The sequence below is a fragment of the Oceanihabitans sp. IOP_32 genome (genome assembly GCF_009498295.1).
Lineage (GTDB): Bacteria > Bacteroidota > Bacteroidia > Flavobacteriales > Flavobacteriaceae > Wocania > Wocania indica.
The window spans coordinates 3,259,909-3,317,579 of the sequence record NZ_CP040813.1; the positions used below are offsets into that span (position 1 = coordinate 3,259,909).

General features: G+C 34.2%; 52 protein-coding genes and 1 pseudogene (2 of these 53 only partly in view). 35 read left to right on the forward strand and 18 right to left on the reverse strand.

Annotated features, from left to right (window positions below; translation table 11 throughout):
- A protein-coding gene (locus FEZ18_RS13645; RefSeq protein WP_153268831.1) for a hypothetical protein crosses the window boundary here: on the forward strand, window positions 1–615 show its 3' portion. Its footprint begins 456 nt before the window's first position; 615 of the gene's 1,071 nt are visible here — the last part of the coding sequence; the start codon falls outside the window, past its left edge; its stop codon occupies window positions 613–615.
- Here FEZ18_RS13645 and FEZ18_RS13650 read toward each other — a convergent pair.
- From FEZ18_RS13650 to FEZ18_RS13680, 7 genes are all read right to left on the reverse strand, one after another.
- Window positions 612–1,124: an IS1096 element passenger TnpR family protein gene (locus FEZ18_RS13650; RefSeq protein ID WP_153268832.1), complete on the reverse strand. Its 513-nt coding sequence runs from the start codon at window positions 1,122–1,124 to the stop codon at window positions 612–614. The genes FEZ18_RS13645 and FEZ18_RS13650 overlap by 4 nt on opposite strands.
- Before the next feature lie 150 nt (window positions 1,125–1,274).
- Window positions 1,275–2,297, reverse strand: coding sequence for a COX15/CtaA family protein (locus FEZ18_RS13655; RefSeq protein ID WP_153268833.1), 1,023 nt, complete (start codon window positions 2,295–2,297; stop codon window positions 1,275–1,277).
- Between the two features lie 28 nt (window positions 2,298–2,325).
- Window positions 2,326–3,762 (reverse strand): CCA tRNA nucleotidyltransferase, encoded by a 1,437-nt coding sequence (locus FEZ18_RS13660; RefSeq protein ID WP_153268834.1) that lies wholly within the window; start codon window positions 3,760–3,762, stop codon window positions 2,326–2,328.
- Between the two features lie 74 nt (window positions 3,763–3,836).
- Window positions 3,837–4,397, reverse strand: coding sequence for an L-threonylcarbamoyladenylate synthase (locus tag FEZ18_RS13665; protein ID WP_153268835.1), 561 nt, complete (start codon window positions 4,395–4,397; stop codon window positions 3,837–3,839).
- A 220-nt stretch (window positions 4,398–4,617) separates the two neighbouring features.
- The gene (locus tag FEZ18_RS13670) at window positions 4,618–5,457 is read right to left on the reverse strand and encodes a flagellar motor protein MotB (RefSeq protein WP_153268836.1); all 840 of its coding nucleotides are present in this window, start codon (window positions 5,455–5,457) and stop codon (window positions 4,618–4,620) included.
- 100 nt (window positions 5,458–5,557) lie between these two features.
- Window positions 5,558–6,550 (reverse strand): glycosyltransferase family 2 protein, encoded by a 993-nt coding sequence (locus tag FEZ18_RS13675; RefSeq protein WP_153268837.1) that lies wholly within the window; start codon window positions 6,548–6,550, stop codon window positions 5,558–5,560.
- A 31-nt stretch (window positions 6,551–6,581) separates the two neighbouring features.
- Entirely contained in the window at window positions 6,582–7,034 is a 453-nt protein-coding gene (locus tag FEZ18_RS13680; protein ID WP_410505154.1) for a type I restriction enzyme HsdR N-terminal domain-containing protein, read from the reverse strand.
- A 106-nt stretch (window positions 7,035–7,140) separates the two neighbouring features.
- Here FEZ18_RS13680 and holA point away from each other — a divergent pair, with 106 nt between their 5' ends.
- Together holA and ung are read left to right on the forward strand one after the other, a co-directional pair.
- Window positions 7,141–8,145, forward strand: a complete 1,005-nt coding sequence (gene holA, locus FEZ18_RS13685) for a DNA polymerase III subunit delta (RefSeq protein ID WP_153268839.1) — start codon at window positions 7,141–7,143, stop codon at window positions 8,143–8,145.
- Between the two features lie 14 nt (window positions 8,146–8,159).
- On the forward strand, window positions 8,160–8,825 hold the full coding sequence (gene ung, locus FEZ18_RS13690) for a uracil-DNA glycosylase (protein WP_153268840.1): 666 nt from the start codon (window positions 8,160–8,162) through the stop codon (window positions 8,823–8,825).
- A 270-nt stretch (window positions 8,826–9,095) separates the two neighbouring features.
- Here ung and FEZ18_RS13695 read toward each other — a convergent pair whose 3' ends face one another.
- Window positions 9,096–10,202 carry a C1 family peptidase gene (locus tag FEZ18_RS13695; RefSeq protein ID WP_153268841.1) on the reverse strand — a complete coding sequence of 369 codons (1,107 nt, stop codon included), beginning with the start codon at window positions 10,200–10,202 and terminating at the stop codon, window positions 9,096–9,098.
- Window positions 10,203–10,256: 54 nt separating this feature from the next.
- Between FEZ18_RS13695 and FEZ18_RS13700 the strand changes: the two genes are divergently transcribed.
- The 7 genes from FEZ18_RS13700 (at window position 10,257) to sppA (ending at window position 17,883) form a co-directional block, all read left to right on the forward strand.
- On the forward strand, window positions 10,257–11,096 hold the full coding sequence (locus FEZ18_RS13700; protein ID WP_153268842.1) for a 1,4-dihydroxy-2-naphthoyl-CoA synthase: 840 nt from the start codon (window positions 10,257–10,259) through the stop codon (window positions 11,094–11,096).
- On the forward strand, window positions 11,097–11,999 hold the full coding sequence (gene menA / locus FEZ18_RS13705; protein ID WP_153268843.1) for a 1,4-dihydroxy-2-naphthoate octaprenyltransferase: 903 nt from the start codon (window positions 11,097–11,099) through the stop codon (window positions 11,997–11,999).
- 32 nt (window positions 12,000–12,031) lie between these two features.
- Entirely contained in the window at window positions 12,032–12,709 is a 678-nt protein-coding gene (locus FEZ18_RS13710) for a metal-dependent hydrolase (protein WP_153268844.1), read from the forward strand.
- A gap of 57 nt (window positions 12,710–12,766) precedes the next feature.
- Window positions 12,767–13,813, forward strand: a complete 1,047-nt coding sequence (locus tag FEZ18_RS13715; RefSeq protein WP_153268845.1) for an o-succinylbenzoate synthase — start codon at window positions 12,767–12,769, stop codon at window positions 13,811–13,813.
- Between the two features lie 204 nt (window positions 13,814–14,017).
- A complete protein-coding gene (locus FEZ18_RS13720; protein WP_153268846.1) occupies window positions 14,018–14,971 on the forward strand; it encodes a CPBP family intramembrane glutamic endopeptidase in 954 nt (317 codons plus the stop codon).
- 15 nt (window positions 14,972–14,986) lie between these two features.
- Window positions 14,987–16,066 (forward strand): AMP-binding protein, encoded by a 1,080-nt coding sequence (locus FEZ18_RS13725; protein WP_153268847.1) that lies wholly within the window; start codon window positions 14,987–14,989, stop codon window positions 16,064–16,066.
- A gap of 53 nt (window positions 16,067–16,119) precedes the next feature.
- Window positions 16,120–17,883 (forward strand): signal peptide peptidase SppA, encoded by a 1,764-nt coding sequence (gene sppA / locus FEZ18_RS13730; RefSeq protein ID WP_153268848.1) that lies wholly within the window; start codon window positions 16,120–16,122, stop codon window positions 17,881–17,883.
- A 264-nt stretch (window positions 17,884–18,147) separates the two neighbouring features.
- Here sppA and FEZ18_RS13735 read toward each other — a convergent pair whose 3' ends face one another.
- Entirely contained in the window at window positions 18,148–18,807 is a 660-nt protein-coding gene (locus tag FEZ18_RS13735; protein WP_153268849.1) for a YceI family protein, read from the reverse strand.
- A 158-nt stretch (window positions 18,808–18,965) separates the two neighbouring features.
- On the opposite strand from FEZ18_RS13735, the gene FEZ18_RS13740 reads away from it, so the two are divergent.
- Together FEZ18_RS13740 and dnaJ are read left to right on the forward strand one after the other, a co-directional pair.
- Window positions 18,966–19,505 (forward strand): nucleotide exchange factor GrpE, encoded by a 540-nt coding sequence (locus FEZ18_RS13740; protein WP_153268850.1) that lies wholly within the window; start codon window positions 18,966–18,968, stop codon window positions 19,503–19,505.
- A 57-nt stretch (window positions 19,506–19,562) separates the two neighbouring features.
- Window positions 19,563–20,678: a molecular chaperone DnaJ gene (dnaJ, locus tag FEZ18_RS13745; protein ID WP_153268851.1), complete on the forward strand. Its 1,116-nt coding sequence runs from the start codon at window positions 19,563–19,565 to the stop codon at window positions 20,676–20,678.
- Between the two features lie 325 nt (window positions 20,679–21,003).
- On the opposite strand, the gene FEZ18_RS13750 is transcribed toward dnaJ, so the two are convergent.
- Window positions 21,004–22,359, reverse strand: a complete 1,356-nt coding sequence (locus FEZ18_RS13750) for a transposase (RefSeq protein ID WP_153266853.1) — start codon at window positions 22,357–22,359, stop codon at window positions 21,004–21,006.
- Window positions 22,360–22,826: 467 nt separating this feature from the next.
- On the opposite strand from FEZ18_RS13750, the gene FEZ18_RS13755 reads away from it, so the two are divergent.
- From FEZ18_RS13755 to FEZ18_RS13775, 5 genes are all read left to right on the forward strand, one after another.
- Window positions 22,827–23,986, forward strand: a protein-coding gene (locus tag FEZ18_RS13755; RefSeq protein ID WP_410505112.1) for an IS3 family transposase whose coding sequence is annotated in 2 segments (ribosomal slippage) — window positions 22,827–23,058 and window positions 23,058–23,986 — 1,161 coding nt in all. Because the reading frame shifts where the segments join, the coding sequence is not laid out codon by codon here.
- A gap of 153 nt (window positions 23,987–24,139) precedes the next feature.
- Entirely contained in the window at window positions 24,140–25,066 is a 927-nt protein-coding gene (locus FEZ18_RS13760) for an ABC transporter ATP-binding protein (RefSeq protein ID WP_153268852.1), read from the forward strand.
- A gap of 5 nt (window positions 25,067–25,071) precedes the next feature.
- Window positions 25,072–26,385: an ABC transporter permease gene (locus FEZ18_RS13765; RefSeq protein ID WP_153268853.1), complete on the forward strand. Its 1,314-nt coding sequence runs from the start codon at window positions 25,072–25,074 to the stop codon at window positions 26,383–26,385.
- Between the two features lie 4 nt (window positions 26,386–26,389).
- Entirely contained in the window at window positions 26,390–27,325 is a 936-nt protein-coding gene (locus FEZ18_RS13770; RefSeq protein WP_153268854.1) for a mechanosensitive ion channel family protein, read from the forward strand.
- Window positions 27,326–27,344: 19 nt separating this feature from the next.
- The gene (locus FEZ18_RS13775; protein WP_153268855.1) at window positions 27,345–28,508 is read left to right on the forward strand and encodes a sigma-54-dependent transcriptional regulator; all 1,164 of its coding nucleotides are present in this window, start codon (window positions 27,345–27,347) and stop codon (window positions 28,506–28,508) included.
- A gap of 69 nt (window positions 28,509–28,577) precedes the next feature.
- Here the strand turns inward: FEZ18_RS13775 and FEZ18_RS13780 are convergent, their stop codons facing one another.
- Complete coding sequence (locus FEZ18_RS13780; RefSeq protein ID WP_153268856.1) at window positions 28,578–29,333, reverse strand: hypothetical protein; 756 nt, start codon at window positions 29,331–29,333, stop codon at window positions 28,578–28,580.
- Between the two features lie 187 nt (window positions 29,334–29,520).
- On the opposite strand from FEZ18_RS13780, the gene FEZ18_RS13785 reads away from it, so the two are divergent.
- Both FEZ18_RS13785 and FEZ18_RS13790 read left to right on the forward strand, forming a co-directional pair.
- Window positions 29,521–30,399 carry a PPK2 family polyphosphate kinase gene (locus FEZ18_RS13785; protein ID WP_153268857.1) on the forward strand — a complete coding sequence of 293 codons (879 nt, stop codon included), beginning with the start codon at window positions 29,521–29,523 and terminating at the stop codon, window positions 30,397–30,399.
- A gap of 246 nt (window positions 30,400–30,645) precedes the next feature.
- Window positions 30,646–32,034, forward strand: a complete 1,389-nt coding sequence (locus FEZ18_RS13790) for a M20/M25/M40 family metallo-hydrolase (RefSeq protein ID WP_153268858.1) — start codon at window positions 30,646–30,648, stop codon at window positions 32,032–32,034.
- Between the two features lie 308 nt (window positions 32,035–32,342).
- On the opposite strand, the gene fumC is transcribed toward FEZ18_RS13790, so the two are convergent.
- Window positions 32,343–33,740 (reverse strand): class II fumarate hydratase, encoded by a 1,398-nt coding sequence (fumC, locus tag FEZ18_RS13795; RefSeq protein ID WP_153268859.1) that lies wholly within the window; start codon window positions 33,738–33,740, stop codon window positions 32,343–32,345.
- 171 nt (window positions 33,741–33,911) lie between these two features.
- Entirely contained in the window at window positions 33,912–34,979 is a 1,068-nt protein-coding gene (aroB, locus tag FEZ18_RS13800; protein ID WP_153268860.1) for a 3-dehydroquinate synthase, read from the reverse strand.
- 98 nt (window positions 34,980–35,077) lie between these two features.
- Here aroB and FEZ18_RS13805 point away from each other — a divergent pair, with 98 nt between their 5' ends.
- Entirely contained in the window at window positions 35,078–36,280 is a 1,203-nt protein-coding gene (locus tag FEZ18_RS13805; protein ID WP_153268861.1) for a proline dehydrogenase family protein, read from the forward strand.
- A 6-nt stretch (window positions 36,281–36,286) separates the two neighbouring features.
- Here the strand turns inward: FEZ18_RS13805 and FEZ18_RS13810 are convergent, their stop codons facing one another.
- From FEZ18_RS13810 to FEZ18_RS13825, 4 genes are all read right to left on the reverse strand, one after another.
- Window positions 36,287–36,652: a hypothetical protein gene (locus tag FEZ18_RS13810; protein WP_153268862.1), complete on the reverse strand. Its 366-nt coding sequence runs from the start codon at window positions 36,650–36,652 to the stop codon at window positions 36,287–36,289.
- 35 nt (window positions 36,653–36,687) lie between these two features.
- Window positions 36,688–37,887, reverse strand: a complete 1,200-nt coding sequence (locus FEZ18_RS13815) for an alanine dehydrogenase (protein ID WP_153268863.1) — start codon at window positions 37,885–37,887, stop codon at window positions 36,688–36,690.
- A gap of 205 nt (window positions 37,888–38,092) precedes the next feature.
- On the reverse strand, window positions 38,093–38,497 hold the full coding sequence (tsaE, locus tag FEZ18_RS13820; protein WP_153268864.1) for a tRNA (adenosine(37)-N6)-threonylcarbamoyltransferase complex ATPase subunit type 1 TsaE: 405 nt from the start codon (window positions 38,495–38,497) through the stop codon (window positions 38,093–38,095).
- 87 nt (window positions 38,498–38,584) lie between these two features.
- Window positions 38,585–40,132, reverse strand: a complete 1,548-nt coding sequence (locus FEZ18_RS13825; RefSeq protein ID WP_410505120.1) for a PglZ domain-containing protein — start codon at window positions 40,130–40,132, stop codon at window positions 38,585–38,587.
- A 97-nt stretch (window positions 40,133–40,229) separates the two neighbouring features.
- Between FEZ18_RS13825 and FEZ18_RS13830 the strand changes: the two genes are divergently transcribed.
- The 7 genes from FEZ18_RS13830 to sucD all read left to right on the forward strand — a co-directional run bounded on the left by FEZ18_RS13830 (window position 40,230) and on the right by sucD (window position 47,431).
- Window positions 40,230–41,450, forward strand: coding sequence for an HD domain-containing protein (locus FEZ18_RS13830; protein WP_153268866.1), 1,221 nt, complete (start codon window positions 40,230–40,232; stop codon window positions 41,448–41,450).
- A 135-nt stretch (window positions 41,451–41,585) separates the two neighbouring features.
- On the forward strand, window positions 41,586–42,608 hold the full coding sequence (lpxD, locus tag FEZ18_RS13835) for a UDP-3-O-(3-hydroxymyristoyl)glucosamine N-acyltransferase (protein ID WP_153268867.1): 1,023 nt from the start codon (window positions 41,586–41,588) through the stop codon (window positions 42,606–42,608).
- Window positions 42,599–44,005: a bifunctional UDP-3-O-[3-hydroxymyristoyl] N-acetylglucosamine deacetylase/3-hydroxyacyl-ACP dehydratase gene (locus FEZ18_RS13840; protein WP_153268868.1), complete on the forward strand. Its 1,407-nt coding sequence runs from the start codon at window positions 42,599–42,601 to the stop codon at window positions 44,003–44,005. Before lpxD ends, FEZ18_RS13840 begins: the two co-directional genes overlap by 10 nt.
- Before the next feature lie 2 nt (window positions 44,006–44,007).
- Entirely contained in the window at window positions 44,008–44,793 is a 786-nt protein-coding gene (gene lpxA / locus FEZ18_RS13845; protein ID WP_153268869.1) for an acyl-ACP--UDP-N-acetylglucosamine O-acyltransferase, read from the forward strand.
- Between the two features lie 69 nt (window positions 44,794–44,862).
- Window positions 44,863–45,429, forward strand: coding sequence for an elongation factor P (gene efp, locus FEZ18_RS13850; protein ID WP_153268870.1), 567 nt, complete (start codon window positions 44,863–44,865; stop codon window positions 45,427–45,429).
- 60 nt (window positions 45,430–45,489) lie between these two features.
- Window positions 45,490–46,434 (forward strand): UDP-3-O-(3-hydroxymyristoyl)glucosamine N-acyltransferase, encoded by a 945-nt coding sequence (locus FEZ18_RS13855; protein ID WP_153268871.1) that lies wholly within the window; start codon window positions 45,490–45,492, stop codon window positions 46,432–46,434.
- Between the two features lie 121 nt (window positions 46,435–46,555).
- Complete coding sequence (sucD, locus tag FEZ18_RS13860; RefSeq protein WP_153268872.1) at window positions 46,556–47,431, forward strand: succinate--CoA ligase subunit alpha; 876 nt, start codon at window positions 46,556–46,558, stop codon at window positions 47,429–47,431.
- Window positions 47,432–47,596: 165 nt separating this feature from the next.
- On the opposite strand, the gene FEZ18_RS13865 is transcribed toward sucD, so the two are convergent.
- On the reverse strand, window positions 47,597–48,373 hold the full coding sequence (locus FEZ18_RS13865) for a hypothetical protein (protein ID WP_228122773.1): 777 nt from the start codon (window positions 48,371–48,373) through the stop codon (window positions 47,597–47,599).
- Window positions 48,374–48,771: 398 nt separating this feature from the next.
- Between FEZ18_RS13865 and fabG the strand changes: the two genes are divergently transcribed.
- From fabG to hisH, 8 genes and pseudogenes are all read left to right on the forward strand, one after another.
- Window positions 48,772–49,518 (forward strand): 3-oxoacyl-[acyl-carrier-protein] reductase, encoded by a 747-nt coding sequence (gene fabG / locus FEZ18_RS13870; RefSeq protein ID WP_153268873.1) that lies wholly within the window; start codon window positions 48,772–48,774, stop codon window positions 49,516–49,518.
- A gap of 50 nt (window positions 49,519–49,568) precedes the next feature.
- The gene (locus FEZ18_RS13875; protein WP_153268874.1) at window positions 49,569–51,602 is read left to right on the forward strand and encodes a VWA domain-containing protein; all 2,034 of its coding nucleotides are present in this window, start codon (window positions 49,569–49,571) and stop codon (window positions 51,600–51,602) included.
- A 6-nt stretch (window positions 51,603–51,608) separates the two neighbouring features.
- Window positions 51,609–52,424 (forward strand): prohibitin family protein, encoded by an 816-nt coding sequence (locus tag FEZ18_RS13880; protein WP_153268875.1) that lies wholly within the window; start codon window positions 51,609–51,611, stop codon window positions 52,422–52,424.
- Window positions 52,425–52,763: 339 nt separating this feature from the next.
- On the forward strand, window positions 52,764–53,621 hold the full coding sequence (gene hisG, locus FEZ18_RS13885; RefSeq protein ID WP_153268876.1) for an ATP phosphoribosyltransferase: 858 nt from the start codon (window positions 52,764–52,766) through the stop codon (window positions 53,619–53,621).
- Window positions 53,622–53,668: 47 nt separating this feature from the next.
- Entirely contained in the window at window positions 53,669–54,955 is a 1,287-nt protein-coding gene (hisD, locus tag FEZ18_RS13890; RefSeq protein ID WP_153268877.1) for a histidinol dehydrogenase, read from the forward strand.
- Window positions 54,952–55,995, forward strand: coding sequence for a histidinol-phosphate transaminase (hisC, locus tag FEZ18_RS13895; RefSeq protein ID WP_153268878.1), 1,044 nt, complete (start codon window positions 54,952–54,954; stop codon window positions 55,993–55,995). The genes hisD and hisC overlap by 4 nt, the downstream gene beginning before the upstream one ends.
- Window positions 55,996–56,099: 104 nt before the next feature.
- Window positions 56,100–57,235, forward strand: a pseudogene (hisB, locus tag FEZ18_RS13900) (bifunctional histidinol-phosphatase/imidazoleglycerol-phosphate dehydratase HisB).
- Between the two features lie 91 nt (window positions 57,236–57,326).
- A protein-coding gene (hisH, locus tag FEZ18_RS13905) for an imidazole glycerol phosphate synthase subunit HisH (protein ID WP_153268879.1) crosses the window boundary here: on the forward strand, window positions 57,327–57,671 show its 5' portion. It continues 246 nt past the right edge of the window; 345 of the gene's 591 nt are visible here — the first part of the coding sequence; it begins with the start codon at window positions 57,327–57,329; its stop codon lies off the right edge, out of view.

Sequence of the window (57,671 nt, forward strand, 5' to 3'; positions counted from 1 at the left end):
GTCTATAAAAACACTTTAATTGAAGAGCATATTGCGGGAATACCGGGCGATGAGTTTATTGAAAAAATGTTACCCAATTGCAGTAAATCTGAAAAATCTCAAATCGCCAAAGAGTTCGTTAAATTTAACGAGCGCTGTATGATTAGACTCTTAGGTGATATGCGATCTTATAATTACGTTATTGTGCCCACACACGATTTCGATCATGTGGTTTACAAAATTAGAGCCATAGATTTCGACCAACAATGTTACGAGGGAAAATTTAATATCTACAGACCACAATTTTTTAAAGAAAATTATAAGATGGTCGAATTGGTATCGAAAACTTTCCAAAAACTCTCGATAGACCAATATAAAATTGAAGAGCGTTCTATTTTAGTAAAACGTTTAAAAAGTTATCATGTAAGAGTAGATAAGCTTTTAGATTGCATGGTTAACGATTCTATCTCTACAGAAGAAAACATCGAGCAACTTAAAATGACGATTTTCGAATACACTCAAGATATTAAGTTTAAGCGGGCCAGAAATATGGGCGAAATCCTTAAAGCAGCTTTAGAGTTTATGGTTCGCAACTACGACGATGTAAGCCTTAATAGATTAAAGCTTAAAGGTTAATTCCAATTTTCATCAAAATCTAAATTATCGTAATCGTCCAGATCTAGGCCGTCCTCAAATTCATCAAAATTATTCTCTTGATCTGCTTCAAATAATTTTTCTGGAGCTTGATCTGGCACCTGTCCTTGAACAAACAACAGGTTGGGGTAGTCGTGTCCCTCGGTTTCTTCAACAATTTCTGCAAGTTCAACGTAAAAAGTCCACAAGCTTAAAAAATCGTAAACATAAATTAGTTTAGTTTGCTCGCGGTGCACAACGCTATCAAGACTAGTTTCATGCATTAAACGCGCAGAACCATTTTCACTTAAATCGAATAAAGAAATTTCTTCACCTTGTTCCCAAAGATCGTTACTTAAATAAAACGATGCCATCTCAGAGCCGTCAAAACCAAAAGATTGCGTGATTATGTTGTGCAAATCCTCAAGTGTATCGGTTTGTTTAATTTCTAAATCACGAAAAATATCATCTTTGGTGTCATTATCAAGTATAACTCTAAATCTGTAAATCATAGCATTATTAAAATTTATTCTTAAAGGAATAGTTATTTTCTTTTTCCTATTTGTAAGGTAGCTCGGGCAGTCTGTAATTTCATAACATATCTAAAAAGCATGCTGCTTTGGCAGTATTAAAATAGGTTTGCAAAGGTAGGTTTTTTTGTATTATTTACTAAAACGATGCAAGGTAAATGTCATCGCACTCAATAAGAAAAAAGCACCGATTTGATGCGCTATCCCCAGCCAAAGCGGAACAGCATACAAAATGGTTAAAACGCCCAATAGAAATTGAAAACCTACTAAGATTAATAAGGCGTTAATACTTTTTGTTTGAAGTCTTGTAAGCTCCATTTTTCGTGCTTTTAACCATAATATTACAATAGAAACAACCACAATATAGGCTAAAATTCTGTGAACAAATTGAATACCACTAGGGTTCTCAATAAGGTTTTTATAAAACGGATCGAGAATATGAACGGTGTAATGCATAAATTTGCCTTCGTTCATTAATGGCCAGTGATTATGTATCAAGCCCGCTTTTAGGCCAGCAACAAAAGCTCCATAAACAATTTGCACAATAAGAATAAGGTAGCTCACAATAATAAGGTTTCTAAATCTAATATTTCGAGGTTTATTTTTAGGGTAAATTAAATCGAGAGCAACCCATAATGTCGCGGCAAAAGTTAGAAACGCCGTGGTTAGGTGTGCCGCTAATCTGTAGTGACTAACATGGGGGATGTCTACTAAACCACTTTTAACCATATACCAACCTAAGAAGCCTTGAAAGGCACCAAGTACTAATAAAACCAAACACTTTTTAATTGTCTGTTTTGTAAGTTTTTTAGTGACCAGAAAGTAAATAAAAGGAATAATAAATACCAAACCAATTAGCCTGCCTAAAACTCTATGTAACCACTCCCAGAAATAAATACTCTTAAAGTCTTCGAGCGTAAAATGAGAGTGTAATTTTTGATATTCAGGGTATTGTTTATACAATTCGAAAGCGTCTTGCCACTCGGCGTCATTTAATGGGGGAATAGTTCCGGTTATTAGTTTGTAGTTAGACATAGATAATCCAGAATCGGTAAGTCTAGTAATGCCACCTACTAAAACCATTATAAAGAGGAGCGCGCATCCTGTTAGCAGCCAATAAATGACGCTTTTATTATCTTTTTGTTGATTTTTCACAAGTATAGAATTAAATTTTCACTTTTCACTATTCACTTTTAACCTTATTGGTTACACTTTTCACTAAACCCAAGCGCTCGCCTTCTTTTAGCATTAATTTATGAGCCGCGTTATAGTCGTTTGGAATATCGCCTTCTAAAATGGCCTCTTTTATAGTCTCTTTAATAATACCCACTTCACGAGAAGGCTTTAAGTTGAATGTTTCCATGATTTCTTCTCCAGAAATTGGAGGTTGAAAATTTCGCACCTGATCTCGTGCTTCCACTTCAATAATTTTATCGCGTACCTGTTTAAAATTATTATGGTATTTCTTGTACTTTTTAGGATTTTTGGTGGTGATATCGGCTTCGCAAAGCGTCATCAAGTCATCGATGTAATCTCCAGCATCAAACACTAAACGGCGCACAGCAGCATCGGTCACATCTTGGGCTAGGGCTATAGGTCTAGAACTCATAAACACCATTTTTTGTACAAACTTCATTTTATCATTTAATGGCATTTTAAGTCTTTTAAAAATTTGATAAACCATCTTTGATCCTACAAATTCGTGGGCGTGAAAGGTCCAACCAACTTTTTTATCAAATTTTTTAGTTGGTGCTTTACCAATATCATGCAATAAAGCGGCCCAGCGTAACCATAAGTTATCGGTGTATTTAGCGATATTATCTACAACCTCTAAAGTGTGATAGAAATTATCTTTATGGCGTTGACCATCGACCTCATCGATACCCTTTAAGGCCGTTAGCTCTGGTAAAATATACTCTAATAACCCCGTTTGTTCTAAAAGTAAAAATCCAATTGATGGGGTGTCGCTTTCAAGAATTTTATGAAGTTCTACAACAATGCGCTCATTGGTGATAATTTTAATGCGGTGGCAATTTTTTGTTATAGATTTTAAGGAAGCCTCATCAATTTTAAAATTAAGCTGTGAAGAAAACCTTATTGCTCGAAGCATTCTTAAAGGATCGTCACTATATGTGATATCTGGATTTAAAGGCGTTCTAATTATTTGATTTTTTAAATCGGCTATGCCATTAAAGGGATCCAATAAATCGCCCAGTTTATCTTTGTTTAAATCTAAAGCCAAAGCGTTTATTGTGAAATCACGTCTATTTTGATCGTCTTTTAAAGTGCCATGTTCTACAACAGGATTCCTACTGTTTTCGCTATAAGATTCTTTGCGGGCGCCAACAAATTCTATCTCTATATCGTCATAACGTAACATGGCTGTGCCGTAGGTTTTAAATATTTGTACTTTTGGCTTATTCGGTAAGTTTTTAGCAACTTGTTTAGCCAGTTCAATACCGCTACCAATAGCGACAATATCAATATCTTTTGCATCACCACGATTTAAAATATAATCGCGAACAAAACCACCAATTACGTAGCAATCTACTTGTAATTGTTCGGCAGATTTCGAAATTATGTTAAAAACAGGATGATTTAAGGCATTTTTGTAGTTCATGAGCTTTAATTTCGATAATTAAATGCCAACTTTTGAGGTAAAAAATGTTGAGTTAGCAATTAAATATAGAAGTTTTATGGTCTTATTGTTTCTATGGTTCCATCCTTCAATATCTTAATAATTGTTGAAGGCTGGGGATCGATTTTTTCGTTATGCAAATTTACAATATAGTCTACTTGTTTTAAAATGTCTGGGTGTATTTCTTTAAAGGATTTAGGGGTGGGATAACCGCTTATGTTTGCCGATGTAGAAACAATTGGTTTATTAAACGCTTTAATTAACTCGTGTGCAAACCCCGTATTAACAATTCTAATGGCCAAGGTATTGTCTGATGCAATTAAGTTTTCGGCAATTAAACGCGGATTTTCGTAAATAATAGTAGTTGGTTTGGTAGTCGTCTTTAAAAAATCTACAGCATGTTTAGGAACGTCACTTATGTAGGTTTTAAGCATCTCCAAACTAGAAACTAAACAAATTAAAGCTTTACTTTCAATACGTTTTTTAATCTTATATATTTTAGAAACTGCTTTCGCGTTAGTGGCATCGCAGCCAAGACCCCAAACAGTATCTGTGGGATAAAGTATGGTATTTCCATTCTTTAAAGATGTTAAAGTTTGATCGATTTCTTTTTTCATGCTGTAAAAATAATAATTGTAAAGCATTTGAAATAATTTGCTTTGCCTTATTATCGCAAGATTTTATTTGAATATTTTTTTGTTTTTTATTAATAAACCTAGATACCTTAAATTAAGAAGGGGTATGCTAAATTTTTTAAAAACTTTGCGCTAGTTGGCACTGTAAAAAAGAAAAGCCCGGTCTTTCGACCAGGCTTTTTAAATATGTATTTGAAGCTAATTAGTTTCCGCCAGCTTCTAAATTTTTCATTTCTGTTTCAATCAAGGCGTAGAACTGATCGATTTTAGGTAATAAAACAACACGTGTACGTCTGTTTTTTGCTCTGTTTTCAGCAGTATCGTTATCTGCTACAGGAACATAGGAGCTACGACCAGCAGCAACTAGTTGTGTTGGATTTACACCAAGTTTTTGTAATTCACGAATAACCGATGTAGAACGCTTAACACTTAAATCCCAGTTATCTAAAAGCACACCTCTTTGGAAAGATCTACTGTCTGTGTGACCTTCAATCATCGCTTCAAATTCTGGCTTACTGTTAATTACTTTAGCAACTTTCGCTAGTACCTCTTGAGCCTTAGCAGTTACGTTATAGCTAGCATTTTTAAACAACAATTTATCAGAGATAGAAATATAAACAACACCTTTTTCTACATTAATTTCAATGTCTGGATCGTTTATACCAACTTCACGTTTAAGGCTTGTTACTAACGCCAAGGTTACACTATCTTTTTTGGTGATAGCATCTTGTAAACGCGTAATTTTAAGTTCTTTCTCTCTAATGCTCTCAAGTGTTTTTTCAATACTACTTGCACCTTTAGCAGATAAGAATTGTAAGTTGTCGTTACTTTTACGTAAATCTGCAATTTGCTCTTCTAAAGCTGTTGCTCTCGCCGTTACTGCCGCTCTTTCTTCTAAGCAAGCATTTAGCTTAACTGTTGCAGAGTTTAATAAATCTTGAGCTTCTTTTTCTTTAGCTTGTAAATCTGTGAATTGTTTTTTAGAGACACATGAGCTTAATAAAAAGACGGTAAATAAACTAAGTAAAAATACTTTTTTCATAATTAGTGATGGATTAATTTTTTTTAGAATTTGTTGTAATAGCAAACATAGGTAAAAAACCAATGAATGCATAATTGTTAACATAATTTTTGCTATTTAGCTATAAACGTTTGTAGTGACACTGTTTATATACGAAATATGCCATCACTACAGATGTTTTTTGGTAGTGTTTTATATTTTGATTTAAGTTTTTTCGCTGCTTAAGTAATTGTGGTAAATGTTTATAATAACTAAAATGTGCTTTTAATATGGCAAGACTGTGTTTAGCCTTAAACGCTAACAAGAACTTTACACTGGCCATGCCATCGAGTAGTAGCCGAATTATGATTAATAAGAATAGGTTACCCCGAGCGTTCTTTGTAAGCGTAAATAGGCTGTTTCTAAAGTTTAAGAATGTTTTTTTCGGATTAAGGGTGCTCAAAGTTGCGCCACCAACATGATAGACTTTAGATGCTCCAGTATATTTAACGGTATACCCTAAGTTTTTAGCACGCCAACACAGGTCTATTTCTTCCATGTGCGCAAAAAAGGCTTCATCGAACCCCTTTAAGGTTTTAAAAACATGACTTCTTATAAATAAACACGCCCCGGAAGCCCAAAAAATCTCAAGCTCATCATTGTACTGGCCCGTATCTCTTTCGATGGTATTAAAAATACGACCTCGGCAATAAGGGTATCCAAATTTATCAATAAAGCCACCTGCAGCACCAGCGTATTCGAAATACGCCCTGTTGTGAAAATCTAAAATTTTAGGTTGAATAATAGCAGTGTTTTCTTCATTTTTAAAAACATTTACAATTGGTTTAAGCCAGTTTTCTGTAACTTCAACATCACTATTTAGTAAGCAAAAAACATCGGCTTCAATATGTTTTAAAGCATCATTATACCCCTTTGCATATCCGCCGTTTATTTGATTCTGAATTATTTTAACTGAAGGAAATGTTTCTTTTATATAATTCACAGAATCGTCTGTGGAGGCATTATCTGCAACATAAATTTGAGCTTCACTTGAAGAATAGGTTATAACCGATGGTAAAAACTGTTCTAAGAGTTGTCTTCCGTTCCAATTTAATATAACAATGGCTAATTTCAATCTAAATTTTTTGAGTTAATTTTTACTTTGGTCACAATGACCTCTTGTAATTGGGTATTTCTTTTAAAAAATTGTAGCGTTCATTTTTAAAATCCATTTGACAATAATAATGATTTAATCCGTTGGTAACCATTAAATAACTCGCATTTAGAACCAAATTATACTGTGCAATTTGATCGAAAGTATTTTGATTAATGGTAATGGATGGAGCTTTGCACTCTACAATTAAGTGAATACTGCCATTGGAATTAAAAATCACGATATCGTATCGTTTCTTTAACGTATTAACAATCAATTCTTTTTCAACATTTATTAAAGATTTTGGATAGCCTTTAACTTTAATGAGATACTGGATGCAGTGTTGGCGTACCCATTCCTCTGGTTGTAAAACCACAAACTTTTTGCGAATACAATCGAAAATAGATATAATATTTTCGCTACTTTTGAGACGAAACGAAAACTTGGGAAAATTGAGTGCTTGCAATGCCGAGAATTTATTATTTTTCAAAGTTAAGCTACATTCATCAAAAACCAAAAACCAATCTTATATTCTTGGAATTTGGAATTTATAAATTGAATTTTACAACGATTTGGACGAAGTTAAACAATTAGTAACCGATATTAAGAAAAAGAACCTGAAACCTATTTATTTTTTAATGGGTGAAGAGCCTTATTATATTGATAAAATTTCAGATTTTATTGAAAACAATGTTCTTTTGGAAGAAGAAAAGGGGTTTAATCAAACGGTTTTGTATGGACGAGATATCTCTATCGATGATATTATTGGAAATGCTAAGCGCTACCCCATGATGGCAGAATATCAAGTGCTTATTATTAAAGAAGCCCAAGATTTATCTCGTAGTATTGAAAAATTAGTAGAGTATGTAAATAATTATCAGCCTACTACAGTTTTAGTAGTAAATTATAAATACAAAAAAATTGATAAACGCAAGGCTTTATATAAGGCTGTAAAAAAAGTAGGGGTTGTATACGAGAGTAAAAAACTTTACGAAAATCAAGTAGGAGAGTGGGTTCGTCGTGTTTTAGCATCAAAAAAATACACCATTTCTCCAAAAGCCGCACAGATGTTGGTTGAGTTTTTAGGAACTGATTTAAGTAAAATTAGTAACGAATTGGAGAAACTTCAAATTATTCTTCCGGCTGGAACTCAAATTTCGCCAGAGCATATTGAGGAGAACATTGGTATAAGTAAGGATTTTAATAATTTTGAACTTCGTAAGGCTATTGGAGAAAAAGATACTGTAAAGGCGTTTCAAATAATTAAATATTTTAGTGAAAACCCCAAGGATAACCCCATGGTAGTTACCGTGTCTTTATTGTTTAGTTTTTTTTCTCAATTATTGCATTTTCATGGTTTAAAAGATAAATCGCCGCGAAGTGTCGCCTCGGCATTAAAAGTTAATCCTTATTTTGTTAACGATTATGTTACGGCCGCTCGACATTATCCGATGCGAAAAGTAAGTGAGATTGTTTCGACTTTGAGAACATTTGATGTTAAAAGCAAAGGAGTTGGCAGTAATGCCGTTCCGCAAGGCGATTTACTTAAAGAATTATTGGTTAAAATTTTGTCTTAAATTGTACTATAAAAATGATATTAGAATTGCACGATAGTTGGAAACCTTATTTGCAGTCAGAATTTAATAAACCCTATTTTAAAAACTTATCCAACTTTATTACGACCGAATACAAAAACAAAACCTGTTTTCCTCCTAAGAATCAAATTTTTAACGCCTTTAATTATTGCCATTTTGAAGATGTAAAAGTGGTTATAATTGGTCAAGACCCCTATCATGGTTTGGGGCAAGCCCACGGTTTGAGTTTTTCGGTTAACGACACTGTTAAACACCCTCCGTCTTTAGTTAATATTTTTAAAGAGATTGAAACAGATATTGGTAAAGCCTATCCTAAAACTGGTAATTTAAAACACTGGGCGAATCAAGGTGTGTTATTGTTAAATGCCACCTTAACCGTAAGAGCACATCAAGCTGGAAGTCATCAAAAAAAAGGTTGGGAAAATTTTACCGATAATGTCATTAAACTCATTAACGATTACAAGACAGGTGTTGTTTTTTTGTTATGGGGTGGTTTTGCTAAGCAAAAAGGAAAACTTATAGACCAAGAAAAACATCATATCTTAACGTCTGGACACCCCTCACCATTAAGCGCCAATCGAGGACATTGGTTTGGCAATAAACACTTTAGTACAGCAAATAAGTTGCTGGAGCAAGAAGGGTTAGTAGCCATAGATTGGTAATGCACTACAACTTTTTATTGTTGGCATAAACCTTTGTTAAGTTCAGAAAAAAAGCAATAGCCCTACGGAAGAGCTATTGCTTTTATCAAGTTTTCGTGTTCTTGTTGCTATTGCAGCTAAAAATTAGTAACAAAAAATTAAATGCTACTAAAATAAGTACAGCTATGGTAATAATTTTTAACATGACTATTGGGGTTTTGTGCTTATTGTTTAATCACGCTCCAAACATAATAAATAAAATAGCACAAACGCCAATATCTTAAAACTATTTTAATTAATTAGTTTTTTGGGAATCATGTCTTTATGTACCATTATAGAAATGGTTTTTAGTTTAAAATAGGCTTCACTCATATAAATATAACCGTTGTTTGATATGCGGTCTGAGTTGGTTCCCCAAGAATTTTTAACTTTATAATAGGTCGTGCCATTTTGATCCTTTAACATACCTGTAATATGCATAAGATGGTCGTCTGTGGTGTTGTAATTTTCAAATTCCAGTTGCCTTAAGGCTTGGGTAATCTCTTTTTCTGGTAGTACGTTTGTTAAGGCTTCTTCTATTTTTTTATCATCTTCTGGTATTACTGCGATACCGTGCTTGGCAGAGAATGATTTTTCACTCACATCACAATCTAAAGCAATCGTATAACCCGCTTTAATGGCGTTGTTTGTTATATCGACTAAATCTTCAAGTTTAACATTTAAAAATGAACCATTAGAAAAATTGTCTGGTATGTTTAAAATAAAAGACGCATTAAATGGCTGGTGCGTAAATGAAGTTATGGTAATATAATCTTCTGGATGTATTTGAGTCATTTCCAAAAAGGAATGCGGCGTATATTCAACTCCATTATAATTAAAGGTTGTTAAAGTTTTACCTAGGTAAATGTCCAAGATGTTTTCTGTAACTTCTTTCCATTTTGGAGATAGCTGTTTTGCGGGTTTTTCAATATAAACGTCTAATAAGCCTTTTAAAACGGCAATCATCTCGGCGTGATTGTGCTTTGAGTTTTCAACCTCTAAACCAGAATAAACAGACTCGGGAACTAAGCCATAATGGGCCACACTATTAATTACATCGTGTGCCAATCCGCCTTCGCTAAATTGCGCTTTACCTTGTCGCATGATATAATTCCATGCTTTTTTAGGGTAGGTATTGCGCACATTGTACATCTCAGATAAATCAATGGTTTTACCCGTTTTACGCATAATTTCACTCTCTAGAAACGATGAAGTCGCAAAACTCCAACAGGTTCCTGTTTCGCCTTGACTTATAACATTCGTGGTTTCTAAATCGGTTACCACTTCAAATTCATAAGGTTGCGAAAAGCTCACTAAAGAAACTAAAGCTAAAATAAAAGTTGTAATACTATTTTTCATGCTGAAACAAGTGTTTTAATTAAATATGATTTATTTTTGACTAAAATATAAAAAATGGAGCAACCAAAGTGGGAAACCGCAAAAGAATACGAAGACATTACCTATAAGAAATGTAATGGGGTCGCAAGAATTGCGTTTAACAGACCTAATGTTAGAAATGCATTCCGACCAAAAACAACTAGTGAATTATACGACGCTTTTTACGATGCTAATGAAGATGTTAATATTGGTGTCGTTTTGTTATCTGCCGAAGGCCCATCGACCAAAGATGGAGTTTGGAGTTTTTGTTCTGGTGGCGATCAAAAGGCAAGGGGTAAACAAGGTTATGTAGGCGAAGATGGATACCACCGTTTAAATATTTTAGAAGTACAACGCCTTATTCGTTTTATGCCTAAAGCGGTTATCGCCGTGGTTCCAGGTTGGGCAGTTGGTGGCGGCCATAGTTTGCATGTGGTTTGCGATTTAACTTTAGCCAGTAAAGAACACGCTATTTTTAAACAAACCGACGCCGATGTGACGAGTTTCGATGGTGGCTATGGCTCGGCGTATTTAGCAAAAATGGTGGGTCAGAAAAAAGCACGCGAAATTTTCTTTTTGGGTAGAAATTATGCTGCACAGGAGGCTTACGAAATGGGTATGGTAAACGCTGTTATACCTCATAAAGACTTGGAGGATACCGCTTACCAATGGGCACAAGAAATATTAGCAAAATCGCCTACCTCAATCAAAATGCTAAAGTTTGCTATGAATTTAACAGACGATGGCATGGTGGGACAACAAGTATTCGCTGGTGAGGCTACACGTTTAGCTTATATGACCGAAGAGGCCGTTGAGGGTAGAAATGCATTTCTAGAAAAACGTAAACCTAACTTTGTAAAAAAATGGATTCCTTAAATGAAAAATAGTGTTGTTTGGATTTCAACCATGCGTTTAAGGACGTTACCATTATCTGTTTCAGGCATTATTTTGGCGTCTTGTCTAGCGGCACAAAAAGGACTCTTTAATTGGCAAATTTTTGTGCTGGCCATTCTAACCACCTTAAGTTTGCAAATATTGTCGAATCTAGCAAACGATTACGGTGATGGTATTAAAGGTACCGATAACCAGAATAGAATTGGTCCAGAACGCGCCATACAAAGTGGGAAAATATCACCTCCTGCCATGCTTAAAGCCATAAGGATAAATATTTTTGTTTCTATTGTTCTAGCTCTGTCACTCATATTAGTGGCTTTTGGATTTGAGAATATCTGGCTTTCTGTTTTTTTTATAGCTTTAGGTATGGCAAGTGTAATTGCCGCGATGAAATATACCATAGGCGATAATGCATACGGTTATAAAGGCTTAGGAGATGTTTTTGTATTTATTTTTTTTGGTCTAGTTAGTGTCATAGGAGGTTACGTTTTGTACACAAAAACAATAGATTTTGTGGTTTTTTTACCAGCATTTACTGTGGGCTTATTAAGCATGGGGGTTCTAAATTTGAATAATATGCGTGATATTATTTCAGATGAAAAATCAAACAAAAACACTTTGGCCGTAAAACTTGGTCAGAAAAAAGTTAAAATATATCATACTTTACTTATTGTTTCAGCTATAATTTTGTCAGTTTTGTTTGGTGTTATATATTATAAATCGCCCTTAAATTTAATCTTTATAGTAGCTTATTTCCCATTGCTACAGCATGTTAAGGCGGTGCACACCAATAAAAACCCTAAATTACTCGATCCCGAATTAAAAAAATTAGCTCTAACTACGGTGTTTTTAGCCATTTTAATGGGAGTTGGGCATTTGTTTTAGATTTCGTACTTTTCCGTTAAAATAGAATACTCATGAAAATTACATTTTATGGTCACGCCTGTTTAGGTATTCAAATTGACGATATCCATATTTTGGTAGATCCATTTATTTCTGGAAATCCAAAAGCCGAAAAAATTGACATTGAAACCCTTAAAGCAGATTACATTTTAATTACCCATGCACACCAAGATCATATTTTAGATGTTGAGGCTATTGCAAAACGAACAGATGCCGTTATCATTTCTAATTTCGAGATTGTTACCCATTTTGGGAATTTAGGTATTGAAGGTCACCCGATGAATCACGGAGGAACTTGGGATTTTGAATTTGGCAGTGTAAAATACGTAAACGCCATTCATACTTCATCTTTTCCAGATGGATCTTACGGTGGTCAACCTGGAGGTTTTGTAATTGAAGGTGAACGTAAAAATATTTACATTGCGGGAGATACGGCACTGACTTTCGATATGAAATTAATCCCACTTCACACCAAATTAGATTTAGCCATTTTACCCATTGGCGATAACTTTACAATGGGTATTAACGATGCCATTTTAGCAAGCGATTTTGTAGAATGTGATAAAATTCTAGGGTGTCATTTTGATACGTTTGGTTATATTGAAATCGATCATGAAGAGGCCAAACGTAAATTTTTTGAGAGTGGTAAAGACTTGATGCTTTTGGAAATTGGAGAACATTTAGAGTTGTGATTTCTTTAGTTTAACAACCCCGTAATCCCACATTAATATTTTATTTTTCAGGTCTACATGACGGCAACTTACCACAAATATATTTTAAACTTTAAGCACCCTAGTGGTACATCTCGTGGTGTATTAAAAACCAAAGAAACATGGTTTATTGTTTTGCAAAACCATGGTAAAAAGGGTCTTGGAGAATGTGGTGTTTTTCGAGGTTTAAGTATTGACGACCTACCCGAGTACGAGGAGAAATTAAAATGGACTTGTAAAAATATTCATTTGGGATTAGTTGATTTATTAAATGAATTAGTTCAATTTCCAAGTATTCAAACTGGTTTAGAAATGGCTTTTAAATCTTTAGAAAGCGAAAATATGTTCGAATTATTCCCTTCAGAATTTACCAAAAGTAAGGGCTCAATTCCTATAAACGGCCTAATTTGGATGGGTTCGGAGGCCTTTATGAAACAACAAATTAAAGATAAAATTTCAGAAGGATTTCATTGTATAAAAATGAAAATTGGGGCGATTGATTTTCAAACGGAAATAAATCTAATCAAATCCATTCGAAAGGAGTTTTCATCTCAAGATATAGAATTACGCGTGGATGCCAATGGTGCCTTTTCAAAAGAGGAAGCCTTAGAGAAGTTAAAAATATTGTCTGATTTCGATTTACATTCCATAGAACAGCCCATAAAACAAGGCCAAATTGAAGCTATGTCGCGATTATGCGAAGTTACACCATTGCCTATTGCTTTAGATGAAGAATTAATTGGCGTTTTTTCTAAAACTCAAAAACAAGAACTACTGCAAACCATAAAGCCGCAATACATTATTTTAAAACCTAGTTTAGTGGGAGGTTTTAAAGGAAGTGATGCCTGGATAACCTTAGCAGAAAACAATACCATAGGGTGGTGGATTACTAGTGCACTGGAGAGTAATGTGGGACTTAATGCTCTTGCCCAATACACCTATACCAAACAAAGTAAATTACCACAGGGACTCGGTACAGGTGGACTGTTTACTAATAATTTCGAAAGCCCTTTGCAAGTAAAAAATGGTACCTTAGAATACAACATAAGCATACCGTGGAATTTAAAAAACTTGAAAGCCTTTTAATTTACAAAACCTAGTATTCCAATCAATAAAACCGTGAATTTTTAAAATTTAGAGACTCAGAGGGTTGTTAATCCTTAAAGGGTCTTCGTGCTTCAAGAAATAAATAGCGCAAATCAAAAAGATTATTTATATTATTGCTAATTGTTGTAAATAAAATTAAAACTTTAACAGAGATCGAAACCTAATTTAAAACTTAATTTAAGAATGTATATCACGCAAACATTTAATATATTACACGACTGGTGGCGCTATTTAGCAGGGACTATTTTTATATTTTTTGCCTGGCAGTTTGTTGGGATGATACCTTTGGGTGTTGTCATAATAATTAAATCTTTTGGTACTAACCAAATGCCAACAGATATACCGCAAATGGCTGCTCTTATGGGTAATAATTTATTTTTGTTTTTACTACTATTGTCTTTTGCTGTGGGCTTAATAGGTTTGCTTTTAACCACCAAAAAATTGCATAATCAATCGTTTACACACTTAACCACATCTCGAAAACAAATAGATTGGAAACGCTTTTGGTTTGTTTTCTTTCTTTGGGGTGGTATTACCAGTAGTCTTGTGTTGATCGATTATTTTTTCTTTAATCCAGAAGACTATGTCTTTAATTTTAAATTACAGTCCTTTTTAATCTTATGTGTTATTGCTATTTTATTCGTTCCACTTCAAACCAGTTTTGAAGAATATTTGTTTCGTGGGTATTTGATGCAGGGTTTTGGGGTGATTTTTAAAAACAGATTAGCAGCATTAGTAATTACATCTATAGGTTTTGGCATGATGCATATTGCAAATCCAGAAGTTCAAAAATTGGGTTATGTTATTATGGTGTATTATATTGGCACGGGTTTGTTTTTGGGGATTATAACACTAATGGACGAAGGTTTAGAATTGGCTTTAGGTTTTCATGCCGCCAATAATTTGTTTGCTGCCTTATTGGTTACTGCCGATTGGACAGCATTTCAAACAGATTCCATTTTAAAAGATATTGGTGATCCGCAGGAAATGGCCTTATCGGAGATTTTTGTTCCTGTTTTTGTTATTTTTCCGATACTGCTTTTTGTTTTGTCAAGAAAATACCATTGGACCAATTGGAAGGACAAGTTAATGGGGGCTGTTGTTGCACCAGTAAACAACGATATTAATAAAGATTGAAGAGATAATTTGTAAATGATAAATAGTTATAATAAAACACACTCGGAGTTTAGGCTTAATGGGACGCATTATGCTCAAGAGGACCTGGCAGAACTGGCCTATACCTTTATTAAAGAAGGTCGTAAATTCGAGCAAGATATTGGTGAATTTCTTTTAGATTGGATAGATGATACTGATTTTATTATTGTGCACACTTCGGGATCAACAGGACAACCAAAAGCTATAAAGATTAAAAAACAAGCCATGGTTAATTCTGCCATAGCAACTGGAAATTTTTTCAATTTAAAGCCAGGGAGCACGGCCTTACATGGTCTGCCAACACAATTTATTGCGGGTAAAATGATGATGGTTAGAGCGCTAGTTTTAGGGTTAAAACTAGATTGTATTGCGCCAAAATCTGTTCTCCATTTTAATCATAAAAAAAACTATGCTTTTTGTGCTATGGTACCACTACAGCTTGAAAATAGTTTAAATCACATTAATAATATACAACACTTAATTATTGGTGGTGCGCCAGTCTCAGAGCGCTTAAAATCTGACGTTCAAAACTTAAAGACGAACATTTACGAAACTTATGGAATGACCGAAACAGTAACTCATATCGCGGTTAAAAAATTAAACAGTACTCCCTTTTCAGGCCAGAAAAGAGGAGAGCCTTATTTTAAAACACTGCCTAATATTTCGATTTCACAGGACGAGCGCGATTGTTTGGTTATTGATGCCGTGCAACTATCGGAGACTAAAATAATAACCAACGATGTGGTGAAACTACACGCTAAAGATGCATTTGAGTGGTTGGGACGTTACGATAATATTATAAATTCTGGAGGTGTAAAATTAGCACCAGAACAAATAGAGGCTAAAATCCAAGGCAAAATTCAAGGACGTTTTTTTATCGCTTCAGAAACACACAGCACTTTGGGAGAACAGCTTATTTTAGTGCTTGAAAACAAATCAAATGACATAGATTCGGCGGTGTTTTCAGAATTGGAAAAATTTGAAAAACCTAAAAAAATTTATAATGTCATTACCTTTATTGAAACGAAATCAGGCAAAATTAATCGCAAAGAAACGCTAAAAACTATAAATCCTTAAAACAATTGTAACATTACCATTAATTATTCTACTAATAAATAAAACCTTAAAATATGAACTTTATTAAACGTGTACTTTCCACCGTTACTGGAATTTTTGTTTTCCTATTTATTTGTTTCGGACTCATTGTTGTAATCGGCCTAATAGCTGGTTCTTCCACCGATCAAAAAGTTATGGTTAGAGATAACTCTATACTCGACCTAAAATTAGACTTTCCCATAAAAGATTATGCAGGAAATACAGTTTTTAAGCAATATAGCTTTATGAACGAAAATAGAAAAGACGGGCTATTTAATATTATCGATGCTATAAAATATGCGGCTACCGACGAGAAGATAAAAGGTATTTCTATAGACAATAACTTAATTCAAGCTGGGTTTTCTCAAACCAAAGCGATTAGAGATGCTCTTTTAGAGTTTAAAAAATCTGATAAATTTATAGTCGCTTATGCCGATGTGTATTCTCAAAAAGACTACTATCTAAGCTCTGTTGCCGACACTATTTATATGAATCCTGCTGGTATGATGGAGTTTAATGGTTTGTCTACCGAGTTGTTGTACTACAAAGATTTCCAAGATCAAACAGGTCTTAAAATGGAAGTGATTCGTTTGGGTAAATATAAAAGTGCTGTAGAACCTTTTCTAGAAAATGAAATGAGTGAGAACAACCGCGAACAAATTGAAGGCTATTTAAACGGCATTTGGAGCGTAGTAAAAAACGACATTGCAGAAAGTAGAAATTTAACCACCGATAGGTTAGACGCTATTGCCGACGATATGCTTTCTAGAACGCCAAGCTTGGCAAAATCTACGAAAATGATCGATAAGATTGCTTATTATGATGAATATGAAAAAGCCATAAAACAGGCTATAAATGTTGAGGATTCAAAAAAAATAAACACCATATCGATTAAAGATTACGCGCTGCATACAGCCAATAAACTAAAAACAAATACCAGTACAAATAGAATTGCTGTTATTTATGCTGAAGGCGAAATTATTTACGGTGAAGGTGACGCTCAATATGTAGGGCAAGGTGCCGTAAATCGCTCGCTAAAAGAGGCTAGAGAAGACGATCGGGTAAAAGCAGTTGTTATTCGTGTTAACTCTCCTGGTGGAAGCGCATTGGCAAGCGAATTAATTTGGCGTGAAATAGAACTTACCAAGACAGTTAAACCTGTAATTGTGTCTATGGGAGACCTTGCAGCTTCTGGAGGATATTATATTGCTTGTAATGCCGATAAAATTATAGCAGAACCAACCACTATTACAGGTAGTATTGGCGTTTTTGGCATGTTGCCCAATGTAAAAGGGCTAGCTGATAAATGGGGGATTAATGCCGAGCAAGTATCAACCAATAAGAATTCGATTATTTACAGTGTTTTTGAACCAATGAGTGATGCTCAAGAAATGTTCATCAAAGGAAGTATTAACGATATTTACGAGCTTTTCACACACCGCGTTGCAGAAGGTCGAGGAATGACTCAAGACAATGTTAAGGCCATTGCAGAGGGTCGTGTTTGGACAGGTGTCGATGCTTTAAATAATGGGTTAGTAGATGCCCTTGGCGGAATGGATCTCGCCTTAAAATATGCTGCCGAAGCGGCAGATATAGAAGATTATAAAATAAAAGAATTACCTGTTTTCGAGAAAGACCTTGAGAAAATATTACAAAGTTTTGGTTTGACTAAAGCTAGAGAAGACATACTAAAAGAAGAGTTAGGCGAGACTAATTATAAGATCATGCAAAAAATAAAATCGATGTCGAAAAAAGAAGGGATACAACTGCTATTTCCGTTTAGCACAGAGATTAAATAAGAAGTATTAGCAATAAGCTAAGTTGCTTTTATATATTTTAGTAAAAAACGGCCTCTGAGCCGTTTTTTACTTTTTTAAGGTATTATATTTTTATTAATACTGTCAAATTAACGTGTTAAATGCCTTGATAACGCCTTAAACTTAGCGAGCTGTTATCGATGGCGTAGTTTGCATATCATATTATAAAACCCAAAATTAACCCCATAAAAAAAGCCGTTTTCTGTAAAAAAAACGGCTTAAAATAATATTTAATAAAACTAATTATTAAGCTTTCTTATTAGCTGTAACGTTAATTTTAATTTCAATATCGTCGTTAATAAATTTATCACCTAAATTATCAAAAAACGATTTAGAACCGTATTTTACATTCCACTTAGAACGGTCTATAGTAAATGTTTCACTGGTTAAGGTTACGGTATCGTCTGTGTTTGTAATGGTTACAGGGAACGTAACATTGTTTTTAGTTTCTTTTAGAGTTAAATTTCCAGACAACATCATTTTACCTTCAGTTTCAGTTACTCCAGTAATTTCAAAAGCGGCAGTAGGGTGATTCTCAACATCAAAGAAATCGGCATTTTTTAAATGTCCAACAAGTTTGGCATTCCCTTCATCTTCTTCTGGGATATCTAAAACCTTAATAGAATTCATTTTAATTAAAAATGTACCACTATTTAACTTTCCATCTTTTAAATTAAGCACACCGTTTTCTATCAGTATAGTACCGTTGTGCGATCCTGTTGGTTTAAAACCTTTCCACTCAATAGTAGATGCAGCAACATCAGCTATGTATTTTTGCGATTCAGCTTCTGTTACAGCAACAGCTTCAGCCTCGCTAGTATTAGCTTCTTTTGCCTTGTCTTTACAGCTATTTAAACTAACCATTAATGCAGTAACTGTAAATAATGTAATCATACTTTTTTTCATATTTTTTTGTTTTAATGTTAAGATGCGAAAATAAGTAATTGATTAGTTTCTTTATGTGAAAATAATATTAAATTTTTACCGTGACATTTTGGCATTTTCACAATAATGGCAGTACTTTTGCAAACCATTGTCATTAAGCATTTAAATTTATTATAATCATGTCTAAGAAAGATAAAGAAAATATAAATAAGGAACAGGACGAGAATTTACAAACGGAAACCGAAACGGTTGAGATTGAAGAGCAAACGGTTGAAGAAAAACTCCAAGACGAATTAAAACAGGAAAAAGATAAGTTTTTACGTCTATTTGCAGAGTTTGAGAATTATAAGCGACGCACGGCGAAAGAGCGTATCGATTTATTCTCTACCGCGAGCGAAGAAGTGATGTTAAGTTTACTTCCTATTATAGATGATTTTGAGCGCGCTTTATCGCATATAGAAGAACACAAAGAAGCCGAAAGCTTAAAAGAAGGCGTTCTTTTAATTTATCAAAAATTCATTAAAACACTAGAGCAAAAAGGTTTAAAATTAATCGAGATTGCCAAAGGTGATGAGTTTAATGCCGATGTCCATGAAGCTATCACTCAAATAGCTGCACCATCAGACGACCTTAAAGGAAAAATTATCGACGTGGTAGAGAAGGGTTATAAATTAGGTGAAAAAATAATACGTTTTCCTAAAGTAGTAATCGGACAATAAATACTATTAATTTAAAAACGTCTTTTATCTTCAAGAAAAAAGATTTTATAATACAATATGGCTAAAAGAGACTATTACGAAATATTAAAAATTAGCAGAAGTGCTAGTGCAGCCGAAATTAAAAAGGCATACCGTAAAAAAGCTATTAAATATCATCCAGATAAAAATCCGAATGATAAAGAAGCCGAAGCAAAATTTAAAGAAGCAGCCGAGGCATATGAGATTTTAAGTAATCCTGACAAAAAAGCCAGATACGACCAATTTGGTCATCAAGCCTTCGAGAATGGCGGCGGCGGTGGCTTTGGAGGTGGCATGAATATGGACGACATATTTAGTCAATTTGGAGACATTTTTGGCGGTGGCTTTGGTGGTGGCTTTGGCGGCTTTGGCGGTGGCGGTCAACGACGAGTAAAAGGTAGTAATCTGCGTATTCGCGTTAAACTTACGCTCGAAGAAATCGCTAACGGTGTTGAGAAGAAAATAAAGGTAAAACGTAAGGTTCAGGCTTCTGGTACTACCTACAAAACTTGTTCTACATGTCATGGAAATGGTCAAGTTACACGTATTACAAATACCATATTAGGGCGTATGCAAACGGCGGCCCAATGTAATGTTTGTAGTGGTACAGGACAAATTATAGATAAGAAACCTGCAGATGCCGATGCCCAAGGCTTGAAAATTACCGAAGAAACGGTATCTATCAAAATTCCTGCTGGTGTTGTAGATGGCATGCAACTTAAAGTGTCTGGAAAAGGTAATGATGCCCCAGGAAATGGCGTTTCTGGAGATTTGTTGGTTGCCATAGAAGAAGAAGATCACGATACCTTGCAGCGTGAAGGCGATAATTTACACTACGATTTGTATGTAAGTTACCCAGATGCGGTTTTAGGCACATCAAAAGAAATAGATACGGTTACTGGTAAAGTACGCATTAAAGTAGAGGCTGGTGTGCAGTCGGGTAAAATTTTACGCTTACGCGGAAAAGGAATCCCTAGCATTAATGGTTACGGTAAAGGAGATTTACTAGTACATGTAAATGTTTGGACACCAAAAACACTTAGTAAGCAACAACGAGAATTTTTTGAAAGCATGAGAGAAGACGAGCATTTTTCTCCAAAACCAGAAAGTTCTGATAAATCATTTTTTGAAAAAGTAAAAGATATGTTTTCTTAATTATTAAAAAAATAAAGGGCTCTAATAGTTTTGTTTACAAAAAAAAACTATATTTGAGCTATCACTAATTTTTTTAGTGGTATTTTCTTTTTCATAGCAATTTTTTTTCCCATCCTTATTTTTTTTAAGGGTGGGTTTTGTTTTTAATAAACTATCTAATTAGGCACATTCAGAATTTAACCCATGATGAATGTTATCGATAAAAAAAATCCAAGATTTAATTCATTTTTAAGTCTTGGGTTTTCTTTTTTAAGTTTTTGGGTCAAAAATTATATTTTTATTACCGACAAGGCATACTTATCCCATGATGTTTTAACTCTTAAATTTATGCGGCCATCTGGTTTAGATTATTTTGTATTCTCCTACCTATTTCCAGAGCATTGGCGGTATGTATACCAAAGAAGATCCATAGTTTTTCAGTAGCTTTCGTCTTGGCTTTTATTTTTTTGAGATGATAGTGCTCTTTTTCATTTCCAAAACTACCTTCTAGCCTAGTAGCTCGCTCTTTAGCAATTAATGCTTTGAGTTTTTTTTCTTGCTGATAGTTTTTAGGAAGCTTGCCTTTACGCTTGAAGTCCGTCTTGATATTGTTCTTGGTAACAAATTTGCGGTTCATATTGGTGGCATAAATAGCATCGGCTCCTACTATTTTTGTTTTTATTTTTGTAAGCGATTGTGCTTTGTAAATGGTTTTCTTTAATCTTGTACCTTCATTAAAAGCATTGAAATTTAAATGCTCTATAAAGCTGATACCGTCTATTTGCAGCTTGTTTACTTTGGCTCCGAACTCAACAGATTTTACTTCTTTTCCTCTCACTATTGGTCTAAGGTAACTTTTCGCAATACTTACTATTCTGTTTTTTGGTGATACGCCTGTTTCAAAGTATTGCTGTTGCTGCGCATATACTTTTTTGATAGTAGCGACTCTTCTAAAATAAGCTACACGACATTCAAGTTTATAAGAAGTGCGAAGCTCTTTTTCAAAGCCTATAAGCTTATTTAATAGGTGTAATAACGCCCTGGTAAGTGGCTTTCTTTTCTTGTTGGTTTTTCTGCGCATTTTACTAAATCCAAAATAGCGCTTTTTCCATTTTATATACTTGGTGCGCATCATTTTTAAACCTAAAACCTTACAGATTTTTTTTAGCTGCCTATACAACCAATCTACAGCTTCCCATAGGAGCTTTTGAGGCGTGGGATAACGGAGCTCGCTCTCATAGCAGGTGGCATCAACTGTGATTTGATTTTTATTTTCTATATGGGGTCGCCAATGTTTATAAAGTGACTTTTCTAATGCGTCAATCTTGAGTTTTTCTGCCAGTTCACAGCGTATTTGACTAACTATTTTAAAATTCGTAATCCTAGAAAACCCTAAATGAATATCACAAAAAAATTGGTAATCAATATTACTATTGAGCTGTTCTATCAGCTTCCTATCAGAACTGCATGTGTAATGCTTTAAAAACATCAGTGCGATTCTTCCCTTGGGGCTAAAGATCATTTTTGAACCAAATGCTTTTTCTTTAATCTGAAAAGCTTCGACTAAAGATTTCCAGGGAATAGCTAAGTAAATCTTCCCTAGGTCACTCTTTAAAAAACGGGTATAAAACGCATCAAAATTTTCAGTAGCAGATAAAAATGAAAATTCGTGCTGTAATTCACTAATTCTTTGTATTTTCATGATTGTAGATAAAAGAAAACCCCGTTTTTGGCTCTTAATGGCCTTTTTCGGGGTTTTTATTTACTTCAATTTACGAAAAAAATATCGGTTTTACTAAGGTTTTAACGTTTTATGAATGCGCCTAATTAAAGAATTGACAACGCAGTAATCTTAGCGCTACCAGTAACTTATCATATTTTTTTTTACTTGAAGATAAAAACCATATTGAATTTCATTAATGTCCCATTAAAAATATTTTGATGCTATCAATCTTTTTAAAATAAAGAACTTTGCATATTTTTTTAAATGCTACCTGGCTCATTTAAAACAATTATTAAAATTTAACGAAGATAATTTCTTAATTAAAGAACCTCTGTTAATCAGCTAGTTAGAATCACAAATCTTTGTTCTTAATCCTCTTAGCGAAGCGGTCTTGGAATGTCTAGTTTTGTTGGTACGTTTTTAAGTGAATAAATTAACTTAGCAAAATGGGTAGAATAGTTTATGATCAAAGTTTTAAAAAAACCTTAGTAGAATTGTTAAATTCAGGTAAATCTGTAAAGGATCTCACGAAAGAGTTTGGGGTTAGTCAAGCTTCCATCCATAGATGGGACAAAGAGTTTAATACAACAACTTCACAAGATAACAGCCAATCAGAAATGCTTAAAATTAAGGCCTTAGAAAAGGAATTAAAGGATGTAAAGTTAGAGCGTGATATATTAAAAAAGGCGGTAAGCATCTTTTCCAAGAGCGACAAGTAATATACCGGTTTATTAAACTTAATACTGGTCTATTTCCTGTTGAAAAGATGTGTAAGTGCATGAGAGTTAGTAAAAATAGCTATTACACTTGGCTACGTGTTGGACAATATAAAGGTCAGAAAAGTTCTGTTTCTCATTTAAAATCAAGGGTTATAGCTATTTTTAACGATAGCAAACAAATTTATGGCAGTTTACGTATCCAAAAATCATTGGAACGTGAGGGCATTGTTTACTCAAGGTCCTATATCGCTTTAATTATGAAATCACTGGGTTTAAGGAGCGTACTAAGCAAAAAGTTTAGAGTTTGTACAACCGACTCTAATCATACTTTTGCTCTAGCAGACAATATGCTAAACAGAAACTTTAAAAGCACAAAGTTAGGCGAAAAATGGGTTTCAGACATTACCTACATAAAAGTTGGTGGTCAATGGAATTACCTTACAACTATTTTAGATTTAGCAGATAGAAAAATAGTATCCTGGGTATTGACTGAAAATATGGATACTGAAAACACCGTTTACAAAGCTTGGTTACAAGCTAGAAAGAATAGGGATATAACTAACAATCATATTTTTCATTCCGATAGAGGCGTACAATATGCGTCGAATAAAATGACCAGCGTTTTAAACTCTAGTAAGAAAATAACGCAAAGTATGAGCAGGAAAGGGAACTGCTGGGATAACGCTGTTGCAGAGAGCCTATTTAAAACAATAAAATACGAATGTACAAATAGATATGTTTTCAATTACTATTTAGACGCTTACAAAGTTATTGAACAGTACATTAAATGGTATAATTGTAAAAGACTTCATTCCGCTTTAGACTATAAATCTCCAATGGAAATGGAAGCAGAATTAATAATGAAAAACAATAAAAATGTAGCTTAAAAAATAGTACCAAATTTATTAGGTAGTCCAGTCTTATATCTTTTATCGAACATTAATGATTGAGTTTTAATTTCTTTTTTTAGTAAATACGCCATCTTAGCTCTAACATTTAATATATTTACCGTACATATATTAAATATTAAATATTTTTAAATGGATAATCTACTAGTGGCTCATGGAGTCTCTAAAAGTTTTGGTAAATTCAAAGCCTTAAACAATGTTTCTATAGAGGTGCCAAAAGGTAGTATTTTCGGACTATTAGGACCTAACGGCGCCGGAAAAACAACCCTAATACGTATCATAAATCAAATCACCATGCCAGATACGGGTAGCGTACACTTAGATGGTGAATCTTTAAAACAACATCATGTTAAAGATATTGGTTATTTACCAGAAGAGCGAGGGTTATACAAATCTATGAAGGTAGGGGAACAAGCGCTTTATTTGGCTCAATTAAAAGGATTGAGTAAAGCTGAAGCTAGAATACGATTAAAATACTGGTTTGAGCGTTTAGAAATTGGCGATTGGTGGAATAAAAAAATTCAAGAATTATCTAAAGGTATGGCGCAAAAAATACAGTTCGTGGTTACCGTATTACACGAGCCTAAATTGTTAATTTTCGACGAGCCTTTTTCGGGTTTCGATCCCATAAATGCCAATTTAATTAAAGATGAAATTTTACGTTTAAGAGACAACGGTGCCACCATAATTTTCTCAACCCACCGCATGGAATCTGTAGAGGAGTTATGTGATGACATTGCCTTACTACACAAGTCTAATAAAATATTAGAGGGTAAATTAATAGACATAAAACGCCAATATAAAACTAATACGTTCGAGATTGGTATTAAAACAGAAGATAATAAAATCTTACAACAAGAATTATCAGAAAAATACAAGGTCTCTAAAGCTAATTTTAAAACTTTAGATAACGAGTTAAAACTAAATATACAGCTTAATCCGGGCGATAAATCAAACGATTTTTTAAATTATTTAATATCTAAGGGCGAAGTGTCTCATTTTTTAGAATTAATACCAAGTGTTAACGATATCTTTATTCAAACCGTAAAGAATAATTAATTTTTATGAATCATTTACCTCTAATAATAAAACGCGAATATTTAACAAAAGTTAAAAACAAGTCATTTATAGTCATGACTTTTTTGAGTCCGATTATTATGATCGTGCTTATCTCGGTTGTGGCCTATTTGTCGCAGTTAAACAACAACAAAACTCGAGTTATTTCTGTTTTAGACGACTCTGAAATGGTAAAGGATGTTTTTGTAAACACAGAAAACACTACCTATCATATTTTAGAAAACATGGCTTTAAACGATGCTAAGACCATGGTTAAAGCATCTTCTAATTACGGTTTATTACATATTGAGAATTTTAATGATTTTGATGAGTTATCCAAAGGGATTAAGTTTTATTCTGAAGAATCTCCGTCCTTATCCTTAATTTCGGCCTTAGAATCTAAAATTGAAAAAAAATTAACCAATCTAAAATTACAACAAAATGGTGTAGATTTAGAAATGATAGAAGCCTCAAAAATTAATGTAAATTTAGCTCAAGAAAGTTTTGAGGGGAAAAAAACTTCAAAAATTGATAGTTTAATCAAACTGTTTTTTGGTTTAGCCGCTGGCTATTTGTTGTTTATGTTTATTATAATTTATGGCAACATGATTATGCGGAGCGTAATTGAAGAGAAAACAAGTAGAATAATAGAAGTCATTATATCGTCTGTAAAACCCATACAATTAATGCTGGGAAAAATAATAGGAACCTCTTTGGCGGGTATAACCCAATTTGTAATTTGGGTAGTTCTATTAGCCTTGCTTATGCCAATTGTGTCTTTAATATTGGGCGTAGACGTATCTGAATCTTCGGCCTCTCAAAAGGAATTAATGGAATTGGCGGCCAACGATTCTAGCGCAACATTTTATTTCGAGTCCTTTAAAAATGCTCTAGAGAATTTGCCAATAATCAATCTGGTTGTTGCATTTCTATTGTTTTTTATTGGTGGGTATTTATTATATAGTTCGTTGTATGCCGCTATAGGAGCAGCTGTAGACAACGAAACCGATACGCAGCAATTCATGTTGCCTATTTTAATGCCTTTAATGCTGGCTGTTTACATAGGTTTTTTCACGGTTATTGAAGACCCTCACGGTACCGTATCTACCGTATTTTCTTTTATTCCATTTACCTCACCTGTAGTTATGCTCATGCGAATCCCCTTTGGCGTGCCTTTATGGCAGCAGTTAGTATCTTTGTTGCTATTACTGGGTACTTTTATGCTAACGGTTTGGTTTGCCGCCAAAATTTATAGGGTTGGTATTTTAATGTATGGAAAAAAGCCGAGTTATAAAGAATTAATAAAATGGATTAAGTATTAATTAAATGCAAGATCAAGAAAAAAGTAAGATAGAAAAGGAAGTCGAATCTATAGGTGAAGTTATTTCCGAAAGCACCATATGGGAGAAAATTGTAGAATTTTTAGAGTTTAAAATCATCAATTTCACTTATGGTAGTGGTGAAGACGCCCAAACTATAATATTACGGGTTAAATACATTTTATTAGTAGCTTTAGTGTTAATAGCCACAACTTACATTTTAAGATGGATAAAAAGCTTATTAACAAAAAAAATGCCTGCGCGAGATAAGGCAAAATTTAATACTGTTTTTTCTTTTGCAAGATGGCTTATTTACGTGGTTGTTATACTGGTGGTTTTCGACTCTATTGGCATTAGGGTTACGGCACTTTTTGCCGCTTCAGCAGCACTATTAATTGGTGTTGGTTTAGCATTACAAACCTTATTTCAAGACATTATTTCCGGTATTTTTATACTTGTAGACCAATCGGTACAAGTTGGCGATATTATAGAGCTTGAAGGCAGAGTGGGCCGTGTTGAAGAAATAAAGTTGCGCACTACACGTGCTGTTACTATAGACAACAAGGTATTAATCATTCCAAATCATTTGTATTTAGCAAACAGTTTATACAATTGGACACAAAATGGTAGAACCACGAGAGAGTCTGTAAATGTGGGCGTAGCTTACGGAAGTGACATCCACTTAGTTAAAAAACTTTTATTGCAAGCAGCGAGCTCACATCCAGAGATTTTAAGCGAGCCAGAACCCCGAGTTGTCTTTACAGATTTTGGAGATAGTTCGCTAAACTTTAAAGTTGTGTTTACACTTAATGATGGATTTTTAGCACAGTATCCTAAAAGTGATATCCGATTTGAAATCGATAGACTGTTTAAAGAAAACAATATTTCCATCCCTTTTCCACAACGCGATATACATATTATTAAAAGTAACAAAGAATTATAAATTAGAGAAGATATAGAGTATGCCAAAAATATTAATAATTGAAGATGAAGCCGCTATAAGAAGAGTTTTAGTTAAAATTCTTTCTGAAGAAAATGAGGGCTATCAAGTAGAAGAAGCAGAGAACGGTTTAGTTGGTATAGAAAAAATAAAAAATGAAGATTTCGACTTAATTTTGTGCGATATAAAAATGCCAAAAATGGATGGTGTTGAAGTTTTAGAAGCCGTTAAAAAAATAAAACCAGAAATACCTATGGTTATGATTTCTGGACATGGCGATTTAGACACTGCTGTAAATACCATGCGCTTAGGAGCCTTCGATTATATTTCTAAACCACCAGATTTAAATAGATTACTTAATACTGTTAGAAATGCTTTAGATAGAAAAGAACTTGTTGTTGAAAATAAATTACTTAAAAAGAAAGTCGGTAAAAATTTTCAAATGATTGGGGAAAGCGCGCCTATATCACACATTAAAGATATTATTGAAAAAGTGGCACCAACCGATGCACGCGTACTCATTACAGGACCTAACGGAACGGGAAAAGAACTTGTAGCACATTGGTTACATCAAAAAAGTGAGCGCTCAAAAGGGCCTATGATTGAGGTAAACTGTGCGGCGATACCTAGTGAGCTTATTGAAAGTGAATTGTTTGGACATGTGAAAGGCGCTTTTACAAGTGCAAATAAAGACCGCGCTGGTAAATTTGAAGCGGCCAATGGTGGCACCATTTTTTTAGACGAGGTAGGAGATATGAGTTTATCTGCGCAAGCTAAAGTATTGCGAGCCCTTCAAGAAAGTCGCATTCAACGGGTTGGTAGCGACAAAGATATTAAGGTAAACGTGAGGGTAATTGCTGCAACCAATAAGGATTTAAAAAATGAAATAAAAGCGGGTCGATTTAGAGAAGACTTATATCACAGATTGGCTGTTATTTTAATACAAGTACCTGCTTTAAACGACAGAAGAGAAGATATTCCATTGCTTATCGATTATTTTTCTAACAAAATTGCCAACGAGCAAGGTATCGCTAAAAAGAGTTTTACTGATAAAGCAGTAAAATTACTTCAAGATTACGATTGGACTGGAAATATTAGGGAATTGCGAAATGTTATTGAGCGCCTAATTATACTTGGTGGAAATGAAGTAAGTGAAAGCGATGTGAAGATGTTTGCTAGCAAATAAAATAATGTCGATATAAAAGAAGTAAACCTGATAAGCGTATAGACTCAGCAGGTTTACTATTTTACACTATTATTGTTGGCATGCATCAAGTCGAGATAAATACGCCGTTGTTAAGGCTTTAAGCTGATCTAAATAATATTGTTTTATATCCTCACTACGTTTTTCAGATATATTTATAGTGCTTTCAATCGCTTCAAGGGGTATAACATCGCAACCGTACATTTTTAAGGTGTTATTATAGGTTTTAACATGAGTGTCTATGTCGGTTTTGTAAGAGATCATCAGCTGTTCTTTTTTAAGAGCCAAGGCTTTTTCTTCTTGTAGAGCTAATTTGTTTTTTATTGTGGCCGCTTTAAGCTTTAAAGCTTCTTGCTGTTTTCTTAAATCTTCTTGTTGTTTTTGTAAATCGGATAGTTCAGCTTTTTTGTTTGTTTCAGTATCTTCATAAGACGCGTTAGCATAAGCACACTTGTCAATTTCTATCACACTTTTTTTACTTAATTCTCGGGCGCGTTTTATAAAAAAACGACCATCTTCAAAGGTTTCAACAGGATCAACCTTAGCCAGCAATTCTATGCTTTTATTGCTTAGGTCTAATGCAGCTTCACAATCACAATTTTCTAATGCATTTATTGCTAGTTTAAAGGCTTCTAACGATCGGTTTGCATAATATTTTAAATGACTTATATTGTTAGAGTCATAAGATTCTTTAACGTGAGAATAAGCGTTTACAAGGTATGAATTGGCATCGTAACAATCGTTGTTATTCTGTCCGTAACTGTTTAGAGTAATTAAAAACCCTATTATAAGGTAAAATTGTTTCATAAGATTTGAGGTTAAGTAGGTGTATGTGATGCGAATATATTAAAAACTTGAAGTTTAAGAGTGTGGTTTGTCGAAAAAAATAAAATATCCCACCAACATCCAATATCTTTCGTAATCTTTCAATATGCTTTGACGATTCAATTACATTTTATATATTCAGGAGTTCGAACAATAAATACGATATCATTTGAAAACAATACATGTTGACGGTTTTAAAATCACATCTAAAATTAAATTAACCAATCTGCCAGCAGATTTTAATTTACAAGCCTCAAAAAAAGAAATAGAGAAAGCTTTAAAAAAATTAAGTAAAAAACTTAGTGCGCTACAAAACACGATGTATGCACATGATAAATACGGGGTTTTAGTTTGTATTCAAGGTATGGATACAGCAGGAAAAGACAGTTTAATACGTGAGGTTTTTAAAAATTTTAATGCTCGAGGTGTTGTCGCCCATAGTTTTAAAACACCCACAAGTTTAGAACTAGGTCACGACTACTTATGGCGGCATTACATCGCTTTACCTGAGCGCGGTAAATTTGCAATTTTCAATAGAACGCATTACGAGAATGTACTGGTAACACGTGTGCATCCCGAGTACATCTTAAACGAAAATATTCCAACAGTACTTAGTGTAGAAGATGTTGATGATGCTTTTTGGGAAAAGCGATTCGAGCAAATTAATAATTTTGAAAAGCATATTGCTGATAACGGCACCATTATCTTTAAGTTTTACTTAAACCTTACCAAAGAGGAACAAAAAAATAGACTGCTTCGAAGATTACATAAAAAAGAAAAACAATGGAAGTTTTCTCCTGGAGATTTGGACGAGCGAAAACTTTGGGACGACTATCAAGAGTGCTATGAAGATGCTATAAATAGAACATCAAAACCACATGCCCCATGGTATAATATTCCAGCTAATGACAAGCCAACGGCACGTTATATCGTCGCCAAAATTATATACGATACTTTAAGCCAGTATACAGATATTAAAGAGCCCGAATTAGACGACGAAGTAAAAGCGAATTTAGAAGATTATATTAAGCGATTAGAAAATGAATGATTTTTTCATGAATAATTATAACTTAAATAGCACTACGGTTCTGCTTATTTTTGGCTATTTTTGAAGTCTTAAGTTCTTATTCTAAAATATTAAGCCATAACATTTTTTTTTAAATAGTTAGCATATAATAGCTCATTCATAAATCATTATACCCCATAATAAACACCACTTTCTATTTCAAATTAGCTTGTGGCTTTTTAGAAATAGCATAAGGATACAATCACTCCAATTCTTTAGAAATTACATATGAAACGCCTTTTAATTATTGCCATATCTTTAAGTCCATTAATTAATTTTTCTCAAACAGACCAAGACGTTTTAAGAGATATCTACAAGCAGTCTTTAACTAACAGTAAGAGTTACGATTGGCTAAATTATTTGTCGAATGAGATAGGAGGTCGACTAACTGGATCTCTAAATGCAGAAAAAGCAGTGGCCTACACCAAAGCTGAACTTGAAAAGTTGGCATTAGATAAGGTTTGGTTACAGCCTGTTAAGGTGCCAAAATGGGTACGTGGAGCCAAAGAACACGCGTATATCGAAACAGGTCCAAATGGTTTTAATACAGGAAAAACAACGACCGTAAATATTTGCGCGCTTGGCGGATCGATAGCCACACCAGCTTTGGGATTAAAAGCAAATGTTATTGAGGTGAAAAACTTTGAGCATTTAAAAACATTGGGAAGAGAAAATATTGCTGGCAAAATCGTGTTTTTTAATACCCCGATGCAAGCCGATTTAATTGATACAAATGAAGCTTATCAAAACATTTTAAATATTAGCAAGAGAGGAGCTCTTGAGGCCTCTCAATTTGGTGCAGTTGGTGTAATCGTGCGTTCTATGACATTAACATTAAGTGATTTTCCGCATACAGAAAGTATGACTTATGAAAATCAAGCGATCGATAAGCGCATTCCAGCGGCTGCTATAAGTACAAATGATGCCGAGGTGCTTAGTGCCATGCTAAAATTAGATGAATCGATAAAATTCTATTTCAAACAAAACTGCAAACAATTAAAAGAGGTCACATCTCATAATGTTATTGCCGAAATAACTGGAAGTGAATATCCAGATGAATACCTAATTGTGGGAGCGCATTTAGATTCTTGGGATTTGGGTGATGGCGCTCACGATAATGGTGCAGGTGTCGTGCAATCTATGGACGTTTTACGATTAATAAAAGCTTTGGGAATTAAACCGAAGCGCAGTATTAGAGTCGTGTTATTTATGAATAAAGAAAATGGTTTAGACGGTGCTAAGAAATACGCCGAAGGTGTTAAACAAAATAAAGAAAACCACATCTTTGCTTTAGAGAATGATGCTGGGGGCTTTAGTCCTCAGGGCTTTACTTTTAATTGTAGCGATTCTAATTTTAATCAGATACTACATTGGAAAGCACTGTTTAAGCCATATTTAATCCATTATTTTGAAAGAGGCACAAGCGCCGAAAATGTAGAACCTCTAAAAAACGACCATAATGTGCTTGCTAGTTTAAAAACAAATTCACAACGTTATTTTGAGTATCAGCATGCCGCACTTGATACGTTTAATACAGTAAATAAACGGGAGTTAGAATTAGGTGCTGCAACCATGACCGCATTACTGTATCTATTTGATAAGTATGGCATAAATTAATATTTAGACAATTGTGAATACAAATCGGTTTATTATTATAAATCTGTGATGCTTTTATAAAGGCTGTTTTTTTATTGAAAAATCTATTTTGAGACAGTATTTAGTATATAAATTTTTAGAGTTAGATGGACTGTTATTTAAAGCGGTGTGGACTAGATTCAATTTATTTTTGAAATATCGTATTGTTAATTTGGTATAAGTTCGCGGGTAGTGCGTCAAGAATATCCCTAAATAAAAAAAGACTGTCTTTTCAGACAGCCTCCTTTTTAAACTGATAAATTAAAAAATAAACATTTAAAATATTAAGATTAGTTTAATGTTCCAACCATGTTTTCGGGCTTAACCCAAGCATCGTAATCTTCGGCAGTAACATAGCCTAAATTAATAGCTTCTTCTCGTAATGTGGTTCCATTTTTATGTGCCGTATTGGCAATTTCGGCAGCTTTATAATAGCCTATTTTTGTATTTAAAGCCGTTACCAACATTAAAGAGTTGTTTAGCAACTTGGTAATAACTTCATGGTTAGGCTCTATACCAACAGCGCAATTTTCATCAAAACTTACACAAGCATCTCCAATTAATTGGGCAGATTGTAAAAGGTTTGCAGCCATAAGGGGTTTAAACACATTTAATTCGTAGTGGCCTTGCATGCCACCAACACTAATAGCTACGTCGTTACCCATTACTTGCGCACAAACCATGGTCAAGGCTTCACATTGCGTCGGATTCACTTTTCCAGGCATTATAGAGCTTCCAGGCTCATTAGCAGGAATTGTAATCTCACCAATACCAGAACGAGGACCAGAAGCCATCATTCTAATATCATTAGCTATCTTATTTAAAGATACCGCTATTTGTTTTAAGGCACCATGAGTTTCTACAATAGCATCGTGTGCTGCTAAGGCTTCAAATTTATTAGGGGCTGTTTTAAAAGGGAGTTTTGTAAAATCTGAAATGTATTCGGCAACCCGTTTACTATAGCCTTTAGGTGTGTTCAATCCAGTTCCAACAGCAGTGCCACCTAGAGCTAATTCACTTAAATGGGGCAGTGTGTTTTCTAAAGCTTTAATACCGTAATTTAATTGTGCTACATAACCCGAAATTTCTTGTCCGAGTGTTAATGGCGTAGCATCCATTAAGTGGGTACGACCAATTTTTACAACATGTTTAAACGCTTCGGCTTTTTTATTTAGGGTATCCCTTAATTGTGTAACACCGGGAATGGTGTTTTCAACTATTTTTTTGTAAGCTGCAATATGCATGCCCGTTGGAAAGGTATCGTTTGACGATTGCGATTTATTAACATCGTCGTTAGGCTGAATTGTTTTTTCGCCTTCACCAATAATTTTCCCTGCTAATTGGTGAGCTCTATTTGCTATAACTTCATTAACATTCATATTGCTCTGTGTTCCAGAGCCCGTTTGCCATATAACCAGAGGGAATTGATCGTCGTGTTTACCCTCTAAAATTTCATCACAAACTTGTCCGATTAAATTTCGTTTTTCTATGGGCAATACACCAAGTTCACAATTGGTATAAGCCGCAGCTTTTTTTAAATACGCAAATCCGTAAACTATCTCTAGGGGCATTGAGGCGGGAGCTCCAATTTTAAAGTTATTGCGAGAACGCTCTGTTTGTGCACCCCAAAGTTTATTTGATGGCACCTTCACTTCTCCCATAGTGTCTTTTTCTATTCTGTAACTCATAGCTGTAATGATTTTTATGATAAGATATAAAATTAATTATTTTAATAATTTAAAGGTATAATCTTTTAGTCTTAATATTATTTATGAAGGTAAACAATACTTTGTGTTTTTACTAAAAATTTAAATTCCAAAACCTAAAAACAGAATGGTTTAACTCATATGAATTGAAAATTAGCTCGCGTAATAATTAAAAGCATCGATTATTATTGCTTCATCAACCAAACAATCTATTTTAGGACTTCCAATATTTTCAAGCAGCACAAAATTTATATTGCCATGATGGTTTTTTTTGTCGTATTTCAATAAATCTATGATGCTTTGGTACTCTGCTTTATCAATGTTAACTTTATCGTAGTAACTTAAAAATAAAGCTTTAATTTCTGCTGTAATTTCTTCAGGGAACTGAACCAATTTAGTAGAAATATAAGCGGCTAAAATCATTCCAATTATAATAGCTTCACCATGCAGTAAATCTTTTTTATTGGGGTTACTTAAAAAATAGGATTCTATGGCATGACCAAGGGTGTGTCCGAAATTAAGTGTTTTTCTAAGACCGATTTCAAAAGGATCTTCATCGACTACATTTTTTTTAATGATAACCGACTCGTATATTAAGGTGTCTAAATCCTCTAAAGACAATTTGGATAAATCTTTAAATTTATTCCAATAGTTTACATCTTGAATTAAACCGTGCTTAAGCATTTCTGCCAAACCAGAACGCATTTGATTTTGTGGTAATGTTTTTAAGAACCGCGTATCAATAAGTACGAGATCTGGTGTGCTAATAACCCCAATCTGATTTTTTAAATGGCCTAAATCTACACCTGTTTTCCCGCCAACAGAAGCATCTACCATGGCTAATAAAGTTGTAGGCACGTTTATGTAGGCAATACCTCTTTTAAATGTAGAAGCCACAAAGCCGCCTAAATCGGTTACAACGCCACCGCCAACGTTTATGAGTAAACTTTTTCTATCGGCATCTAAATCAGATAGCGAACTCCAAACGCCATAACAGGTCTCTATAGTTTTATGAATTTCACCAGCTTCAATCTCAATAATTTCTATTTCTGCCTCGGTTTCTAATTCAGTTAGAAAATCTGGCAAACAATATCGATGGGTGTTCTCGTCAACTAAAATAAAAATTTTTGAAAAATTATTGATTTTAAGATGCTCATTTAATGCCGTGTAACAATTTTCATTAAAATGAATTGTAGAAGCATTAGCAGTAATAGATTTCATAAAAAAATAATCGCTTTGTTAAGGAAGCTAAAATAAGGAGATTTTATATAAATTGATTAAGAAGTCTTAATTATATTTGCATACAATTCTTCATAATCATGCAAAAAGAAACTTCCATTTTTGAAAATACCGAAATAGCTTTTGCGCTTAAAAGTAACTCGGAGTTAAATCGTGCTTATTTTTTATTTAAAATGATTTCTATTGAACCTCTGGTGAAATTAGGAACCGTATTAACCAACTTTGCTATAAAAGCACATTTGCCTATTGAAGGACTTATTCGGAATACAGTTTTCGATCATTTTTGTGGCGGTGTAAATGAAGAAGACTGCTTACCAGTAATCGAAAAAATGTATGCCAAAGGGGTAAGCTCTGTTTTAGACTACTCGGTAGAAGGTAAGGCAAACATGGCAGAATTTGATGCCGCGCTTGAAGTCGTTTTAAAGACTATTGATTTTGCTAAAAATAATGAAGCCATCCCGTTAGCCGTTTTTAAACCTACGGGATTGGGGCGTTTTTATCTGTACGAAAAAATTAGTAAAGGAGAGGTGTTAACTGAAAAAGAAGAGGAAGAATGGGGGAGAGTAGTGAACAGATTTGAGGCCGTATGCAAAAAATGTAAAGCACATGATGTAGCTGTTTTAATAGATGCCGAAGAAAGTTGGATGCAAGATGCTGCAGATGCTTTAGTGACTAAAATGATGCAAAAGTACAATACCGATAAACCTATTGTTTTTAATACTTTGCAAATGTATAGGCACGACCGATTAGACTTTTTAAAGCAACAACATGCTTTGGCAAAAAAAGAAGGTTTTCATCTGGGTTACAAGCTCGTGCGTGGTGCTTATATGGAAAAAGAAAACAAACGTGCTTTAGAGAATGGGTATCTCTCACCGATTTGTATGAGCAAACAAGAAACCGATATTAATTTTAATGCGGGCTTAAAGTATGTTTTAGATAATTTACAAGATATAGCTCTGTTTTCTGGAACCCATAATGAAGAAAGCTCTCTTTTGTTAATGCAGCTTATGCAGGAGCGCGGTATAGATAATAACGATTCGCGTGTGTGGTTTGGTCAGCTTTATGGTATGAGTGATCATATCAGTTTTAATTTATCTCACAGAGGCTATAATGTGGCGAAGTATTTGCCCTTTGGACCGGTTAGAGATGTGATGCCTTATTTAATTAGACGCGCCGAAGAAAACACGTCGGTTGCAGGACAAACTAGTAGAGAGCTTAATCTGTTAACTAAGGAAATAGAACGCCGAAAAGAAAAAGGCAATAACATTAGAAAGGTCTCATAACATCTTTTAAGGTATTGTATTTATTCTTCTTTTTTTAAAGTCGATTATAGTTGCGATACTATCACAGTTTTTAACGGTTACCTCTGTTTTTTCGTCTTTAAAATCTCCTTCAATTATAAAAATACCGCAAGGTTTTTTACGTGTTTCGCTTTTAGAGAAATTAACATCACCTGCTTTTAAAATATGGCGTATGGCGGTAGAATCGCTAATATAATCATGGAATTCTATGGTTTTAGAGTTTATGTTCTTTAAAACACGGGCTTCAGGACCATAAGCACAGGATACTTTTTTTCCGTTTAGAAAAAACCCGAGTATAATTAAGCCTATTGCGAATCCGCCCAAATAATAACCAATACGCTGCAATAATGTCATATAAACTAAAAATGTGTGTGTTATAGAAGGTTACATTAAAAAATAAGCAAATTAACGTCGCTATAATTTAAATTAAACCATTCTCCAACAGGTTTACTGGTTAAAATTCCGTGATAAAAATACAAACCATTCTTTAAACCTCTATCAAATCTCAGAGAATTTTCAATACCGCCTTCTTCGGCAATTTTTAATAAATAAGGGGTAAAAATATTACTTATAGAGATTGAGGCGGTTCGGGAGTATTTCGCAGGAATGTTAGGCACACAATAGTGCACGACATTATGTTTTACAAAAGTTGGATTTTTATGCGTGGTGACTTCACTTGTTTCGAAGCAACCGCCCATATCAATGCTTACATCGATAATCACAGCACCTTTTTTCATGTACTGTACCATAGCTTCGGTAACGACAATAGGCGATCTGTTTTTTCCGCGTACAGCGCCAATAGCCACATCACATCGTCTTAAAGCTTTTGTTAGATTTTTGGGCTGTAAGGTTGATGTAAAAAGTGTTCTGCCCAAATTGGCTTGAATACTTCTAAGTTTTGTGATAGAATTATCAAAAACCTTAACGTTCGCGCCTAAGCCTATCGCGCTTCTGGCTGCAAATTCGCCAACCGTTCCTGCACCTAGTATAACCACTTCAACAGGAGGAACTCCACTTATATTTCCAAACATTAAACCATTACCATCTCTACTATTCGATAATAATTCTGCAGCAATAAGTGTTGATGCTGTTCCTGCTATCTCACTTAAAGACCGCACAGCTGGATACGTACCATCGGCATCTTTAATAAATTCGAAGGCTAAAGCTGTGATTCGTTTAGACGCTAAAGCCTGAAAATACTTTTTGTCCTGCGTTTTAAGTTGTAAGGTAGAAATTAAAATAGCTTGTGGATTTATTAAGTCTATTTGCTCGAGGCTTGGCGGTTCTACTTTTAAAATCATAGGACACGAGAAAACTTTTGCGGTATCTTTTGTTATTTCGGCACCAGCTTCACTGTAATCTTTATCACTAAATCTGGCGCCTTCGCCCGCACCAGATTCTAATAGTACTTTATGACCATTACAAACTAGAGCAGAGACGGCATCTGGTGTTAAACAAACTCGTTTTTCTTTATAGGCTGTTTCCTTAGGGATCCCTATAAAAAGTTTGCCTTTACGCTTTTCAACTTCAAGCATTTCCTCTTGTGGTAATAGTTGTTGTTTAGTAAAAGGTGATAAATATTTTGACATATTTTGGTGTATTTATTGACCGACATCAAATTACGAATAATTTTTTTGATGCTCTAAAATGTATGTTAGTTTTTTAAAGGTTGCAGCACTATCCGAATTAAGGCTGTAAAACAATAAAAAGACATCGTGCTTTTTACTCAGAAGTCTTTCAAGAGATTCTTTTTAAAAGCTACCTTCTAATCCATGTTAAAACTCATTCCTATTGTTAGCTAATTTTTAAAACGCGCTGGTTGGCGTTATCAAAATCAATCATTATTTTATGACAATCATGGCTTAATAAAGTTTCGATTTTTTCTGGCCATTCAATCAACTTCCAATGGCTAGAATCTAAATAATCTTCGATTCCAAAATTATAAGCTTCCTCTAAATCTTCAATTCTATACAAATCGAAATGGTATATTAATCCTTCATCTGCAGCATATTCATTAACTAGGGAGAAGGTTGGGCTACTTACTTCGTCTTGACTTCCAAGAGCTGCAACGATGGCTTTTATAAGTGTTGTTTTACCGGCACCCATATCACCGTAAAACAATAAGGTTTTACTCGTAACCTTACTTATTATTTGCTTTGCAACGCTATCTATTTCTTTTAAAGTATAATTAATTTCCAAGGTGACATATTTTTATGCAATGTTATAGAAATATTTTAAAAAATCCTTTTAAAAAGTTGTTTAACTAAGGTGTTTAAATGATTAAGTTTACTTTGGATTTAAAACTACAAAAGGGATAATCATTTCTTCTAAAGACACACCGCCATGTTGGTAAGTGTTTCTAAAATAACTTACATAATGATTGTAGTTATTTGGATAGGCAAAAAACAAATCGTTTTTAGCGAAAATATAGGAGCTACTCATGGTTATGGCAGGTAAATGTATGTTTTTTGGGGTTTTGGCTACAAGAACATCCTTCTCTTCAAAGGTTAAACTGCGTCCTGTTTTGTAGCGTAAATTCAAACTAGTATCTCTATCTCCAATAACTTTTGATGGGTTTTTTACATTAATAGTCCCATGATCTGTAGTTAATAACAGTTTAAAACCAAGTTGTTGAGCCAGCTGAATCATTTCTAGTAATGGGGAGTTTTTAAACCAACTCAATGCCAACGATCTGTAGGCTTTGTCGTTAGATGCTAACTCTTTTACCACTTCCATTTCGGTTTTAGAGTGCGATAACATATCTACAAAATTATAAACTAGTACCGTTAAGTCGTTATTTTTTAGGGTGTTAAAGTTTTCTACTAATTTTTTTCCAGATTTTACATTTACAATTTTATGATACTCGTATTTTAAATGGTCAAGACCTAGACGCTTCATTTGGGCATCTAAAAAATCGGCTTCATGGAGGTTTTTGCCACCTTCATCGGTATCATTTTTCCAAAATTGCGGAAATAATTTTTCCATGTCGCTAGGCATTAGTCCAGAAAAAATAGCGTTTCTAGCGTATTGTGTTGCTGTTGGTAAGATGCTAAAAAAGGCATCTTCAGATTCTTTTTTGTAATAGTTGTTAATAATAGGCTCGAAAACCTTCCATTGGTCGTAGCGTAAATTATCGATAACAATAAGTAGGGTGGGTTGCTCTTTACTTAATTGTGGAGCAATTTTTTCTTTAAACAAGGTGTGCGACATAATGGGGGCTTCGGTATTTGGTTGAAACCAATTCGCATAATTTTTATCTATAAATTTTCCAAATTGTGCATTTGCCTCATTTTTTTGAGACTCTAGAATCTCAAACATACCAGCATCTTCAATGTCTTCTAATTGAATTTCCCAATAGATCAGTTTTTGATAAAGACCAACCCATTCCTCATAAGAATTAACCATTGATAATTCCATGGCTATTTTTCTAAATTCTTGTTGATAATTAGAAGTTGTTTTCTCAGAAATTAATCGCGAATGATCTAAATTTTTCTTTAAACTTAATAAGATCTGGTTCGGGTTAACAGGTTTTATTAAATAGTCGGCTATTTTATTACCAATAGCTTCTTCCATAATATATTCCTCCTCACTTTTAGTAATCATCACTACGGGGAGATTATCTTGTTTTTCTTTGATTTCGAGTAAGGTTTCCAGTCCTGTTAAACCCGGCATATTTTCATCTAAAAAAACAATATCAAATTTTTTGTCGTCTAAGACATCAATAGCTTCTGTACCGCTATTGCATGTGGTAACTTGATAATTTTTCTTTTCTAAAAACAATATATGGGGTTTTAATAAATCAATTTCATCATCAATCCAAAGTATTTCTATCATATTTATGGTGTTAAGAGTTAAAAGGCTTGATATAGTATTTTACTAAATCAAAGCGATATTGTTATATTTGTGTATCATCTAATTTAAAAAGTAAATCTTGAATAAACTAAAAATATTAAACGACCCAATTTACGGTTTTATTACCATACCAAATTCACTAATTTTTGATTTAATACAGCATAAGTATTTTCAGCGTTTACGCCGAATTACCCAAATGGGTATGTCTTATTTGGTTTATCCAGGAGCTCATCATACAAGATTTCATCACGCTATAGGCTGCGTGCATTTAATGCAACAAGCTGTTAATGTGCTGCGTTTTAAGGGGGTTGATATATCGAAAGCAGAAGAAGAGGCGCTTTATGTTGCTATTTTATTACACGACATTGGTCACGGACCATTTTCGCATGCTATGGAACATAGCATCGTAAATAATGTATCACATGAGCAAATTTCACTGTTATTTATGGAGCGCTTAAATCTAGAATTTAACTCAAATTTAACGCTAGCCATTAAAATGTTTAAAGGGGAGTACCATAGAAATTTTATGTGGGAATTAATTTCTGGGCAATTAGATATGGATAGGGCAGATTATTTGAAGCGTGATAGTTTTTATACTGGTGTAGCCGAGGGGAATATTAATAGCGAACGTTTAATAACGATGCTTAATGTTGTAGATGATGAGTTGGTGGTTGAAGAAAAGGGAATTTATAGCGTCGAAAAATTTATAGTGGCCAGACGTCTTATGTATTGGCAAGTGTATTTGCACAAAACTGGGTTGGTTGCCGAACAGTTGCTTATTAGAGTTTTAAAACGCGCTAAAGAATTAATTAATTCTGGAGTTAAGTTAACTGCTAGTGATCCGTTACAATATTTTTTGAATCATGAAATTTCTATTAAAGATTTTAATGACGATGCCTTAGAAATATTCTCTAAATTAGATGATTACGACATTGTTTCAGCTATGAAAGCCTGGCAAGATCACGACGATTTTGTTTTGAGCAATTTATGCGATATGGTGATTAATAGGAGTTTGCTAAAAATTAAAATGAAAAATAAACCGATTAAAATAAACCAACTTGAAAAACATATTGAAAATTTAATTAAAACCTATGGCATTACTCGAATGGAAGCAGAGTATTTTGTGTTTACCGGAAAAACCTCCAATCAGGCTTATCAATTAGAGCATCAAAATATAAATATTTTACATAAGCCGGGTAAAATTCAAGATATTGTAAAGGCGTCCGATCAATTAAATCTTAAAGCCTTGTCTAAACCCGTTATAAAATATTATATCTGCTATCCTAAAGAAGCTTTATAGCTTAAAAATCAAAATCTTACATTTTTCTAAACCCTTGAAATCAAATACAAAAAAAACAATAGCCTTAAACAGATGAAAACTTTAGTACATTTTTCTTATTTTTGCGATAATTTATAAAACACTAAAAATAAAAGTGTGAAGTTTACAGCACAGCAAATAGCAGATATACTGCAAGGAGAGGTAGTTGGTAACCCAGATATTGAAGTCTCAAAACTATCCAAAATAGAAGAAGGTACAGAAGGCGCATTAACTTTTTTAGCCAATTCTAAATATAACGCTTACATATATACCACAAAAGCATCTATTGCTATTGTTAATAAATCGTTTATCCCAGATACCGATGTTCAAGCAACATTAATAAAGGTTGACGATGCGTATAAATCGTTTTCAAAACTATTAGAATATTACAATGAAATAAAAAATACTAAAACGGGAATTGAAAGTCCAGTTTTTTTATCGGATTCAGCGCAACATGGTGAAAATATTTACATTGGAGCATTCTCTTATATTGGTGAAAACGTGCGCATTGGAGATCATGTAAAAATATACCCAAATACTTATATTGGTGATAATGTTGTAATTGACGACCATTCAACTATATTTTCTGGAGCTAAAATCTATTCAGATTGTGCAATAGGTAGGCATTGCGTCATTAACTCGGGTGTTATTATTGGTGCCGATGGTTTTGGTTTTGTACCAAATGAAGAAGGTGTTTACAGTAAAGTTCCTCAAATAGGAAATGTGATTATTGAAGACCATGTAGAAATAGGCGCAGCCACAACCATAGATAGAGCTACTTTAGGCTCCACCATAATACGCAGCGGTGTTAAATTAGATAACCACATACAAATTGCGCACAATGTTGAGATTGGAAAAAACACGGTGATTGCGGCGCAAACCGGAGTTGCAGGATCGACAAAAATTGGAGAAAACTGCCAAATAGGTGGTCAAGTTGGTATTGTTGGGCACATTACTATTGGTAACAACGTTAAAATACAGGCGCAATCTGGTATAGGTAGAAATGTAAAAGACAATGAAATGCTGCAAGGCTCTCCAGCCTTACCATATGGAGATTTCAATAAATCTTATGTTCACTTTAAAAATTTACCGAAAATTATTAAAAATATTAATGATTTAGAAAAGAATAAATGGGAATAGTAACTACAGAAATAAAACAAAAAACGTTAAAGAAAGAAGTTTCGTTAACGGGGGTTGGTTTACACACAGGAAAACATGTCACATTAACCTTTAAGCCAGGAGCAGTAAATTCTGGTATCGTGTTTAAACGCATTGATTTAGAAGGCGCTCCAATTATTGAAGCGAATGCTAATTATGTAGACAGTACGCAACGTGGTACTTGTTTAAAGAAAAATGGGGTAACCATACAAACTTCAGAACATGTTTTAGCTGCTTTGGTTGGTTTAGACATAGACAATGCTGTTATCGAACTAACGGACTCTGAGCCGCCAATTATGGATGGCTCTTCAAAGTTTTTTGTCGAAGCCATAGAAGAAGCAGGTATTGTTGAACTTGATGCTTTTCGAGAAGAGTATGTAGTAACCGATGTAATTTCTTATACCGACGAAGAGTCTGGAAGTGAAATTTTAGTCATGCCAGCAAAAGAATATCAGATCACCACTATGGTCGATTTTGGCACGAAAGTTTTAGGAACGCAAAATGCGACACTTAACAAAATATCAGACTTTAAAGACGAGATTGCAGATTCACGAACATTCAGTTTTTTACACGAAATCGAAATGTTACTGGAACATGGTTTAATAAAAGGTGGCGATTTAAATAATGCTATCGTTTATGTCGATAAAGAGCTGTCTCCAGAAACCATGGAAAAACTTAGGGTAGCTTTTAAAAAAGACGAAATAAGTGTTAAACCAAATGGGATTTTAGATAATCTTACTTTACACCATCCTAACGAAGCTGCCAGACATAAATTACTTGATGTTCTTGGAGATTTAGCGCTTGTAGGAACACGAATAAGAGGGAAAGTAATTGCTAATAAGCCAGGTCATTTTATAAATACGCAGTTTGCCAAAAAGCTTGCCAAAATTATAAAAAATGAACGTCGTAATAACGTACCCAAAATAGATTTAAATCAACAACCATTATTAGATATAACTCAAATTATGTCTATGTTACCACATAGACAACCATTTTTGCTGATAGACAAAGTTTTTGAACTGTCGGACAAACACGTTATAGCCACCAAAAATGTGACTATGAACGAAGAGTTTTTTAAAGGTCATTTTCCAGGAGCTCCTGTAATGCCAGGTGTTCTTATTGTTGAAGCTATGGCTCAAACTGGTGGTATTTTAGTTTTAAATACCGTACCAGATCCCGAGAATTACCTAACGTTTTTCATGAAAATGGATAATGTTAAATTTAAACAAAAAGTGTCTCCTGGAGATACGTTAATATTTGAGTGCTCTTTAATATCCCCTATACGTCGTGGTATTTGCCATATGCAAGGTTATGCTTACGCTAACGGAAAATTATGTGCAGAAGCAGAATTAATGGCGCAAATATCAAAAGTTAAATAATTATGAACCAACCACTTGCTTATGTGCATCCCGGTGCAAAAATAGCCAAAACCGTTGTTATAGAACCTTTTACAACCATTCATAACAACGTTGTAATAGGCGAAGGAACATGGATTGGCAGTAACGTTACCATTATGGAGGGTGCTAGAATTGGTAAAAATTGTAGTATTTTCCCAGGATCTGTTATTTCTGCTGTTCCACAAGATTTAAAATACAACGATGAAGAAACCACTGTAGAAATTGGAGACAATGTGACTATTCGAGAATGCGTCACCATAAACAGAGGTACGGCCGATAGAATGAAAACCGTTATAGGCGATAACTGCTTAATTATGGCCTATTGTCATATCGCTCACGATTGTATAGTTGGAAATAATTGTATTTTTTCAAACAACAGTACACTTGCTGGACATATTAATATTGGAGATTATGTGGTGTTAGCGGGTATGACAGCCGTTCATCAATTTGTTTCCATTGGTAACCACGCTTTTGTAACGGGAGGATCTTTAGTAAGAAAAGACGTTCCACCATTTGTAAAAGCTGCCAGAGAACCTTTGTCTTATGTAGGGATTAATTCCGTGGGATTAAGACGCCGAGGCTATTCTACCGAAAAAATTAGAGAAATTCAGAATATATATAGAATACTCTATCAAAAGAATTATAACACGACTCAAGCTTCTGAAATTATTGAGGCTGAGATGGAAGCGACTACAGAACGTGACGAGATTCTTCAATTCATAAAGAATTCTCAGCGCGGTATAATGAAAGGTTATTTTAAATCGAACTAAAAAATTTAAATGACGTAATTTTAACCTTTTATAACCTTTCTAAAAAATCAAAACATTAATAATTACAAAATGGCAAATACATCAGATATAAGAAACGGATTATGCATTAGATATAATAATGACATTTATAAAATAGTTGAATTTTTACACGTAAAACCTGGTAAGGGTCCAGCTTTTGTTAGAACGAAAATGAAAAGTGTGAGTAGCGGAAAGATGATAGAAAACACATTCTCTGCTGGTCATAAAATTGACGATGTACGTGTAGAAACACATAAATTTCAGTATTTGTATAATGACGGAGAGTTTTATCACTTCATGAATGAAGCCGACTATACACAAATTAGACTTTTAGAAGCCGCTTTAGACAAACCAGAATTAATGAAAGAAGGCGAGGTGGTAACGGTACTTATCAATACAGAAGACAATATGCCTCTATCTGTAGAAATGCCAGCAAACGTTATTTTAGAAGTTACAGCTACCGAGCCTGGTGTAAAAGGCAATACGGCAACCAACGCTACTAAACCTGCTACAGTCGAAACTGGCGCTATAATTAACGTGCCACTATTTATAAATGAAGGCGACAAAATAAAAGTAGAAACCGATAAAGGGACTTATAAAGAGCGCGTTAAGGAGTAAAGCATCACCTGTAAAACGCATCGAATACAATAAGACAGAATTAAGTACTAAATACCAATCATGAAATTCCCCCAAACTCATACTTTAAAAGAAATATCTCAATTGCTTGAATGCGAGTTTGTTGGCGACGATAATTTTCCGGTTTATGGCATGAACGAAATTCATGTTGTGGAATCGGGAGAGATTGTTTTTGTTGATCATCCTAAATATTACGACAAGGCATTAAGCTCGAAGGCAAGTATTATTTTAATCAATAAATTAGTAGATTGCCCAGAAGGTAAGGCTTTGCTAATTAGCGACGATCCGTTTAGGGATTTCAATAAACTTACCCGACATTTTAAACCTTTTCAGTCGTCACCGGTTCAAATAGCAAGTACAGCTAAGATTGGAAAAAACACCGTAATACAGCCCAACTGTTTTATTGGTAATCATGTTACTATTGGAGAAAATTGTATCATTCATTCTAATGTAAGCATTTACGACAACACTATTATTGGAGATCATGTTGAGATTCACGCTGGTACAGTGCTTGGTGCGAATGCCTTTTATTACAAAAAAAGACCTACTGGTTTTGATCAGTTAAAATCTGGAGGACGGGTAGTTATAGAAAACAATGTCGACATCGGTGCCGCTTGTACTATTGATAAAGGCGTTACTGGAGATACCACCATTAAAGCGGGTACCAAAATAGATAATCAAGTGCAAATAGGACACGATACTATTATTGGTGAAAAATGTTTAATAGCATCTCAAGTCGGTATTGCAGGTTGTGTTGTAATTGAAGACGAAGTGACTATTTGGGGACAAGTAGGCATGGCTAGTGGCATCCATATTGGTGAAAAAGCTGTTATTCAGGCCCAATCTGGAGTAAGCAAATCGTTAAAAGCTAACAAAACTTATTTTGGTTATCCTGCTGAAGAGGTTAGGGTGAAATTACGTGAGTTAGCAGCCATAAAAAAAATTCCTGAATTATTGGAAAAAATAAAGCAAATCGAAAAAAAGTAATGTCGTTTTTGCTTCAATATTAAAATGCGAAAGTTTAAATTTGTTAAGCAGTATAAATAGAGATTATTTTTGTTTTTTAAAGTAGAAAACTGGAATAATTTCATAAAATAAATAATGTCTTATGAGTGTTTTAGTTAATAAAGATTCAAAAATAATTGTTCAAGGCTTTACTGGAAGCGAAGGTACATTTCATGCTAGTCAAATGATTGAGTATGGCACCAACGTTGTAGGTGGGGTTACTCCGGGAAAAGGCGGACAAACACACTTGGATAAACCTGTTTTCAACACAGTTAAAGAAGCGGTAGAGCAAGTTGGCGCCGATACGAGTATTATTTTTGTACCACCAGCCTTTGCTGCCGATGCTATTATGGAAGCGGCAGATGCAGGGGTTAAGGTTATTATTACTATTACAGAAGGCATACCGGTAGCCGACATGATTATTGCGGCAAATTATATTAAAAGTAAAGATTGTAGACTTATAGGCCCTAACTGCCCTGGTATTATAACTCCAGAAGAAGCAAAAGTTGGTATTATGCCAGGCTTTGTATTTAAAAAAGGGAAAGTTGGTTTAGTTTCAAAATCGGGTACCTTAACTTACGAGGCAGCCGATCAGGTCGTAAAACAAGGGCTCGGAATTTCTACAGCTATCGGAATTGGTGGCGATCCTATTATTGGGACCACAACAAAAGAGGCGGTAGAGTTATTAATTAACGATCCAGAAACTGAGGCGGTTGTGATGATTGGTGAAATTGGAGGACAATTAGAAGCTGATGCGGCAAACTGGTACAAAGCCAGTGGGAGTAATAAACCAATTATTGGTTTTATTGCGGGAGAAACAGCTCCTGCAGGTCGTACCATGGGACATGCTGGTGCGATAGTTGGTGGTAGTGACGATACGGCCCAAGCAAAAAAGAAAATCATGAGAGCTTGCGGTATTCATGTTGTAGACTCGCCAGCAGAAATTGGAAATAAAGTTGCCCAAGTTTTGGCTGGGTAAAAACCATACACAAAAGAAATAAAAACAAGGCTGTATTTACCATAAATACAGCCTTGTTTTATTTTGCATTATGCCCATATTATTTAACTCTAGTGAGCTAAAAATTTAAAAGGCGCTTAAACTTTAAAGTATAAACACCTTTTGCAAATAGATGATTTGGGGAAATTAATCATCTAAAAGATCTATTATTGCTTTTATTTTTTCTTTTAACTGTTCGGCAATAGCATTGTTACCATCGGTATCGGTAGGGCTAATTTCAATTATTCCGTCGGCATTACCATCTAAAGCTTGAGCTAAATCGACACCTGTTGTTGGGTCTAAAGCACTAGCTAAATCAAAATTAATAACTAATTGTTTGTTGTCGTCATTAATTACAATTTTTTGAGTCGTGTCTTCGTAATCTACCTCAATGTCTTCTTCAAAATCATGCCAGAAAACAAATGGCGTACCTCCAATTGTACCTTTTACTAAAATTGACTTGTTAAAAAGATCGCTTTCGGCATTAGTGCTTTTCTCAAATTCAAACTCGATTTCTTCATATTCGCCATTTGGTATCGCAACGTTTAAAAAGGTGATTTCTTCAGATAAAAAGTCTAGCTCAAAAGGTCCTGCTAACTCAACTTCATCATCAGAATTAATGTAATTTACATTTCCATTAACACCCGAATCATTGTCAATAAACTCTAACTCAATTTCACTAATGTTTAATAAAAAACTGTCTACTTCTACATCTGTATTGGTTTTATTAAAGTTTATAAGCGAGCTGCCAGCCTTACTAAAACTAGCCGTTGTAGGCATTGTAGCGGTCGCCTTTAGTTGTAACACACCCTTACCTGGAGGTGCTACTAAAGCGTCGTCATTATCACTTGAACAACTTGAAATTCCAGCGGCAACTAATAGAGCCATTCCCAATTTTAAATAATTTTTTTTAAATGTGTACATAATAGTTAATTTTTAAAATTTTATATGTTTTGTTTGCATTCATATATATAACAGTTTAAACTTTAAAAACCCTACCCTAAATTCTTATTAAAATAATAAAACTTTATAATCTATCCTTATTCAGCAGGTAGTCAGTGCTTTGTAAAATAAACAATTCTTGTTTTTTTACATTTTTATAGCGGTAGGCTTACATTTTTAAAATTCCGAACTATTTAATCTAGCTAGGCGTAATGCTCTTTAATTCTTGTCGCGTTTTAATCTATTAGTAATACACTTATGTTTAGCTTTCCTTTATTTTTTAGTGCATCGTTTAACTTTGGAGTGTACTTAACAATTAATTACATAAAAAGTTTATCTTTGATTTTGTGAAAATACCAATGTAAATAAATTTATAAAAAATGAAATTATTAGAAGGAAAAACAGCCATAATTACTGGTGCAAGTAGAGGTATAGGGAAGGGCATTGCTAAAGCTTTTGCAGAGCAAGGCGCAAATGTAGCGTTTACCTACAGCTCGTCTGTTGAAGCTGCAAACCAATTAGAAGCAGAATTGATTGCTTTAGGTGTAAAAGCAAAAGGATATAAAAGTAATGCAGCAAGTTTTGAGGAATCTCAAAAACTAGCTGAAGCAGTAGTTGCAGAATTTGGCAGTATTGATGTTTTAGTGAACAATGCAGGTATTACCAAAGATAATTTGTTAATGCGTATTACTGAAGAAGATTTTGATAAAGTGATTGAGGTAAATCTTAAATCGGTATTTAATATGACCAAAGCTGTGCAGCGCACTATGTTAAAGCAGCGTAAGGGTTCCATAATTAATATGAGCTCTGTAGTTGGTGTGAAAGGTAATGCTGGGCAAACTAATTACGCGGCTTCTAAAGCTGGAATTATAGGTTTTTCAAAGTCAGTAGCTTTAGAATTAGGTTCTAGAAATATACGTAGTAATGTAGTAGCTCCTGGTTTTATTGAAACAGAAATGACTGCTAAACTAGATGAAAATGTAGTAAAAGAATGGCGCTCTGCAATTCCTCTAAAAAGAGGTGGTACGCCAGAAGATGTTGCCAATGTTTGTGTGTTTTTAGCCAGTGATATGAGTGCTTATGTTACCGGACAAACATTACAAGTTGACGGCGGTATGTTAACGTAATATGTCTCCAGTAGAAGGAAGAAATTAATAATAAGAAATTATCATAATTAATGAGTTCAGAAACTCTTTTACTTATCATATTAGCTGGAATTATAGCGCTTTTATTAGCGCTTTTTCAGTATATTAGAGGAGAAGAAAGCGTTTCGAGATTACATGTACTTCTTTCTGCTTTGCGGTTTATTACCCTGTTTTCGGTGTTATTATTATTAATCAATCCTAAATTTGAGTCTACGATTTTAACTTCAAAGAAACCAAATTTGGTTCTGCTTGTCGATAATTCTAGCTCTATTAAACATCTAAAACAAGAAGAAATAGCTTTAAATGTTATTGAAAAAATAACTCAAAGCGAGGTTTTAAACGATAAGTTTAACATTTCAAGCTATACCTTTGGAGCACAAATAAAAGCATCAGATACCCTGTCTTTTTCAGAGACACAAACTAATTTATCTGATGCTTTTAATCAGTTATCACAAATTTATAAAAACAGCAATACAGCCACTATTTTAATTTCTGATGGCAATCAAACCTTTGGAAGTGATTATGAGTTTGCGACTACCAATTACAAATCTCCAATTTATCCTGTTGTTTTAGGAGATACTGTAAAGTATACCGATTTAAAAATTAAACAGCTTCATGCTAACAGGTATGCTTATTTAAAAAATCGTTTTCCTGTTGAAGCTATTATTACTTATAACGGAAATGCAAATGTTAACTCTCGCTTTGTGGTTACACAAGGAGAAACAACATGGTATTCTCAACGCGTTACTTTTACTAAACAAAACAATTCAAAAACACTTCATTTCACACTGCTCGCAAAAAGGGTTGGGGTTAGTCGATTAAAAGCTACTATAATACCGATTGAAAATGAGAAAAACACCGTTAATAACAGCAAGCATTTTGCAGTTGAAGTTATAGACCAAAAAACAAAAATTGCTATTGTTAGCGATTTTTTACATCCAGATTTAGGGGCTTTTAAGAAAAGTATAGAAAGTAATGAGCAACGTTCGGTGTTTTTTTTAAGTCCAAACGATGCTATTAGTCAAATTAAAGATTTTCAATTACTTATAATCTATCAACCTAACCATAAGTTTAACAAATTATTTGATGTTATTAAGAAAGAAAGTATCAATAATTTATTGATTGTAGGCACCAAAACAGACTTAAATTTTCTCAATCGAACAAAGCAAAGTTTTACACACGAAATAACAAATGCAATCGAATATTATTCAGCAGAATTAAATCCAAATTACGCACCTTTTATTATTAACGATATCGACTTTGAATCCTTTCCTCCATTAAAGTCAAATTTTGGAGATATCAAATTTTCAGTGCCGTTTGATGTGATTCTTCAAAAAAAACGCGGCAACCTCACAACAAACCAGCCTTTATTGGCATCTTATGAAGAAAACAATAGGCGAGAAGCGGTTTTATTTGGAGAAAATATTTGGCAATGGCGTGCCCAGAGCTTTGTTAATACGACATCTTTTAATGACTTTGATGATTTTATTGGTAAACTCGTTCAATATTTAGCGTCGAGCAAACCGAGGGACCGACTAAACTTAGAATACCAATCATTTTACGATGGCAATTCTAGCGTTGTATTAAACGCTCAATTTTTCGATAAAAATTATGTGTTCGATAGTCGAGCATCACTTAATTTGTTAGTAAAGGATGAGGCCTCAAATTTTGAACAAAACTTTCCCTTCGTACTCAAAAATAATAATTATCAAGTTGAATTAAGTCGTTTGCCACCCTCCGAATACCGTTTTATTGTAAAGGTTGAAAACGAGGGGATATCAAAATCTGGCAGTTTTGAAATTTTGGAGTTTAATGTCGAACAGCAATTTTTAAATGCTAACAGCGATAAATTGAATCAATTAGCCCAAAATAGTGGAGGAGTACCTTATTTTCCAAACCAAACCGATAGCTTAATAGAACATTTAAAAAATGATAATCATTACCAAGCGATCCAAGAAAGTAATAAAAATATTGTACCTTTGCTAGCTTGGAATTACTTGCTATTACTTATCGCAATTAGCTTAACGAGTGAGTGGTTTTTAAGAAAATATAACGGATTAATTTAAAAAAAAATGGATAAATTACCAAAAATTGCATTACCTTTTATTGTAGCAGCTGTATTAGTTGTTGTGTTTTTATCAAAATCTACTGTCACCATCGATTCTGGTCAGGCGGGTGTACTCTTTAAAACCTTTGGAGATGGGGTTGTAATCGACGAACCACCTATGGGAGAAGGCTTCCACATTGTAGCGCCTTGGAATAGGGTTTATGTTTACGAAGTAAGACAACAAGAAATCCTTGAAAAAATGAATGTTTTATCTTCTAACGGTTTGGATATTGTTTTAGAAGCATCGGTTTGGTTTCAGCCAGATTTTGTTAATCTGGGAAAATTACATCAAGAAAAAAGTGAAATGTACAAAGAACGTATTTTACTTCCAGCGATTCGAAGTGCAGCCAGAAGTGTTGTTGGCCGTTACACACCAGAACAGCTGTATTCAAGTAAGCGAGATGCCATTCAACAAGAAATTTTTGAAGAAACAAAGAATATTGTTGATGACCAGTACATACAATTAAACGAGGTTTTAGTTCGCGATGTAACCTTACCAACTACCATTAAAGATGCGATAGAGCGTAAGTTAAAACAAGAACAAGAGTCTTTAGAATACGAGTTTAGATTAATTACGGCAACCAAAGAGGCCGAAAAACAAATTATTGAGGCTCAAGGTAAAGCAGATGCTAACCGTATTTTGAGTGCCTCGTTAACCGATAAGATTTTACAGGATAAAGGTATTGAAGCAACTATGGAATTGGCACAATCGCCAAATAGTAAGGTGGTTGTTATTGGCTCTGGAGATAGTGGCTTACCTATAATCTTAGGCAATCAATAAAATTCCAATTAAATAATTTGGTGCAAAAAGGTGGTTTTTATTAAATATAACAACTGGTTTAGTACTAAAAGTTTTAAAATGTTTAAAAATTGCAAAATTTATTAATATTACAAAGTCTAAAAGATTTTTATTTTGCATATTTGCAGTAACATCAATAAGAATGAAATTTATTCAGTCACATCATCATCATTTTCATATTTGCTCTCAAGCGAAGTGAAGGTGTATTGAATAAAATCAACATATTTTTAAACCCGTTTGAGACTATCAAGCGGGTTTTTTAATTCCCGTGAAAACGGGATTTTTTTTATCCCGTTGCGGATAAATAATTTAATTGACATTATGAGTAAACTAAAAATTGCAGTACAAAAATCGGGGCGGTTAAACGAGGACTCGATGAGAATCTTAAAAGATATTGGTATTTATATCGATAACGGAAAAGATCAATTAAAAGCGTCGGCTAAAGGCTTTCCTGTTGAAGTGTTTTACCTTAGAAATGGCGATATCCCGCAATATCTTAAAGATGGCGTTGTTGATGTTGCTATTATTGGAGAAAATGTGTTAATAGAAAAAGGCAATGATATTACGATTGCAGAGAAATTGGGTTTTTCTACCTGTCGGGTTTCTTTGGCAGTACCCAAGTCTTCAAAATATAGTGGTATTAAAGACTTAGAAGGCAAACGTATTGCAACCTCGTACCCTAATACAGTACAAGATTTTTTAAACAAAAACGGTGTAAAAGCCAAAATTCATATTATTAACGGCTCTGTTGAGATCGCGCCAAACATTGGTTTAGCCGATGCTATTGTAGATATTGTTTCGAGCGGAAGCACCCTTTTTAAAAATAATTTAAAAGAGGTTGATCAGATTTTAAAATCGGAGGCTGTTCTAGCAGTTTCACCCGTATTAAACGAAGAAAAACAGGCTATTCTCGAGAAAATTCAATTTAGAATTCAATCTGTTTTAAAAGGAAGAGAATCGAAATATATTTTGCTAAATGCGCCAAATGACAAAATTGAAAGTATTATTAATTTGTTACCAGGCATGAATAGTCCAACGGTGTTACCTTTAGCACAAGAAGGCTGGAGTTCCATACATTCTGTTATCAGTAAAAATGAATTTTGGGATGTCATTGAGGAACTGAAAGCTAACGGTGCAGAAGGCATTTTAGTTTGCCCAATTGAAAAAATGGTACTTTAGAATGCTGAACTTGTTTCAGTATCTTTTAAAAATTAAGATATATACTGATGAAAATTATTAATAATCCAAATAAGAATGATTGGTCAGAAATTTTAAAACGACCAACGCAAACCGTAAAGGACATTGAAGCCACTGTAAATCAAATTTTTGATGATATAAATAAAAATGGTGATGAAGCCATTAATAGATACACTCAAAAATTCGATGGTGTATCTTTAAATTCGATTCGTGTAAGCGATAAAGAAATGGAGGAGGCTGTTGCCAAGATTCCAAAAAAGCTTAAAACCGCCATACAGCAAGCCAAACAAAATATAGAGGCTTTTCATGCCGCTCAAAAAACATCTAAAATTGAAGTAGAAACCACAAAAGGAGTTATGTGTTGGCAAGAAAAACGCCCTATAGAAAAAGTAGGCGTTTATATACCAGGAGGTACTGCGCCGTTGTTTTCAACAGTTTTAATGTTGTGTGTTCCTGCACAAATTGCAGGTTGTAAAGAGATTGTATTATGCTCACCGCCCAATAAAGAAGGTGAACTGGCTCCCGAAATTTTATATACAGCCAAATTATGTGGTGTCACAAAAATTTTTAAAGTAGGCGGTATTCAGGCTATTGCAGGGCTAGCTTTTGGAACGGCATCTATACCTAAGGTCTATAAAATTTTCGGTCCGGGTAATCAATTCGTAACGGTTGCTAAACAATTAGCCACAAAATACGGCGTAGCTATTGATATGCCTGCAGGACCTAGTGAGTTGTTGGTGGTTGCCGACGGTTCAGCTAATGCTGCTTATATTGCCTCCGATTTATTGAGCCAAGCCGAACACGGTACCGATAGTCAGGTTATTTTAGTATCGACCTCTCAAGATTTAATTCGTAAGGTTTCAGAAGAAATTGAAATTCAATTAAGCACACTTCCGCGTAAAGCGATAGCCCAACAAGCGATAGCCAATTCTAAATTAATTTATGTTGAAAACGACGATTTAGCACTTCAAATTATAAACGAATACGGGCCAGAACACTTTATTATTTGTACTAAAAATGAATCATTTTATGTAAATGGTATCATGAATGCAGGTTCGGTTTTTATTGGAGATTACACGCCAGAAAGTGCTGGCGATTACGCTTCGGGAACTAACCACACCTTGCCAACAAACGGATTTAGTAAAGCCTATTCTGGTGTAAATCTGGATAGTTTTTTAAAGAGTATGACCTTTCAAAAAATATCTAAAGAAGGCTTATTAAATATAGGAGAAACTATAGAGCTCATGGCAGAAGCCGAAGGTTTACAAGCCCATAAAAATGCGGTATCTATGAGATTAAAAGATTTGAAAAAATGAATATTCAAGACTTAATACGACCAACGATAAAGGCGTTAAAGCCGTATTCATCGGCAAGAGATGAGTTTCAAGGAAATGATGACGTTATGGTGTTTTTAGACGCTAACGAAAATCCATTTCAAAATGGTGTAAACCGTTATCCCGACCCACAGCAGCGCGCATTAAAATCTATTTTGACAGAAATTAAAGGGGTTTCAGAAAACCATATATTATTAGGAAATGGGAGCGACGAAGTTTTAGACCTTATTTTTAGAGCTTTTTGTGAGCCCAATGTCGATAATATCATCACATTACCACCAACCTATGGCATGTATAGCGTTTTAGCACATATTAATGCGATTCAGATTAAAGAAGTGGCCTTAAACGAAGATTTTCAGCCCAACACTAAAGCTATATTAGATGCTCAGAATAAAAACTCGAAACTACTTTTTATTTGCTCGCCTAACAATCCAACAGCAAACGATATAGATGCGGGTAAGATTGAAACTTTAATCAAAACTTTCAAAGGTATTGTTATTGTTGATGAAGCTTATATCGACTTCTCAAAACAAGAAAGTTGGGTAAGCAGATTGGTGGAGTTCCCTAACTTAATCGTTACTCAAACCTTATCTAAAGCTTATGGCATGGCTGGAATTAGGTTGGGAATATGTTATGCTTCAGCAGAGATTATTTCTGTTTTAAACCGTATTAAACCGCCTTATAACGTAAACGCCTTAACCCAACAAAGAGCGATTGAGCAACTCACTAATAAAGAGATCGTAAAAAATCAAATAGATGCTGTTTTAAAAGAACGCGATATTCTCATTTCAGAATTGAGAGCCATTCCTTTTGTATCAAAAATTTATCCTTCACACGCTAATTTTGTTTTAATAAAGGTAGATGATGCTACAAAAAGATATCATGAACTTATTGAAAAAGGTATAATTATAAGAAACAGAACCACGCAATACGGTTGCGAAAATTGTTTGCGCTTAACGGTTGGCACCAAAGAAGAGAATGCGAAATTAATAAGGGCACTCTCATCAATTTCGAAATCCTAAATCTATTTTAGAATTAGAAAATAAATTCAGAGAGAAACAATAAAGAAGTATTAGTATAAATTTAAAGACCTTGAAATAAAGTCGGGGTGATGAACACGTTAATCATGAAAAAAGTATTATTTATAGATAGAGACGGCACATTAATTAAAGAGCCAGCAGACGAGCAAGTGGATGCGTTTGAAAAACTGATTTTCTACCCTAAGGTTTTTCAATATCTCGGCAAAATTTGTAGAGAATTAGATTTCGAGATCGTTATGGTAACCAATCAAGATGGTTTGGGCACACCAGATAATCCGTCAGAGAAATTTTGGCCCATTCATAATTTTATTCTAGAAACGTTTAAAAATGAAGGTATAAATTTTAAAGACGTTTTTATTGATGAAACCTATGCTAAAGATAATGCGCCAACGCGCAAACCAAATACAGGTCTACTAACAAAGTTTTTCTCTGAAGCCTACGATTTAAAAAATTCATTTGTAATTGGCGATCGTTTAACTGATGTTGAATTAGCAAAAAAATCTAAACTCGAAAGCCATTTTTATTAATGATGAAACCCATTTAGGCACGAACGAAATTACCGTTAAACGGGAAGAATTAGACCGTTATATTGCTTTAGAAAGTAATGATTGGGAGGAAATATATTCGTTTTTAAAAACTGAGGACAGAACAGCCGAAATTATAAGAAACACCAACGAAACTAAAATTGCCATCCAGTTAAACCTTGATGGCACAGGAAAAAGGCGACATTGATACGGGACTTGCTTTTTTCGACCATATGCTAGACCAAATTGCGCGTCATGGCCAGTTGGATTTAAATATTAAAGTGGATGGCGATTTAGAAGTCGATGAGCACCACACTATCGAAGATACCGCCATTGCCTTGGGCGAATTATTTAATAAAGCTTTAGGTAATAAATTAGGTATTGAGCGTTATGGATTTTGTTTACCAATGGACGATTGTTTTGCCCAAGCCGCTATAGATTTTGGAGGTAGAAATTGGTTGGTTTGGGAGGCCGATTTTAAACGTGAAATGGTGGGTAAAATGCCAACCGAAATGTTTTATCACTTCTTCAAATCGTTTACCGATGGTGCGCGCTGTAATTTAAATATAAAAGCCGAAGGTACCAACGAGCATCATAAAATTGAAGCTATTTTTAAAGCCTTTGCAAAGGCCATAAAAATGGCTGTAAAACGCGATGTTGAGAAAATGATTTTACCGAGTACAAAAGGGCTGCTTTAACCTAAAATATTAGAGGTTTGAAGTTTCGCAGCAGAACTTCTTATTTAATCTTTAATAGCGAATACCAAAAACTAACTTTTAATATAAAAATTTGAAACTTATAATTATAAATTACGGTGCGGGAAACATAAAAAGTATTCAGTTTGCTTTTAAACGTTTAGGAGTTCATGCTGTTTTATCCCATAATCCCGATGAAATTAAGTCGGCAGAAAAAGTGATTTTCCCAGGTGTAGGAGAAGCCAATTCTGCCATGAAAATGTTAAAAGAAAGCAAGTTAGATGTTTTAATTCCAACCTTAAAACAACCCGTTTTAGGGATTTGCTTAGGCATGCAACTCATGTGTAGAAGTACCGAAGAAGGCAACACCAAGGGTTTAGGGATTTTTCAAACGGATGTTAAAAGGTTTCCCAATACGGTAAAAGTCCCTCAAATGGGA

What these genes read in the sequence shown, in the direction of transcription:
- FEZ18_RS13650 (WP_153268832.1), bottom strand. Translation starts at nt 1,124, where the DNA reads ATGATTTACAGATTTAGAGTTATACTTGATAATGACACCAAAGATGAT.
- FEZ18_RS13660 (WP_153268834.1), bottom strand. Translation starts at nt 3,762, where the DNA reads ATGAACTACAAAAATGCCTTAAATCATCCTGTTTTTAACATAATTTCG.
- FEZ18_RS13665 (WP_153268835.1), bottom strand. Translation starts at nt 4,397, where the DNA reads ATGAAAAAAGAAATCGATCAAACTTTAACATCTTTAAAGAATGGAAAT.
- FEZ18_RS13670 (WP_153268836.1), bottom strand. Translation starts at nt 5,457, where the DNA reads ATGAAAAAAGTATTTTTACTTAGTTTATTTACCGTCTTTTTATTAAGC.
- ung (WP_153268840.1), top strand. Translation starts at nt 8,160, where the DNA reads ATGATATTAGAATTGCACGATAGTTGGAAACCTTATTTGCAGTCAGAA.
- FEZ18_RS13695 (WP_153268841.1), bottom strand. Translation starts at nt 10,202, where the DNA reads ATGAAAAATAGTATTACAACTTTTATTTTAGCTTTAGTTTCTTTAGTG.
- FEZ18_RS13700 (WP_153268842.1), top strand. Translation starts at nt 10,257, where the DNA reads ATGGAGCAACCAAAGTGGGAAACCGCAAAAGAATACGAAGACATTACC.
- menA (WP_153268843.1), top strand. Translation starts at nt 11,097, where the DNA reads ATGAAAAATAGTGTTGTTTGGATTTCAACCATGCGTTTAAGGACGTTA.
- FEZ18_RS13710 (WP_153268844.1), top strand. Translation starts at nt 12,032, where the DNA reads ATGAAAATTACATTTTATGGTCACGCCTGTTTAGGTATTCAAATTGAC.
- FEZ18_RS13715 (WP_153268845.1), top strand. Translation starts at nt 12,767, where the DNA reads ATGACGGCAACTTACCACAAATATATTTTAAACTTTAAGCACCCTAGT.
- FEZ18_RS13720 (WP_153268846.1), top strand. Translation starts at nt 14,018, where the DNA reads ATGTATATCACGCAAACATTTAATATATTACACGACTGGTGGCGCTAT.
- FEZ18_RS13725 (WP_153268847.1), top strand. Translation starts at nt 14,987, where the DNA reads ATGATAAATAGTTATAATAAAACACACTCGGAGTTTAGGCTTAATGGG.
- sppA (WP_153268848.1), top strand. Translation starts at nt 16,120, where the DNA reads ATGAACTTTATTAAACGTGTACTTTCCACCGTTACTGGAATTTTTGTT.
- FEZ18_RS13735 (WP_153268849.1), bottom strand. Translation starts at nt 18,807, where the DNA reads ATGAAAAAAAGTATGATTACATTATTTACAGTTACTGCATTAATGGTT.
- FEZ18_RS13740 (WP_153268850.1), top strand. Translation starts at nt 18,966, where the DNA reads ATGTCTAAGAAAGATAAAGAAAATATAAATAAGGAACAGGACGAGAAT.
- dnaJ (WP_153268851.1), top strand. Translation starts at nt 19,563, where the DNA reads ATGGCTAAAAGAGACTATTACGAAATATTAAAAATTAGCAGAAGTGCT.
- FEZ18_RS13750 (WP_153266853.1), bottom strand. Translation starts at nt 22,359, where the DNA reads ATGAAAATACAAAGAATTAGTGAATTACAGCACGAATTTTCATTTTTA.
- FEZ18_RS13760 (WP_153268852.1), top strand. Translation starts at nt 24,140, where the DNA reads ATGGATAATCTACTAGTGGCTCATGGAGTCTCTAAAAGTTTTGGTAAA.
- FEZ18_RS13765 (WP_153268853.1), top strand. Translation starts at nt 25,072, where the DNA reads ATGAATCATTTACCTCTAATAATAAAACGCGAATATTTAACAAAAGTT.
- FEZ18_RS13770 (WP_153268854.1), top strand. Translation starts at nt 26,390, where the DNA reads ATGCAAGATCAAGAAAAAAGTAAGATAGAAAAGGAAGTCGAATCTATA.
- FEZ18_RS13775 (WP_153268855.1), top strand. Translation starts at nt 27,345, where the DNA reads ATGCCAAAAATATTAATAATTGAAGATGAAGCCGCTATAAGAAGAGTT.
- FEZ18_RS13780 (WP_153268856.1), bottom strand. Translation starts at nt 29,333, where the DNA reads ATGAAACAATTTTACCTTATAATAGGGTTTTTAATTACTCTAAACAGT.
- FEZ18_RS13790 (WP_153268858.1), top strand. Translation starts at nt 30,646, where the DNA reads ATGAAACGCCTTTTAATTATTGCCATATCTTTAAGTCCATTAATTAAT.
- fumC (WP_153268859.1), bottom strand. Translation starts at nt 33,740, where the DNA reads ATGAGTTACAGAATAGAAAAAGACACTATGGGAGAAGTGAAGGTGCCA.
- aroB (WP_153268860.1), bottom strand. Translation starts at nt 34,979, where the DNA reads ATGAAATCTATTACTGCTAATGCTTCTACAATTCATTTTAATGAAAAT.
- FEZ18_RS13805 (WP_153268861.1), top strand. Translation starts at nt 35,078, where the DNA reads ATGCAAAAAGAAACTTCCATTTTTGAAAATACCGAAATAGCTTTTGCG.
- FEZ18_RS13810 (WP_153268862.1), bottom strand. Translation starts at nt 36,652, where the DNA reads ATGACATTATTGCAGCGTATTGGTTATTATTTGGGCGGATTCGCAATA.
- FEZ18_RS13815 (WP_153268863.1), bottom strand. Translation starts at nt 37,887, where the DNA reads ATGTCAAAATATTTATCACCTTTTACTAAACAACAACTATTACCACAA.
- FEZ18_RS13825 (WP_410505120.1), bottom strand. Translation starts at nt 40,132, where the DNA reads ATGATAGAAATACTTTGGATTGATGATGAAATTGATTTATTAAAACCC.
- FEZ18_RS13840 (WP_153268868.1), top strand. Translation starts at nt 42,599, where the DNA reads ATGGGAATAGTAACTACAGAAATAAAACAAAAAACGTTAAAGAAAGAA.
- lpxA (WP_153268869.1), top strand. Translation starts at nt 44,008, where the DNA reads ATGAACCAACCACTTGCTTATGTGCATCCCGGTGCAAAAATAGCCAAA.
- efp (WP_153268870.1), top strand. Translation starts at nt 44,863, where the DNA reads ATGGCAAATACATCAGATATAAGAAACGGATTATGCATTAGATATAAT.
- FEZ18_RS13855 (WP_153268871.1), top strand. Translation starts at nt 45,490, where the DNA reads ATGAAATTCCCCCAAACTCATACTTTAAAAGAAATATCTCAATTGCTT.
- sucD (WP_153268872.1), top strand. Translation starts at nt 46,556, where the DNA reads ATGAGTGTTTTAGTTAATAAAGATTCAAAAATAATTGTTCAAGGCTTT.
- FEZ18_RS13865 (WP_228122773.1), bottom strand. Translation starts at nt 48,373, where the DNA reads ATGTACACATTTAAAAAAAATTATTTAAAATTGGGAATGGCTCTATTA.
- fabG (WP_153268873.1), top strand. Translation starts at nt 48,772, where the DNA reads ATGAAATTATTAGAAGGAAAAACAGCCATAATTACTGGTGCAAGTAGA.
- FEZ18_RS13875 (WP_153268874.1), top strand. Translation starts at nt 49,569, where the DNA reads ATGAGTTCAGAAACTCTTTTACTTATCATATTAGCTGGAATTATAGCG.
- FEZ18_RS13880 (WP_153268875.1), top strand. Translation starts at nt 51,609, where the DNA reads ATGGATAAATTACCAAAAATTGCATTACCTTTTATTGTAGCAGCTGTA.
- hisG (WP_153268876.1), top strand. Translation starts at nt 52,764, where the DNA reads ATGAGTAAACTAAAAATTGCAGTACAAAAATCGGGGCGGTTAAACGAG.
- hisD (WP_153268877.1), top strand. Translation starts at nt 53,669, where the DNA reads ATGAAAATTATTAATAATCCAAATAAGAATGATTGGTCAGAAATTTTA.
- hisC (WP_153268878.1), top strand. Translation starts at nt 54,952, where the DNA reads ATGAATATTCAAGACTTAATACGACCAACGATAAAGGCGTTAAAGCCG.